The organism is Collinsella tanakaei, from assembly GCF_016902615.1.
GTDB lineage: Bacteria > Actinomycetota > Coriobacteriia > Coriobacteriales > Coriobacteriaceae > Collinsella > Collinsella tanakaei_A.
Map to the genome: position 1 here is coordinate 1 of NZ_JACJMB010000018.1, position 46,853 is coordinate 46,853.

At 64.8% G+C, this 46,853-nt stretch carries 44 protein-coding genes and 2 pseudogenes; 27 read left to right on the forward strand and 19 right to left on the reverse strand.

Features of this window, described 5'->3' with window-relative positions; translation table 11 throughout:
- Nucleotides 1-911: 911 nt before the first annotated feature.
- Together H6A21_RS10950 and H6A21_RS10955 are read right to left on the reverse strand one after the other, a co-directional pair.
- Nucleotides 912-1,160 carry a hypothetical protein gene (locus tag H6A21_RS10950; RefSeq protein ID WP_239462719.1) on the reverse strand — a complete coding sequence of 83 codons (249 nt, stop codon included), beginning with the start codon at nucleotides 1,158-1,160 and terminating at the stop codon, nucleotides 912-914.
- The gene (locus H6A21_RS10955; RefSeq protein WP_239462720.1) at nucleotides 1,160-1,396 is read right to left on the reverse strand and encodes an HsmA family protein; all 237 of its coding nucleotides are present in this window, start codon (nucleotides 1,394-1,396) and stop codon (nucleotides 1,160-1,162) included. Before H6A21_RS10955 ends, H6A21_RS10950 begins: the two co-directional genes overlap by 1 nt.
- A gap of 230 nt (nucleotides 1,397-1,626) precedes the next feature.
- Here H6A21_RS10955 and H6A21_RS06970 point away from each other — a divergent pair, with 230 nt between their 5' ends.
- The 4 genes from H6A21_RS06970 (at nucleotide 1,627) to H6A21_RS06985 (ending at nucleotide 3,972) form a co-directional block, all read left to right on the forward strand.
- Entirely contained in the window at nucleotides 1,627-2,220 is a 594-nt protein-coding gene (locus H6A21_RS06970; RefSeq protein ID WP_204561824.1) for a TetR/AcrR family transcriptional regulator, read from the forward strand.
- 197 nt (nucleotides 2,221-2,417) lie between these two features.
- On the forward strand, nucleotides 2,418-2,975 hold the full coding sequence (locus tag H6A21_RS06975) for a TetR/AcrR family transcriptional regulator (RefSeq protein WP_204561827.1): 558 nt from the start codon (nucleotides 2,418-2,420) through the stop codon (nucleotides 2,973-2,975).
- 69 nt (nucleotides 2,976-3,044) lie between these two features.
- Complete coding sequence (locus tag H6A21_RS06980) at nucleotides 3,045-3,476, forward strand: hypothetical protein (protein WP_204561830.1); 432 nt, start codon at nucleotides 3,045-3,047, stop codon at nucleotides 3,474-3,476.
- Between the two features lie 76 nt (nucleotides 3,477-3,552).
- On the forward strand, nucleotides 3,553-3,972 hold the full coding sequence (locus tag H6A21_RS06985; RefSeq protein WP_204561833.1) for a DUF2871 domain-containing protein: 420 nt from the start codon (nucleotides 3,553-3,555) through the stop codon (nucleotides 3,970-3,972).
- A 604-nt stretch (nucleotides 3,973-4,576) separates the two neighbouring features.
- On the opposite strand, the gene H6A21_RS06990 is transcribed toward H6A21_RS06985, so the two are convergent.
- On the reverse strand, nucleotides 4,577-4,936 hold the full coding sequence (locus tag H6A21_RS06990; protein WP_204561836.1) for a hypothetical protein: 360 nt from the start codon (nucleotides 4,934-4,936) through the stop codon (nucleotides 4,577-4,579).
- A 235-nt stretch (nucleotides 4,937-5,171) separates the two neighbouring features.
- On the opposite strand from H6A21_RS06990, the gene H6A21_RS06995 reads away from it, so the two are divergent.
- Nucleotides 5,172-5,627: a zinc ribbon domain-containing protein gene (locus H6A21_RS06995; RefSeq protein WP_204561839.1), complete on the forward strand. Its 456-nt coding sequence runs from the start codon at nucleotides 5,172-5,174 to the stop codon at nucleotides 5,625-5,627.
- Nucleotides 5,628-6,488: 861 nt separating this feature from the next.
- On the forward strand, nucleotides 6,489-6,806 hold the full coding sequence (locus H6A21_RS07000; RefSeq protein ID WP_204561842.1) for a hypothetical protein: 318 nt from the start codon (nucleotides 6,489-6,491) through the stop codon (nucleotides 6,804-6,806).
- 83 nt (nucleotides 6,807-6,889) lie between these two features.
- Here H6A21_RS07000 and H6A21_RS07005 read toward each other — a convergent pair whose 3' ends face one another.
- Nucleotides 6,890-7,687: a TVP38/TMEM64 family protein gene (locus H6A21_RS07005; RefSeq protein ID WP_204561845.1), complete on the reverse strand. Its 798-nt coding sequence runs from the start codon at nucleotides 7,685-7,687 to the stop codon at nucleotides 6,890-6,892.
- 275 nt (nucleotides 7,688-7,962) lie between these two features.
- On the opposite strand from H6A21_RS07005, the gene H6A21_RS07010 reads away from it, so the two are divergent.
- The 3 genes from H6A21_RS07010 to H6A21_RS07020 all read left to right on the forward strand — a co-directional run bounded on the left by H6A21_RS07010 (nucleotide 7,963) and on the right by H6A21_RS07020 (nucleotide 13,320).
- Nucleotides 7,963-9,357: a CHAP domain-containing protein gene (locus H6A21_RS07010; RefSeq protein WP_204561861.1), complete on the forward strand. Its 1,395-nt coding sequence runs from the start codon at nucleotides 7,963-7,965 to the stop codon at nucleotides 9,355-9,357.
- A 162-nt stretch (nucleotides 9,358-9,519) separates the two neighbouring features.
- The gene (locus H6A21_RS07015; RefSeq protein WP_204561864.1) at nucleotides 9,520-11,154 is read left to right on the forward strand and encodes a GDSL-type esterase/lipase family protein; all 1,635 of its coding nucleotides are present in this window, start codon (nucleotides 9,520-9,522) and stop codon (nucleotides 11,152-11,154) included.
- 174 nt (nucleotides 11,155-11,328) lie between these two features.
- Nucleotides 11,329-13,320, forward strand: coding sequence for an elongation factor G (locus tag H6A21_RS07020; RefSeq protein WP_204561867.1), 1,992 nt, complete (start codon nucleotides 11,329-11,331; stop codon nucleotides 13,318-13,320).
- A 122-nt stretch (nucleotides 13,321-13,442) separates the two neighbouring features.
- On the opposite strand, the gene H6A21_RS07025 is transcribed toward H6A21_RS07020, so the two are convergent.
- On the reverse strand, nucleotides 13,443-13,658 hold the full coding sequence (locus H6A21_RS07025; protein WP_204561870.1) for a hypothetical protein: 216 nt from the start codon (nucleotides 13,656-13,658) through the stop codon (nucleotides 13,443-13,445).
- 602 nt (nucleotides 13,659-14,260) lie between these two features.
- Between H6A21_RS07025 and H6A21_RS07030 the strand changes: the two genes are divergently transcribed.
- Nucleotides 14,261-15,097 (forward strand): MBL fold metallo-hydrolase, encoded by an 837-nt coding sequence (locus tag H6A21_RS07030; protein WP_204561873.1) that lies wholly within the window; start codon nucleotides 14,261-14,263, stop codon nucleotides 15,095-15,097.
- Between the two features lie 27 nt (nucleotides 15,098-15,124).
- Here the strand turns inward: H6A21_RS07030 and H6A21_RS07035 are convergent, their stop codons facing one another.
- Nucleotides 15,125-17,359, reverse strand: coding sequence for a YhgE/Pip domain-containing protein (locus H6A21_RS07035; RefSeq protein ID WP_204561876.1), 2,235 nt, complete (start codon nucleotides 17,357-17,359; stop codon nucleotides 15,125-15,127).
- Nucleotides 17,359-19,938 carry a YhgE/Pip domain-containing protein gene (locus H6A21_RS07040; protein ID WP_204561879.1) on the reverse strand — a complete coding sequence of 860 codons (2,580 nt, stop codon included), beginning with the start codon at nucleotides 19,936-19,938 and terminating at the stop codon, nucleotides 17,359-17,361. The genes H6A21_RS07035 and H6A21_RS07040 overlap by 1 nt, the downstream gene beginning before the upstream one ends.
- Nucleotides 19,939-20,092: 154 nt before the next feature.
- Between H6A21_RS07040 and H6A21_RS07045 the strand changes: the two genes are divergently transcribed.
- On the forward strand, nucleotides 20,093-20,719 hold the full coding sequence (locus tag H6A21_RS07045; protein ID WP_204561881.1) for a TetR/AcrR family transcriptional regulator: 627 nt from the start codon (nucleotides 20,093-20,095) through the stop codon (nucleotides 20,717-20,719).
- A gap of 597 nt (nucleotides 20,720-21,316) precedes the next feature.
- On the opposite strand, the gene H6A21_RS07050 is transcribed toward H6A21_RS07045, so the two are convergent.
- The 6 genes and pseudogenes from H6A21_RS07050 to H6A21_RS07075 form a co-directional block, all read right to left on the reverse strand.
- On the reverse strand, nucleotides 21,317-21,712 hold the full coding sequence (locus H6A21_RS07050; RefSeq protein WP_204561885.1) for a hypothetical protein: 396 nt from the start codon (nucleotides 21,710-21,712) through the stop codon (nucleotides 21,317-21,319).
- Nucleotides 21,713-21,743: 31 nt separating this feature from the next.
- A pseudogene (locus H6A21_RS10960) lies at nucleotides 21,744-22,013 on the reverse strand (HI0074 family nucleotidyltransferase substrate-binding subunit); the annotation flags it as partial.
- A gap of 127 nt (nucleotides 22,014-22,140) precedes the next feature.
- Nucleotides 22,141-22,428, reverse strand: a complete 288-nt coding sequence (locus tag H6A21_RS07060) for a nucleotidyltransferase family protein (RefSeq protein WP_204561889.1) — start codon at nucleotides 22,426-22,428, stop codon at nucleotides 22,141-22,143.
- 41 nt (nucleotides 22,429-22,469) lie between these two features.
- Entirely contained in the window at nucleotides 22,470-23,471 is a 1,002-nt protein-coding gene (locus H6A21_RS07065; protein WP_204561903.1) for a calcium/sodium antiporter, read from the reverse strand.
- A 206-nt stretch (nucleotides 23,472-23,677) separates the two neighbouring features.
- Nucleotides 23,678-24,481, reverse strand: a complete 804-nt coding sequence (locus H6A21_RS07070; RefSeq protein WP_204561905.1) for a hypothetical protein — start codon at nucleotides 24,479-24,481, stop codon at nucleotides 23,678-23,680.
- A 300-nt stretch (nucleotides 24,482-24,781) separates the two neighbouring features.
- Complete coding sequence (locus H6A21_RS07075; protein ID WP_239462721.1) at nucleotides 24,782-27,043, reverse strand: alpha-amylase family glycosyl hydrolase; 2,262 nt, start codon at nucleotides 27,041-27,043, stop codon at nucleotides 24,782-24,784.
- 636 nt (nucleotides 27,044-27,679) lie between these two features.
- On the opposite strand from H6A21_RS07075, the gene H6A21_RS07080 reads away from it, so the two are divergent.
- On the forward strand, nucleotides 27,680-28,594 hold the full coding sequence (locus tag H6A21_RS07080; protein ID WP_204561908.1) for a ketopantoate reductase family protein: 915 nt from the start codon (nucleotides 27,680-27,682) through the stop codon (nucleotides 28,592-28,594).
- A gap of 30 nt (nucleotides 28,595-28,624) precedes the next feature.
- On the opposite strand, the gene H6A21_RS07085 is transcribed toward H6A21_RS07080, so the two are convergent.
- Both H6A21_RS07085 and H6A21_RS07090 read right to left on the reverse strand, forming a co-directional pair.
- Nucleotides 28,625-29,803: a cation diffusion facilitator family transporter gene (locus tag H6A21_RS07085; RefSeq protein ID WP_204561910.1), complete on the reverse strand. Its 1,179-nt coding sequence runs from the start codon at nucleotides 29,801-29,803 to the stop codon at nucleotides 28,625-28,627.
- Between the two features lie 142 nt (nucleotides 29,804-29,945).
- Nucleotides 29,946-31,034 carry a glycerol dehydrogenase gene (locus H6A21_RS07090; RefSeq protein WP_204561912.1) on the reverse strand — a complete coding sequence of 363 codons (1,089 nt, stop codon included), beginning with the start codon at nucleotides 31,032-31,034 and terminating at the stop codon, nucleotides 29,946-29,948.
- A 410-nt stretch (nucleotides 31,035-31,444) separates the two neighbouring features.
- On the opposite strand from H6A21_RS07090, the gene nrdD reads away from it, so the two are divergent.
- The 5 genes from nrdD (at nucleotide 31,445) to folB (ending at nucleotide 36,267) form a co-directional block, all read left to right on the forward strand.
- The gene (gene nrdD, locus H6A21_RS07095) at nucleotides 31,445-33,667 is read left to right on the forward strand and encodes an anaerobic ribonucleoside-triphosphate reductase (protein WP_204561915.1); all 2,223 of its coding nucleotides are present in this window, start codon (nucleotides 31,445-31,447) and stop codon (nucleotides 33,665-33,667) included.
- Nucleotides 33,668-33,752: 85 nt separating this feature from the next.
- Nucleotides 33,753-34,334: an anaerobic ribonucleoside-triphosphate reductase activating protein gene (nrdG, locus tag H6A21_RS07100; protein ID WP_204561918.1), complete on the forward strand. Its 582-nt coding sequence runs from the start codon at nucleotides 33,753-33,755 to the stop codon at nucleotides 34,332-34,334.
- A gap of 259 nt (nucleotides 34,335-34,593) precedes the next feature.
- Nucleotides 34,594-35,154 (forward strand): GTP cyclohydrolase I FolE, encoded by a 561-nt coding sequence (gene folE, locus H6A21_RS07105; protein WP_204561921.1) that lies wholly within the window; start codon nucleotides 34,594-34,596, stop codon nucleotides 35,152-35,154.
- A 14-nt stretch (nucleotides 35,155-35,168) separates the two neighbouring features.
- Nucleotides 35,169-35,723: an HD domain-containing protein gene (locus H6A21_RS07110; protein ID WP_342589677.1), complete on the forward strand. Its 555-nt coding sequence runs from the start codon at nucleotides 35,169-35,171 to the stop codon at nucleotides 35,721-35,723.
- 49 nt (nucleotides 35,724-35,772) lie between these two features.
- Nucleotides 35,773-36,267 carry a dihydroneopterin aldolase gene (gene folB, locus H6A21_RS07115; protein WP_204561924.1) on the forward strand — a complete coding sequence of 165 codons (495 nt, stop codon included), beginning with the start codon at nucleotides 35,773-35,775 and terminating at the stop codon, nucleotides 36,265-36,267.
- 112 nt (nucleotides 36,268-36,379) lie between these two features.
- Here the strand turns inward: folB and H6A21_RS07120 are convergent, their stop codons facing one another.
- The gene (locus H6A21_RS07120) at nucleotides 36,380-37,150 is read right to left on the reverse strand and encodes a M48 family metallopeptidase (RefSeq protein ID WP_204561926.1); all 771 of its coding nucleotides are present in this window, start codon (nucleotides 37,148-37,150) and stop codon (nucleotides 36,380-36,382) included.
- Between the two features lie 263 nt (nucleotides 37,151-37,413).
- Here H6A21_RS07120 and H6A21_RS07125 point away from each other — a divergent pair, with 263 nt between their 5' ends.
- The 7 genes and pseudogenes from H6A21_RS07125 (at nucleotide 37,414) to H6A21_RS11135 (ending at nucleotide 42,057) form a co-directional block, all read left to right on the forward strand.
- On the forward strand, nucleotides 37,414-37,884 hold the full coding sequence (locus tag H6A21_RS07125) for an ArsR/SmtB family transcription factor (RefSeq protein ID WP_204561929.1): 471 nt from the start codon (nucleotides 37,414-37,416) through the stop codon (nucleotides 37,882-37,884).
- Between the two features lie 98 nt (nucleotides 37,885-37,982).
- A pseudogene (locus H6A21_RS07130) lies at nucleotides 37,983-38,474 on the forward strand (nitroreductase family protein); the annotation flags it as partial.
- A gap of 218 nt (nucleotides 38,475-38,692) precedes the next feature.
- The gene (locus tag H6A21_RS07135) at nucleotides 38,693-39,760 is read left to right on the forward strand and encodes a D-alanine--D-alanine ligase family protein (RefSeq protein WP_204561935.1); all 1,068 of its coding nucleotides are present in this window, start codon (nucleotides 38,693-38,695) and stop codon (nucleotides 39,758-39,760) included.
- 108 nt (nucleotides 39,761-39,868) lie between these two features.
- Nucleotides 39,869-40,297 carry an FKBP-type peptidyl-prolyl cis-trans isomerase gene (locus H6A21_RS07140; RefSeq protein ID WP_204561938.1) on the forward strand — a complete coding sequence of 143 codons (429 nt, stop codon included), beginning with the start codon at nucleotides 39,869-39,871 and terminating at the stop codon, nucleotides 40,295-40,297.
- A gap of 132 nt (nucleotides 40,298-40,429) precedes the next feature.
- The gene (locus H6A21_RS07145) at nucleotides 40,430-40,873 is read left to right on the forward strand and encodes a metal-dependent transcriptional regulator (protein WP_204561940.1); all 444 of its coding nucleotides are present in this window, start codon (nucleotides 40,430-40,432) and stop codon (nucleotides 40,871-40,873) included.
- A 174-nt stretch (nucleotides 40,874-41,047) separates the two neighbouring features.
- On the forward strand, nucleotides 41,048-41,560 hold the full coding sequence (locus H6A21_RS07150) for a Panacea domain-containing protein (protein ID WP_204561943.1): 513 nt from the start codon (nucleotides 41,048-41,050) through the stop codon (nucleotides 41,558-41,560).
- Nucleotides 41,557-42,057 (forward strand): Fic family protein, encoded by a 501-nt coding sequence (locus H6A21_RS11135; RefSeq protein WP_204561946.1) that lies wholly within the window; start codon nucleotides 41,557-41,559, stop codon nucleotides 42,055-42,057. The genes H6A21_RS07150 and H6A21_RS11135 overlap by 4 nt, the downstream gene beginning before the upstream one ends.
- 123 nt (nucleotides 42,058-42,180) lie before the next feature.
- Here the strand turns inward: H6A21_RS11135 and H6A21_RS07160 are convergent, their stop codons facing one another.
- The 3 genes from H6A21_RS07160 to H6A21_RS07170 form a co-directional block, all read right to left on the reverse strand.
- Nucleotides 42,181-44,091 carry a heavy metal translocating P-type ATPase gene (locus H6A21_RS07160; protein WP_204561949.1) on the reverse strand — a complete coding sequence of 637 codons (1,911 nt, stop codon included), beginning with the start codon at nucleotides 44,089-44,091 and terminating at the stop codon, nucleotides 42,181-42,183.
- Between the two features lie 183 nt (nucleotides 44,092-44,274).
- Nucleotides 44,275-44,493: a cation transporter gene (locus H6A21_RS07165; RefSeq protein WP_204561952.1), complete on the reverse strand. Its 219-nt coding sequence runs from the start codon at nucleotides 44,491-44,493 to the stop codon at nucleotides 44,275-44,277.
- A gap of 62 nt (nucleotides 44,494-44,555) precedes the next feature.
- A complete protein-coding gene (locus tag H6A21_RS07170; RefSeq protein ID WP_239462723.1) occupies nucleotides 44,556-44,906 on the reverse strand; it encodes an ArsR/SmtB family transcription factor in 351 nt (116 codons plus the stop codon).
- A 255-nt stretch (nucleotides 44,907-45,161) separates the two neighbouring features.
- On the opposite strand from H6A21_RS07170, the gene H6A21_RS07175 reads away from it, so the two are divergent.
- The 3 genes from H6A21_RS07175 to H6A21_RS07185 are packed head-to-tail and all read left to right on the forward strand — an operon-like array spanning nucleotide 45,162 to nucleotide 46,785.
- Nucleotides 45,162-45,863, forward strand: coding sequence for a hypothetical protein (locus tag H6A21_RS07175; RefSeq protein WP_204561955.1), 702 nt, complete (start codon nucleotides 45,162-45,164; stop codon nucleotides 45,861-45,863).
- 28 nt (nucleotides 45,864-45,891) lie between these two features.
- On the forward strand, nucleotides 45,892-46,536 hold the full coding sequence (locus tag H6A21_RS07180; RefSeq protein WP_204561958.1) for a hypothetical protein: 645 nt from the start codon (nucleotides 45,892-45,894) through the stop codon (nucleotides 46,534-46,536).
- A 9-nt stretch (nucleotides 46,537-46,545) separates the two neighbouring features.
- A complete protein-coding gene (locus H6A21_RS07185) occupies nucleotides 46,546-46,785 on the forward strand; it encodes a helix-turn-helix domain-containing protein (RefSeq protein ID WP_204561961.1) in 240 nt (79 codons plus the stop codon).
- Nucleotides 46,786-46,853: the final 68 nt, after the last annotated feature.

The following is a 46,853-nucleotide window of genomic DNA, read 5'->3' on the forward strand; positions in this document are numbered from 1 at the left end:
AACAGCTCCGCGGCGAGCTCCCTGAGCCTCCGGTCGTGCCTGCACCGCAGGTCGATGGACATGAAAGCCTCCCATCTCTCGGACCTCTATTTCCATGTCCAAGAAATGGGAGGCAGTTCAAAGATGGCCCCCTCTTAGCTCCTAGGCTCCCTGAAGTGCTTCCCGGCGTTCTTGGAGCCTTTTGTATTGCCGTTCGACGTACGAAATGACAGGGGCAACCGTGTTTCCCCAGGCCTTCGATTCCCTGTGTATCGTTTTCACCAGGACAACTTGGCTCTATGGCGGCTTTCTGTGCATCAGGCTTGGTCGGCTCACTCGCTCTGGCACTTCATGCCACTGCGGATGAGATGTCTGAGATGCGCGGTGCAGCTCGACGTTTTTCTTCATCTAGCCGAGAGCTCATGGACGAGCGGGTGGAGCTTGAACTTGTATTGGATGGAGCGCACGGGCCTTGGTCGCCGTGCCTCATGTGCGCCCCTGCATTTTATTCGGCACCGCCCTCGTTCCTCCGCTTGAGTACAGCCCATTTGATGACGCGATACAGGATGACTCCCGTGATGGCTCCCGCGATGATTTCAGCGTATTCCATATATTTCTTCCTTCTAATTCCGGGAGGCGCGGGGGACGGGTTTTCTGACCCCTTGCCTCAGGGCTCTCAGAAGCGCTTGCCTTTGGGCCGGTGCGCTTCCGCGATTGCCTTTTTGAGTCTGCTGGCTCCTGTTTGAGCAGGCCTTACGGGATATCGACCGACATCTTCGTTACGCCAGGCTTAATGGTTTGGGTTTCTAAAAGCCACGGGGTTCTACATGCGGTTTTGTCAGGCATATCGGTCGCGTGGGCGTCTGAGTGCGGATCGTCAACTGCCTATTGCAAAGAGGACGGATTGATGGGCGGCTGCCGGGTAGCACCATCTACGCCGCAGACGCCTTGCGCTTGCTGCTCCACGCCAGGGCAAGGGCGATCACGGCGACGATGCCGACGCTGATGCCCACCGTGGCGCTATCGCTCAGCGCGATGAACGGGATGCCCACAAACATGCCGATGATGTAGGGGACGAGCCAGACGAGCCATACCACGGTGCTGAAGCGGTGGAACGTCTGCTCCAGGTTGCGGTTGCGCCGCACGAGCGTGAAGGTCGCCCAGACAGCGTGGAAGAGCATCAGGACATGGCGGCTGCTCCGGTGATGCCGTGAATACCGGTCATGCCGGCCGACCCCGCCTGCGCCATGCTCGTCATGATCGTGGTGCCGGTGGTGTCGAACACCAGGCCGCACCAAAAGAGGATAACGTGCTTTTTGGACAGGTGCTCGTCATGCCGTTCGGAGAACACGCCGATGGTGTAGAAGACGAGGGCGAGCGTAATTGCTGCGCTCGCGAGCATGAGCTGAAGGGACATAGATGCTTCCTTTCGTAAGTGAACACTGTTCATATGAACGGTGTTCATGATAGGATTGGGTTGGATCGCCTTCAAGCGACATGGCTGAAACGCTGGCAATTTGCTCGTTTCTTCCTGAACAGTCCACGGGATTGTTCATGGGCGGGGACGAATCGGCGGAGCGGCATTGCTACAAGGTTTTTTGCCGGTGCGTGAACAGCGTGGCACCGGCAAGCAGAGGAGGGATCGCCATGGCGGGGAAGAGCGCCGTCACGCGGGAAGAGATCGTCGAGGCGGCCTACATGCGCGCCCGCTCCCAGGGGCTTGCATCGCTGAGTGTTCGCGCCGTGGCGGGCGATTGCGGCGTCGCCGTGGGCACGCTCTATAACTACTTTCCGGACAAGTCGTCGCTTGTGACCGAGGTTATCGAGCGCTTCTGGGAAAATGTCGCCTTCGGAGGCTCTGGAGCGTCTGGCGCCTGCCCGCAAGGTGCCTGCTTCGCCTATCGCGAGGGAGAAAACCTCGTGGGGTTCTGCCGTCGTGTCGCCGATACGCTGGCCGATGCCGTGATGGAGTTACAAGACGGATGGCTTGCCGAGATATCGACGCTCGATGGTCGCACGAAGGCACGTGGTCTCAAGGTGGAGCGCGCGTGCTTCGCCCATATCGAGGCTAACCTGGAGCAGGCGATCGAGCACGATCATGCCGTGAATGCCGAGCTGCTGGCGCAGGTGGGCGCGGCGCCCTTGGCTCGCTTCATCTGGTGCGGCATCTACGAGTCGCTTCGTGCAGGGGACCGCTCGTGCTCTGTGCTGTTCGCGCTGCTGGAGCACGCATTGTACTGATTGGGGGATCGCTGTCCTCATCGGGGACGGGGTAGTGCGGTGCCATCCTGAGCCCGACCGGGTTCAAGATGGCACCGCACTACCCCGTCCCCGATGAGGAAAACGCTCTGTAGCCGTGATGTGAAGCGGGTATCGTCCCGTTGACGCAGCGAAGCCGATTGCCTATAAATGAACAACGTTCAAGTTGAGGTGATCAGATGAAAACCGCCGTTACATCCAAAGAGGAGATTCTGAAGGTCAGTCGCGAGCTCATCCGCGAGCAGGGCTGGTCGGCGACCAGCGTGCGCTCCGTCGCCGCCGCCTGCGGCATCTCCGTCGGGTGCGTCTACAACTACTTCGACTCCAAGTCAGATCTTGTGGGTGCTACGGTTGAAAGCGTCTGGCGCGAGATTTTCCACCGCGCGGACGACGGCGTCGCGTTCCAGGACACCCAGACTTGCATCATCTGGATGTACGGGCGGATGGAGTACGGCAGCGAGCGGTATCCGGGGTTCTTCACGCTCCATTCTTACGGTTTCATGCAGCAGGACAAGCCGGACGGGAAGCGCCGCATGCATCAGGCCTGGCAGCATGTGCTCGACAGCCTGCGCGACGTCATCAGGCGCGACGCGAACGTGCGGCCGGATGCCTTTACCGACCGCTTCACAGTGGAGCAGTTCGCCGACGTCCTGTTCTCCCTGATGCTGTCCGCGCTGCTGCGCCAGGACTACGATCCGGGCTCCGTGCTGGAGATCATCCGCAGAACCCTGTATTAAGTTGCCCCGCTTTCCGGCGGGGACTTTTAGACCCAAATATGAACGATGTTCAACATATGGAGGTACACCATGAAAGTGAAGCGGAACACCCTGCTGCTCATCGCCTGCCTCGTGTGGAGCGCGGCGGGTATCAACATCCTGAGGATCGGGCTCATTGCGTATCCGCCCAACCTGTCTATTGTGAACTTCCTGCTGAGCGCTGTGGTCTTCACGGTGTTTCAGATTTTCATTTTCGGGAAGCTGGTCGAAAAGCACACGACCCGGATCCGCTCCTATGCGGACGAGCGGCAGTTTTTCCTCAAGTTCTTCGACGGGAAGGCGTTCGTCATCATGGCCATCATGATGGCGGGCGGTATCGGCCTGCGCGCAAGCGGGCTTGCGCCCGAGCGCTTCATCGCCGTCTTCTACACCGGGCTGGGCGCCTCGCTGCTGCTTGCCGGGCTGCTGTTCGGGCACAACTTCGGGAAAGCCGTATCGACTGGTGCCTGCGTGCGGGCATAGGCGCAAGAAGGGGGCCTGTCTGCGTCGTTCGGGCTGCTGTCTTCGATAGATGAATACGAGTAAAGGAGAGAAAACGATGAAACGGTATATGAACCTGTCAGTGGTGTATGCGGTGCTCGCGATGGTCGGCGGCGTGTTCTATCGGGAGTTCACCAAGTTCAACGGCTTTTCTGGCCAGACCGTCCTCGGGGTGGTGCACACGCATTACTTCCTGCTGGGTATGGTGTGGTTCTTGCTGCTGATGCTGCTTGAGAAGAACTTTTCGTTCACCGGGGAGAAGACCGGCCGGCTGCTGGTGGTCTATCAGATCGGCCTGAACCTGACCGAGGTGATGTTCATCGTGCGCGGCGTGACCCAGGTGCTGGGGCTCGATCTGTCCTCGGGCATGAACGCATCGGTCTCCGGTATCGCAGGGATCGGGCACATCCTGCTCGGTGTCAGTCTGGTGCTCGTGCTGCTGCAGGTGCGCAAGAGTGTGATTGCCGCGCGGGGGTAGTCGATCCGATGTGCTCCTGTGATTGATGATGGCCTGCAGTGAATGAAGACGATCGTATCGTCGATAATCAGTACAATAGCTTTGGCCATATTGGCTACTATAACAATAGTCCCCGCTTTCGTCTGGCGCTACGAAAGCGGGGACTATTCGGTTTTAGGCGGTGGTGGCTGCTCTCTCGGCCGTTCTGGAATCGATGGCCCTGCGTACAATGCGAGCGCCCAAGGGACTGATGTTTCTAAACGTCGTGCACGTTTTCATTTGGTCGATACCCATGCCCATGGCGATGTGACCAAACACTTTGTCTGCGAACGAGTTTGTAATGGTATGAAATTCGTCGAAGTCAAAAAGCGCCGGCATCTCCAGTCCGCTTGTTGTCGCCATGATGCTTTTATATATAGCTCGACCAGCTGCCCGGCCGCATCGAGTGGCCTGACAACCAGGACGAGGACGCTTGGTCAGTGGCATCTTGGTCGGATGCCACACGGACTGATGTGTTGGGTGCGCCCGCTTACCTCCTCGCTGGCCGATTTTCTCGGGAGGGGCTGTCCGGCCACATTCGTCCGTCAGGCCTCGCTTATTTTCGGACAAGCCGGTGCAAAGGCGCCTAGGCGTCTGCGCTCTGCGTTGCGACGTATGTCGTCTGTGTCGTCTGCTGCGTCTGCGTCTGCTCCGACGGCTTGAAGAATATGCTGATCAGGCAGATTGAGACGAGGGCGCATGCGATGCCGGCAAGCACTTTGCGACCGATGGGCGGAAGCTTGCTGCCGGCGTGCACGATGCCGCTTTCGGGCGCCTCGATGCAGAGCCTGCGCCAAATGTAGCGGATGCCGAACCACAGGGCCACGCCGGCGGCGATGGCGAATGCGTAGACGACGGCCGCGATAGCGAGGCACACGAGCAGAAACATGCCGCACATCCACGCGCAACCCTGCTTCTTCTGAACGACCACGATCTTTTTGGCCATTTTCGCATCTCCTCGTCGATGAGCTGGCTCTCTCCTTGCGCAGGCATGATAAGCCGTTTCGCCGCATTGCGAATGAGCTGCGAGCTAATCGGTGCGGGCGGGATAGGGGGAGAGGCACTCCGAGTGCCAGACGTCAGCGCACGCCGTGCCGCCGCGCAACGGGTTGTTGCTCGACGGGGGAGCGGGCCTTCGGGACAATAGACGCAGCATTACCGACCGCAAAGGAGCTGCCACCATGCTGATGTTGAAGGACACGCTCGCTCGCCTGCGCCGCGAGCGCGGGCTCACCCAAGAGGAGCTCGCTCACCGGCTCTACATCACCCGCCAGGCTGTGAGCCGCTGGGAGACCGGTGCCACCGAGCCGGGTATCGACATGGTCAAGCTGATCGCCCGCGAGCTGGATGTGCCCGTGACGGTGCTGCTCGACATGCCCGATGAGTATTGCCAAAGCTGCGGCATGATGTTCACCGCGCCTGGCCAGCGCGGGCACGAGGCCGACGGGACGGAGACCGCGGAGTTCTGCCGCTGGTGCTATGAGGGCGGCAGCTACACCTACGAGACCACAATGGACGAGATGATCGAGGACTGCGCCCCGCGCATGGCCGATGCTATGGGTTGGACCGTGGACGAGGCGGCGTCGCTGCTCGGCGCCGTGCTGCCGACGCTGAAGCGCTGGCAGGAGTGCAGCTAAAGAAACGCTGATCAAAACGCATTTCGCGCCCGCAGATGTCTCCCGTTTCCGGATGCCTGTGGGCGCGAAAGCCTGTTGGTCGGTTTTCTCCAAGGGAAGCGGACGTCCGAAAGTGGGCAGTCGCGGCGATATCGGCGTTGGATGTGTCACGGGGTGTGGACGGCTTGCGGTTGCTCTTGCTGCGCTTCTCTGCTCGCGCCGCCTGATGGCCGCGAAGGCGATTGACCTTCCCGAGCACGGCGGTGACGGTATAGGTGCCGGGGTGAGTGTCGAGCGCACGGTCGAGGCAAGTCCCCTCTGACGGTAGGTCTGGGGACTCACGTCGACACCGTGCGCGCGGTGCTGTGGTCCGTGACGATGTGCGGCTGCACCCGTCGCAGCGCGGGTGCTCCGTCCGGTACTTGCTCTGTCTCTCCGTCGGAATCATCGAGACGCTCAGCTTGTTCATTGACGGGAGGGGCTGTATGGGTTCCTCAACATGCTTCCTGGTGGATGCAATCCTCGTTGAGGGCGCTAGGGGCGGGGCTGGAGATTAGGCTCACCAATCGCTATACGGTACGTGGGGGGATGGAGAGCGTTTCTGTTTTGCCCTGCTATCCTTGAGGGACATGTACAGAGCGTGAGCGAGAAGGGTTTCCGACGCGCCTGTCAATCCGATGTTGAGCCGACTCGAACAGGAGCAAGGTGAAGATGGGTCTCGGCAGACTAGTCGTGAAGGCGGCCTCGAAGGCGACCGCGAGTACCAGACGCGCGCCTAGCAGTTGGCGCGGCAAGGAGCGTCGTGGAAACTGCGATTGACGGTGGGCCGAGAGTCGAGGTTGGCTCTCTGTTTCTGTAGCGCTCTATGGCGGCGAGCGCTTCGTGTACATCCTCCAGGGAAAACTTTCCCGAGCCTCGGCTTCTCCTGTGAGGCAGGATGACAACACAGTCCAGGAACTCCTTCCCGATGGCGCGGTCGAGGTCGATTTCACTAACAGGTCGGTCGAAAACTGGACTAAGATCTATGCGCTCATGGTCGGGAGCTGCGAAATAGGCGATGTCGAGAATGCGGGCGAAGGCGGTTTCATTGTCACCGTCGCGGCGAGTCTCGAAATGTACGTGGCTAAGTACGAGATCGACACGGGTGGTGCCAACCGCGGCCTTGACCCGTCCAGCCAAGGCGAGAAGACCATCATCTAGACGCGGGCAGTCGCCGCAGCTGCCCGCGTCGCCATGCGGGGAGATCGGCGACGGTTGCGCCCTAGGGCGCGAGCGGCCGGACGCTACCCCCGTTTCGCCTTGTTCTGCTCGCGCCGCCTGATGGCCGCGAATGCGATCGTCCCGGCGCCGACGAGCGCAGCGGTGATGACGCCGGTCATGACAGCCGCTGTCCAGTTGCCCTCGGAGGCGAACCCGGCGGCGAGCGTCGAGGTCACGATGGAGGGGATCCTGCCCACGCAGGTGATGAGCGCGATGCGCCACCAGGGGCAGGTGGTGAGCCCCGCGGCGTAGGTGAGGATATCCTTCGGCGTGCCGGGAATGAGAAAGACCACGAACATGATGAGCTCGAAGCGGGCCGAGTCGCGCAGCCACGCCACGCCCTCGGTCTGCTCACGCGTGAAGAACAGGCGCACGATGCGCATGCCGAGGGTCTTGACGAGCGCGGTGACAAGGACCGTTCCCACAAGGCCGCCCACAAAGCAGATGGTCGTGCCCTCCCAAAAGCCGAAGAGGTAACCCGCGGCGAGCTCGACAGGCTCGCCCGGCAGGACGGCGATGATGATCTGGGCGATAACGAGTGCCGCCATGGCCACCGGTGCGAACGGGCCCTGCGCATCGACCCAGGCGCGCACGGCCTCGCCGTTCGTGAAGAAGTTCCAGAGCTCGGGGCCGAAGGCGACAAGCGCGCCGATAATCGCGACGGCGGCGATGGCGGCCACGACGAGGACAGCCGGGCGCAGGTTCCGGTTGGCAAGAATGGGCGCGTTCCGGAGACCGGCGCCGGTTGTCGGGACGCGCGATGTGCGGTCGGTCGGGGGCATGCGCCCCGCGCGGTCGAGCTCGTTATCCAGTGACGCCATGGTCGTATCGCCCCCTTCGGTTCATCTGCAAGTCTACGGGGCGAACGTCCAGAATTTGTCAACGCGTGGCTATTATTCGCTTAAGTTTGACACCGGGCGCCGTGGGGCGCCGGCGCAAAAGACGGCGTGGTTCTGTGACGGCTCGATGGATGGATTTCTGTTGCGCAACAACCACCTGCCAAAGTGTGGTATTCAATTACACCGTATGAATTGTTTCGGTACCAGGTGCATATGCGTCGTGTACCGAGGGGTCGGGATGAAAGGAAGCGATACCCATGAGACATTCACGGCTTGTGGCGGCTGTGATCTCGCTGGCGTGCGCGGCAAGCGTGGCGCCCGCTGGGGCATTCGCTCTGGATGACGCGGCAGTCGTGACGGTGTTCGAAGAGCAGGCGGCAACGGTCGAGACCGACGCCGCCCAGCAGGAGGCACCGGCGACCGAGGACGCGACGGACGCTCTCGCAACCGATGAGAAGCAGGCGGAGGCGCCGGCCGAGGAGCAGGCGACGCTGCCCGAAGAGCAGCAGGGCGCTCCCGCTGCCGAGGACCAGCAGGACGCCGCCACCGAGGCGCAGGAGACCTCCGACGTCGAGCTCCAGACCACAACCTCCGGCTGGGGCAACGAGGGTGGCTACCGCGTGTGGTACGTGAACGGCCAGGTTGCCCGTAACCTGAAGTTCACCGACCCCAAGACGGGGAACTCCTACTGGGCGAAGAGTTCGGGCCTCATCGCCGAGAACGAGGAGTACTACGATCCGGTGAGCAACGCCTGGTACTACGCCGGCAAAGACGGCGTGACCATCACCGACCAGGACTTCTACCTCAAGGACCAGGACAAGACCGTCCACTACGACGAGAAGGGCCGCATGGTCAAGGGTGAGGTCTACAGCTACTTCCCCGAGGACGGTGCCTACCACTGGCGCTACTTCCACCCGGTGACCGGTGCGCTGCAGACGGGCTTTTCCTATGTCGTCGAGCAGAACAAGTGGTGCTACTACGATCCCGAGACCGCTTGGATGGTCTACGGCGAGCAGTTCATCGACGGTGGCTGGTACTACTTCGATCCCTACACGGGCGCGATGGACTACGACTTCGCCTATCTGCCCAAGGCGAACAAGTGGGTGTACTACGATCCGGTGACGGGCCGCATGGTGTACGGCCAGCGCATGGTCGACGGGCGCCCGTATTACTTCGACAAGGTCACCGGCCGTCAGCTGACGCCCGACGAGCTGAAGGAGAAGCTGCTCCAGCAGGTGCGCGCCTCCTACTACACGCACCCCGACACCGAGGGCGAGTTCGCCGCGGCGGGCGGCACCCTGTGTCCGCACGGCCCCTGCATGACCTACGTGTGGTGGTGCTTCCACCATGCGGACCTGGACATCTTCCTGGCGGACGGCCAGCTCATGAGCTATCCGCACATGAACCTCGACTGGTACAAGGAGCGCGGGCGCGTCGACTTCAGCCCTAAGGTCGGCGACATCATGTTCCTCAAGTATGCCGGCTTCGCCTTCGACAAGGGCTTCTCGGCGAGTCATGTGGGCATCGTCGTGGGCATCAACCCCGACGGCAGCGTGACGCTTGCCGATGCCTCGTTCAACAGCATCGAGCCGCGCTGGTATCCGATCAACGGCGACACCGCGGGCATTGCACATCCCTACTGGGGCGACTGATAACCCGCCTCGCGCGCGGCTGCCGCATAGGAAACGTTGAGAGACCATCCCGTCGCACATGCGCGGCGGGATGGTCCTTTTTCGGTTGCATATGGCCGGCTTTCGAGCGTGCGGGTACAATCCTATCGAACGATTTCTGACGCATCCGGGGAGGATCGACCAATGTCCGCCCAACAGATTTATTCCCATCTGCGCCCAGCGCTCGCCTTCGCGTGCGCAACGCTTGCGCTTGCCTGCCCGATCGGGATCGCCCAGGCGGAGCCTGCCGCACAGGAGGTCCAGGCGGCGCCGCGCGCCGGTGAGCCCGAGCCGCCCGCGTCGGGTACCGGCTGGGCGGAGCTCGACGGCGAGCGCTACTGGTTCGATAACGGCGTCATGGCCCGTGACAAGGAGGTGTTCGACCCGGACTCGCGCGCGTGGTACTGGTTCGACGCGGACGGCACCATGGCGCGCGACAAGGACGTGTTCGTCCCCGTGTCGAACGAGGACCGCACCCGCGGCAAGTGGGTGCGCTACGACGCGTCGGGCCACATGGTCAAGGGCCTGGATTACCGCTACGGCTCGTGGTACTACTTCGACGAGACGACGGGCGAGATGGCGAAGGGCTTCGTCTACCTGCCTGATGGCCAGAAGTGGGTGTACTTCGACGCCGTGACCGGCCGCATGCTGTACGGCGAGCAGGCTATCGACGGCCAGTGGTACTACCTCGACGAGGAGACCGGCGCGGTGACCTACGGCTGGCATCGCTTCGAGCAGGCGAACAAGACCGTGTTCTACAGCTGGCCCTCGGGCGTGATGGTGCACGGATCCTATACGGTGAACGGCATCGGCTATCACTTCGACGAGCTGACCGGCGCGCTCGATGCGGGCCAGCAGATGCCCGAGCCCAAGCTCGTCAGCGGCATGGTGTCGCCGATCTCGCTCGGGGACGCGGTCGCGTCCGGCGAGGTGCACTCGGTGCGCATCTTCGGCGACAGCATCATGGCGGGCGTGGGCGCGCTCGGCTACGAGCATCCGGATGGCGAGAAGCTCTTCACCTACGGTGGCTCCATCTACCGCGAGCCGTCGTCTGCGACGAAGAGCGCCTCGAACCTGCTTCGCGCCTACCTGGGCGAACGCGGCGTCAGCCTCGTGAACGCGAGCGTCGCGGGATTCGGCTCCATGTGCACCTACGACAAGATCGGCGATGATATCTTGGGCGACGAGGACCTGGCGATCGTGGTGCTCGGCACGAACGATCGCGGTATCGTCGATGCGCAGGAGACGCTCGAGGACTTCACCGCTTACGCCGAGTCGTTCCTCACGCGGGTGAGCGAGCACTACGGCGGCAAGATGATCGTGCTGTCGCCTATCCCCGTGGTGAGCGAGGACTACCGCTTCACCCTGCGCGAGGTGTCCGATGCCCTGCGCGAGCTGTGCGAGGCCCACGGGTGGGCGTACGCCTCGCTGCACGATGCTTTCATGGCGACGCTTGCGGTGCAGGGCCTGCCCGCGGAGCTCTTCTACACCGACGGCACGCACCCGAATCACCTGGGTCAGGAGTTGCTGTGGGATACGCTCTGCCGCGTGCTCGACATCGACGGGTCCGGCATCGACTGGGACGATGTGGGCGCCGGCGATACCGGCGATTCTGGTGCGGGGGAGGGCCAACCCGGCGCGGGCGATACGCCGGGTGCCGATACCGGTTCGGACGATGCGCCGGATGCCGATGGGAACGATGCGGACGCCGCCGCCGAGGACACCCCGGGTCCCGATGCGAATGCTGGCGAAAAGACGCCCGACGTCGATGCCGCATAGCGCGATCCGCTGAGGGGACGGCGCGCCGCCCCGGCGTCGCGTAGCGCACGGCTGCAGCGTCGCGGCCGTGCGCTTCGAATCGCATGCTGCCCGTTCGGTACGCGCAGGCAGTTTCCGCATCCGGCGGTTCTGCTACCATCGGAGCGAACGCGCGTCGTCGGAGGGGGTTCGAACATGAAGCAAGCGGTGCTCGGGTTGCTCGCGCATGTCGATGCGGGCAAGACCACGCTCGCCGAGGCGATGCTGTTCCAGGCGGGTGCCATCCGCACGCAGGGACGTGTCGACCACGGTGACTCCCATCTGGACACCGACGCCATGGAGCGCGCCCGCGGCATCACGATCTTCGCGAAGCAGGCCGATCTCACGTACAACGATGCGCATCTCATGCTCGTCGACGCACCGGGGCATGTCGATTTCTCCGCCGAGGCGGAGCGCACCCTGCGGGCGCTCGACTACGCGGTGCTCGTGGTGGGCGCGAACGACGGCGTGCAGGGACATACCGAGACGCTGTGGGAGCTGCTTTCCCGTTACGGCGTCCCGACGTTCGTGTTCGTGAACAAGATGGACCTCGCGCCGACCGATGCCGCAGGGCTTCTGGATACAGTTCGCGACCGTCTGTCGACCTCGTGCGTGGATGGACGCGCGCTGCTTTCCGGTGACGAGGCGGTGTTGGAGGACGCGGCGGCAACCGACGAGGAAGCGCTCGACGAGTACCTGGCGGAAGGGACGCTCAGCCCCGCCACCCTGCGGTGCCTTGTGAGCGAGCGCTGCATCTTTCCGGTCTTTTTCGGCTCCGCACTGCGTGACGACGGGGTGTCCGATTTCATGGACGGCCTGATCGCGCTTGTCGCCGAGCGCGCGTGGCCGGAGGAGTTCGCCGCCCGCGTGTACAAGGTCAGCCGCTCCGCACGCGGCGAGCGCCTGGCGTGGCTCAAGGTCACCGGCGGCGTCCTGCGCGCCAAGATGATGGTCGCAGGCGTCGACCGCGGCGCTTCCTGGGAGGAAAAAATCGACCAGGTGCGCATCTACGACGCCGATTCGTTCCAGACCGTGACGGAGGTTCCCGCCGGCTGCATCTGCGCGGTGACGGGCCTTACTCACGTGGTGCCCGGCAGCGCGCTCGGTGCCGAGGAGCGCGGCCTTGAACCCCTGCTGGCGCCGGTTCTGTCCTATCAGGTCCTGCCGGGGGAGGCGGACATCCACAAGCTTGTGCGCGCGCTGCGCGAGCTTGCCGACGAGGACCCGCTGCTCGGCGTGAGCTGGCAGGAGCACCTGCAGGAGGTCCACGTCCAGCTGATGGGCGCGGTGCAGCGCGAGGTGCTGCAGCAGACGCTTGCCGACCGGTACGGATTCGCTGTCGACTTCGGCCCGGGCGGCATCCTGTACAAGGAAACCGTGACCGCCCCGGTTGAGGGCGTGGGGCACTTCGAGCCGCTGCGCCACTACGCCGAGGCGCATCTGCTGATCGAGCCGCTGCCGCGCGGCGCGGGCATCGAGGTTGGCACGCGCTGCTCGGAGGACGACCTCGACCGCAACTGGCAGCGCCTCATCCTCACGCACGTGCTGGAGCGTGGGCACCTGGGCGTGCTCACGGGCTCGCCGCTCACCGACGTGCGCTTCACGCTGCTCGGCGGGCGCGCGCATGCGAAGCACACCGAGGGCGGCGATTTTCGCCAGGCGACGTATCGCGCCATCCGCCAGGCGCTCATGATGGCGCGCGAGCAGGGCGCTTGCGAGCTTCTGGAGCCGTGGTACCGCTTCCGCCTGACGGTTCCCGCCGACAAGGTGGGGCGCGCCCTGGCCGACGTGCAGCGCATGGGCGCGGAGTTCGAGACGCCGTCCGTCCAGGGCGACATGGCGCAGCTCACCGGGTTCGCGCCCGCCTCGGAGATGCGCGAGTACGGGCTTGAGGTGAGCGGGTATTCCGGCGGGTTGGGGCGCTTGGCGCTTGAGTTCGCGGGCTACCGCCCCTGCCACGATGCCGACCGCGTGATCGAGCAGGCCGCCTACGATCCTGAGGCCGATCTGCCGAACACGCCGGATTCGGTGTTCTGCAGCCATGGGGCGGGCTATACCGTCAAGTGGCATGAGGTGCCCGAGCATGCCCATGTGACCATCGACCCCGATCGCCTGCGCCCATGGCGCGATGCGGAGGGGTATCTGTAGGCGCCCCGCCGCATCGCCGTTTCGTTTGCCGAATGATATGGGCCGCCCCGAGCAGTGGGTTCGAGGCGGTCCTTTCGCGTGCGTGGGATGCGTGCTGCCAATACGCTTATGCGGGCTTGGCGCTATGCGGGGTCCTGCCCGTCATCATCCGGGCCGCCTTCGCCGCTCGATGTGCCCTTGCCGTCGGGTTGACGCCCCGTTTTCCGTTCTGCTGCCGGCGAGGTGGGGGAGGCGCTGCCCTGCGATGCCGATGCGGCCTTGCGCGCCGCGCGACGATGCACAAAACAGCCGACCGCGATGCAAGCTGCCGCCAGCATGACGGCGAGGGCGATGTACATGCCCTGCGCGTCGCCGGTCTGTGGAAGCCCGAGGGCGTGCAACAGGCGATTGAGCCCGCTTTCCGTCTGCTGGGACGTGTTTTGAGACCAGGCCTCGTCGATAGAAGACGGCTGCTGGTCGGAGGGGTTGTCCGAAGGATTATCCGGTGTATCGTCCGAAGGTGTGTCCGCATCCTCGAACTTGGGGCCGACCGTGATGTTGTAGATCAGGGTCCTAGAGTGAGGGACGAAAATGCGCCCATCAGAAATGCGACTGTGGTACTAAAGATTATAACCAGTTGGCACAAAGGGACAGGGCGGGAGGGGTGGGAGCGGTCGGTCTTTTCGAGATGCGGCATGCTGCGTCTACGGGCTGCGCGCACCATGGCGGGCGGCGCATACAGGGCGTCTCGTCAGGCTCGCGGCAACTCCGGCGGCGGATGCGCTTTCGACGGGCTTTCGTCGCATGTCGTTTCGGCAGGTTCGGCCACTAACGGCGCGCAGGGCTCGGCGGAAGCGCCCGCATGCAATCCCACATCCCTCATGCCGGCTCGGCGCAACCGCAATCGCGTCTCGCTGCCGACAGATATACTTAACGGAACAGAGCACATGGAGGGGGCGCCATGAAGGTCACGGTCTTGCTGGAGAACGCGACGCCGTCGAGCCGGTTTACCGCAAAGCACGGGCTCAGCCTGTTTCTGGAAACGGGTGACCGGCGCATCCTTTTCGACATGGGTCCCGACGCGAGCTTTCTGGACAACGCCCGCGCGCTCGGCATCGACATCGCCTCCGCCGATACCGCGGTAATCTCGCACGGGCATGCCGACCACGGCGGCGGCCTTGCGGCCTACTTCGCCGTGACGGATAGCGCCCTATCGCCAGCCCCCGTCTACATTCGCGAGCGTGCGTTCGAGGGGCATGTGTCGGGCGTGGGGGAGCGCCAGCACGAGATCGGGCTCGATCCCGCGCTCGCATCCAGCGACCGCATCGTGCCGACCGGCGAGCTGCGCGTTTTGGGCGATGGCCTGGTGCTCTTCTCCCCATCGGGCGGCGCCCATGCCGCGCCCGCGTCGAACCGGACGCTGTTCGCCCGGCAGCAAGACGGCGCGCTCGCACCCGACACGTTTGCCCACGAGCAGAGCCTGCTTGTACATGAGGGGGACCGCTACCTGCTCGTTTCCGGCTGCTCGCACACGGGGATCTTGAACATCATGGCGCGTGCCGAGATGCTCGCGGGCGCTCCGCTCGATGCCGTGGTGGCCGGCTTTCACCTCATGGCGCCGAGCGCCGGCACGGTCTGCGACGAGGCGTCGATCCGCCTGCTCGCCCGCGAGCTCTCCTGCCTGAAAACGCGCTTCTACACCTTCCACTGCACGGGCCTTGCCGCGTACAGCTTGCTGCGCGACGAGCTGGGCGACCAGATCTCCTACCTGTACACGGGCTGCTCGGTCGAGGTGTAGCGAGCCTGCGCTGTGCACGCTTGCCACCTACATCACGTGCGTCGACTCGAGGGCTTCCTCGAAGCGCTTGACGGCGGTCGCCGTCGGGCGGCACAGCAGCAACCCAAGCGCGAGCGCGGGCACGGCGTAGGCCGCGAGAATGGCCAGCTGGATCCAGAAATCGTCGTTGTAGACGCCGAAGAGCGCCGCGCGCATGGCGCCTTCCGCGTGCACGAAGGGCAGCCATGCGTAGATCGTCTGGAACACCGGGGGCAGCATCTGGGCGGGAAACGTTCCGCCGGCGCCGGCGACCTGCACGACCATGAGGACGACGGCGACCGCCTTGCCGATGTCGCCGAACGACGAGGTGAGCGCGAAGATGATGCTGATGAACACCACGGATGCGAGGCATCCCGCGAGCAGGAAAAGGCCGGGGTGCGCGCACTGCACGCCCAGATAGCCGACGTCGCCTATGCAGATGATGGCCGCCTGGATGATACCCGTGCTGCAGAAGAGCGCCAGGCGCCCCAGATAGGCTTGCGTCACCGTGCAGCCCGTCTCCTGCAGCGCCTGCGCGCTCGGCGTCGCCTTGATGAGCGCGGCGAGGACCACCCCGCCGATCCAAATGGCGAGCGTCGTGTAGAAGGGTGCCATGGCCGAGCCGTTGTTCTCGACGGGGAAGACCGCGTGGCGCTCGATGCTCACGGGCTCGGCCATGAAGGCGCCGAGCTCCGCGGGCGAGGTCAGAAGGATCGTGCGCACCTGGTCCATGTCGGACGAATCGAGGGCGCGGGACAGCGCGCCCTGCAGCTCGCCGATGCGCGTCGCGGCGCTCTCGAGGTCCTCGGCCGTCTGGCCGAGCGTGGCGTGCATCCCGTCCAGGTTGCCGCTTGCTGCCTGGGTGGCGGCGGCCACGGCGGCGCCGGTGCGCTCGAGGTCCTGAAGCGCGCTGTCCGCGCCGGTCGCGGTGGCCTCCAGGGTGCCGGCGAGGTCTGTCAGCGAGCCGTCGAGCGAGGTGTTGAACGAGTCGCCGGCGGAGGTGAGCGCGCTCTGCGCGTCGGCCACCATCTGGGTGAGTTCGGCGCGCGCCGTGTCGGCATCGGCGCGTCCCTGCTCAAGGTCGCCGGCAGTTCTCTCGATACCTGCCGAGAGGTTCTCGAGTTCTTCGATCGCGCGCCCGACACGCTGCGCGAGCCCCTCGATGGTCAGGCTGACCTCGAGGACCTTCGTGTACTCGGCTGAACCGACCTGGAAATGGCTTTCCATCTGCTTGACGAGCGTGTCCTGCCCATCAAGGGTGTCGGCGAGCTTGCGCAGCGCATCGAGTCGCTGCTGGATGGCGCTGTCGACATCCGCGAGGGCAGACGTCATGCGGTCGATGTGCCCGCCCGCGGTATCCATCGCGTTACCGATCGCCGCGCTGACGCCGTCGAGGCTCGCCGCCCCGGTATCGAGCGCCCCCTTGACGGAGGCCGTGGCATCCTCGAGCGCGCCATCGAGTCCGCGCACGCCGTCGGCGCCGTCGCGCAGGGCGGCAGCGAGTCCGCCCTCGGTGTCGGTCAGGGCGGAAAGCGAGGTGGAGCTCGCGTCGAGCAGGTGCTGGGCGGATCCGACGAGGTCGCCTGCCGCCTGCACGCTGCCGGCGGTGCTTGAGAGGGTCTGTGCGCTGCCGTCGAGGGCGGACTGCATAGCGCGCGCGACGGTTGCGAGCTGTCCGTCGTCGAGCATGCCGGAGAGCTGCTTCAAGGCACCTGTGCCCACGTCGGTCACGGCGCGGGCGAAGCCGGTGTCGATATCCTCCTGGATGGAGGAGGACGCCTTGTTCGTCACGATCTCGGCGATGGCGTTGGCCTTCTGGTTCTGCATGAATGTCACCTTCGCCTGGCGCGCCTCGCCACCAAGACCGCTGAGCAGGCAGGACGAGAAGTCCTTCGGGATGATGAGGGCGGCGTAGTAGGAGCCGGCGGCAAGGCCGGACTCCGCCTTGTCGCGCGCGGCGGGCTCGTAGCCGATCGAGCTGGAGGCAAGCAGGGTGGAGACGACCTCGTCGCCGAGGTTGAGCTTCAGGGGCACGAGGTCGCTTTCGTATCCCTCGTCCTCGTTCACGAGGGCGACCTTGAGGTTCTTCGTGTTGCCGTAGGGGTCCCAGCTTCCCGCGATGTTGAACCACGCGTAGAAGGACGGCACGACGAGGATGCCGACCATGACGACGATGCTCACGGCGTTGGCGTATGCGTGCCGCGCGTCGCGGCGGATGAAGGACAGCAGGCGATGCATGGTCATCAGGACCTTTCGGAGCCGGTGGGTGCGATCTTGGCGGTGGGGTCCGCGGCGCGGGCGGACAGGTGCTGCGTGGGTGCGGCGGTCAGGGTGCGCCGGGCGCGCGCGTGCAGGAACTCGACGACGATGAGGTAGGTGCATGTCGCCGTGAGCGCGACGGTCCAGCAGATGAGCAGCGGCAGCGGGTCCGCCAAGACGAACTGGAGCACCACGAGCAGCACGGCCTCGCACGCGAGCGCGACGGTGCCGCGCGTCACGAGGACGGGGTAGGCGCGCTCGAGGCGCTCGGCGCGGGCGGGGTCGTCCAGCACGCCGGAGATGCGCGCCGTGCGGTCCGGTTCCGCTAGGGCGGCATCTGCACCCACGTGCTCGGCGATCATGAGGTCGGTCTCGGCGAGCCTGCGGTCGAACAGCGCGTTCACGCTGACGAGCCGGCGGCGGGCGCCGATTCCGATGGCGAGCGCGGGTATGCAGAACAAAAGGAGCATCCCCAGGTTCGCCGCGTAGGCGCCGTCGTAGAAGCCCGCTACCGCCTCGCGCATGGCGTCGATGCCGTAGGTGAAGGGCAACCACGGATGGAGCGCCTGGAAGAAGTCGGGCATCATCTCGATGGGGTAGGTGCCCGCCGCGCCCGGGATCTGGAGCACCACGAGCAGCACGCCGAGCGCCTTGCCGATGTGCTTGAAGGAGATGGCGAGCGCGTAGACGATGAGAACGTAGACGAGCGAGGCGATCATGCCCGCGGCCACGTATGCCACGGGCTCGACGCATTGGATGCCGAGCACGATGTCGCCGGTGCAGCAGATGATCGCCTGCACCTGGCCGAGCATCGCGAGCAGAAGCCAACGGCCGACAAAGCCCTGCCAGGGCCGGAACGTGCCCACGCCCTCGGGGTCGACCTCCAGCTTGAAGATGGCGACGAGGACGAAGCCGCCCACCCACAGGGCGAGGTTCGTATAGAACGGGGCGACGCCCGAGCCGTAGTTTTTCACGGGGAAGATCGGGTGGTTCTCCATCGTGATGGGCGCGCTCAGGTAGCTGCCTGTATGCGCGGGGTCGAGCTGGGCGATCTTGTCCAGCTCCGTGAAGGCCTGCGCACTCGAGAGGGCGTCGATGTCGTCCGCCACGCCGCCCGTGCGCTCGGCTGCGACGCGGAGGGTATCTGCCGTGTCGTTCGCCAGGGTGACGGTCTGCGCGAGCAGGTCGTCGAGCTCGGCGAGCAGGGTGTCGGCCTGGCTGGTCGCCGGGCCGATGGCCTCCAGGGTGCCGGTGAGCTGGCTGCCGGCGTCGGCGAAGTCGTCGAGTGCGGCGGAGATGTCGCCCGTGGTGTCGGCGGCGAGGCCCGACTGCAGGTCCGCCAGCCCCTGGGAGCCGCTTTGCACGGCGTCGTTCACCGAGGCGGAAAGGCTGCGCACGGCGTCGGCGTCCGCCTTGATGGCGTCCGATACGCCCTGCAGCCGGTCGAGCTGCTCTGTCTGGCCGTCGGTGAGCGTGATGAGCGCCGAGATCTCGGTATCGAGTGCGCCCGCGATGTCGTTGCGGATCGCCTCCTGCTCGCCGTTTGCGGCGGGAAGCTCGAGGATGGCCGTGCGTGCGAACTCGAGGGAGGCCTTGAAGGTCTGCACGGTGCCGTCAAGCGCGCGCACGGCGGCGATGGCGTTGTCGATGGTGCCCTGGGCCCAGCCGATGTCACCGGTGATGGCGCCGATGTCGTAGGCGGCGCTCGACGACAGGCCGGCGAGCGTGCCGCCGGCGTCTGCGAGGGCGCCGGTGAGGTCGCCCGCCAGGGTGCGGGCGTCGCCGCGCATGCTCTTGGCGCGCTCGAGCGCGTGGTCGAGGTCGCCGGCAAGCGTGCTCGCCTGGGTCGAGGCGCTGTTCAGCGAGCTGCGCGCATCCGCGATGGCGGCGCGCGAGGTTGAGACGGCGGCATCCATGCCCGCGAGGCCGTCGGCGAGCTCCGTGGCCTGCGAGGCCGCTTCGCGCAGGGTGGCCGCGGTGCTGTTGATGCCGTTGCGCGCGGTGTCGAGCGCCTCGCCCGAGGCGCCCTTGAGCTTCTCGCCCGCCACCTCGCCCACGACGCGGACGAACTCGCTCGAGATCTGGCTCTCGAGTGTGGTGGCGCCCGTGTCGGTCACCTTCGGGGCGATGGCGTTTTCCTTCTCGTTCACGTAGTAGTCGATATGCGCCGGCTGCGCGTTGCCATCGAGCACGCCGGAGAGCGTCGAGGTGAAGTCGCTCGGGATGATGAAGGCGGCATAGGCGTCGCCCTCGCGGACGTTGTCGATGGCCTCCTGCTCGCTGTTGTCGAATATCCAGTTCAGCTGGTCGTTTTCCTCCAGGCGCTGGCGAACCATGTCGCCGGCGTTGACATGCCCCATGTCCGGAATGTCGGCACCCGTGTCCTCGATGACGACGGCGACCGGCACGGTGGAGGTGTTCTCGTAGGGGTTCCAGTTGGCGAGGATGTTGATCCAGGCGTAGAGCGAGGGGATGATGCACACGCCGATGGTGACCAGGACGGCTGCGGGATTGCGCAGGACGCGTCTGAGGTCCCGGATAAAGATGCGTATGACGGTTCCCATGGGTCTCCCTTGCGATTCGTCGATTCACGGTTCGGCATGTCTTCCCGATTCTGTGGAAATACCCGGTTACTATACGCTCAACCGATTTTTTTGAAAAGAGTTCAAAAAAGTTGCATGGTGATATAATTACGCACGCGATATGCAAGGAGGTGCGATGGGCGTCCAGACGGATCAGCCAGCGGGTCAGACGAGGACCCGCAAGAGCGCAGCGACGCGCGAGAAGATCATGGCCGCCGCGACCGAGCTTATGGTCGAGCGCCGCGGCACGGGGTTTCAGCTTGTTGAGGTGTCCGAGCGCTGTGGCATGTCCAAGGGCTCGCTCTACTATTACTTCGCCGACAAGGGCGCGCTCGTCCAGGCGGTGTTCAACCGCGCGCTCGAGGACCTGGTGGCGGACATCGAGGCGATCGTGGCGCAAGCGCCCTCTGCCCGTGCGGCGATTTTGGGGCTCGTGGAGGCCGTGTCCCGGGCCATGCGGCCGGCAAGCCCGTTGACCCTGGCGCTCGCCCACGGCATCTGGGACGTGGAGCACGAGGTCCTGCCGCATGTGAAGGAGCACCTCGAGCGAATTATCGCAATCCTCGAGGCGCAGCTCGAGCGCGCGAAGGGGGAGGGCATCGTGCGTGCGGATACGAGGTGCCATTTCGTCGCGGTCGCCGTCATCGGCGCGTTCGCGATCACCGAGTATGCCGATTCTGGAACCGACGACGCCGAAGACACCGAGGCGTTCGTGCACGGCGTGCTCGACATGATCTTCCACGGCATCGGCGTGGAAGCGTAGGGGTGTTTTGCTTCTGGGGACATGCCGGAGCGTAGAGCTCTGGGCTTTGTTTTGCGCTCCCACGACCTGGTCCTACCTTGGAGCCGGGGTTTTGGGTTGCCAATCTAAACGCCCGTGATTCGGGAGAGGCTCCTACCTGCATAATCCTGTGATCAAGCTGTATAAAATTGCCCTGCTCAAATTGCAGTCTCATAGGCACTTTATATAAAAGATTGTCAGGGGTACGATTTTTGGGTGCCAATCGCCCATAGGCGCTATACCTCCTGATATTTTCCCAGTTGAATCCTGCGGAAACGCTGGGGGTCTCCGACCTATGGGGAAAGCGCACCCGAAAATCGTACCCCTGACAATATGTAATATGTATTCATGGGGTTTGAGACGGTCCTGACCAGGCGTCAGGCTGTCGCAGGATGTGCGTGTAGCGCCGTTGCGCGATGTGTCGTGATGAGGCATCGGAATGTTGCTCAGCAGAAACGATAGGATGCTGCAAGAGGTGGGTGCCAGCTGTTATGACTTCGATTCACCATGCCACTCAGTGGATGCCGTAGGGGTTCGGCGTATTGAGAAAAGGGTTGCTTCGGTTTGGGGTGAGCGGCGTTAGTGAGGGGGGTCGAACGGTTTCCAATCGTAGGCACTGAGGGGAAATTCGTCATCGTACCCAACCTCCCCGATCCATCCCAGGTCGATGTTGCTTCCGAGTTCAGGAAGCCCTGGTGAACCGCGACCGAGCATGTGGTCAAAAGCGACTTCCCCTGTGTCGCCGATATCGAGCGTAGACGATATGAAGCCATCCGCGTCGGTGTCGATGACAGTAACGAGCACGGAGAGTGAATCCGTGTCGACAGCATCAACGTGGACGATGGCTCTGCAGAGAATGGGTCCTCCGGCGCTGGGTGCATTAACGTAGCTGAGAACGGCGAAGACGATTGTCGCCGCAAAAAAGAGCGCAAGCAACGCGGTGGCAAGAGCGCGGAGTACGGTTTCGCGGCCCATATCGTCTCCTAAAGGTTCGGCGACGCTGTCACTAGGGCAGCTCGTTGAGCTGATCTTCTCCGTAGCGCTCCAAGATATCCTGCTTTAGTTGATCAAATGCGGGAATGTGGTCGTTAATGACCGTCGTTGCGAGGTTCTGGGCGAGTACAGCATCGTAAATATGTGTCGTGTCGTTGCGGTCCCGCAACATGCGCAGCCACGTCTCCTCGTCAAGGAAGTCGAAGAAGCGATACGCGTGCTTGATGATTTCGCGGGGCGAACCTGATGCGGCAATTGAGTCTCCCTCAAAGGTGAGAAGGGCTTTGAGGAGCTTTCAGGATAGTTCAAATTGGAGCGAGAATTAATCGATGATGCCGCTTTGTATAACAACGTTCGTCAGGTCCTGTTGAGGAGCGCGCGTGAGTACATCGAGTGCGGAGCAATAGTTATCAAACTTCTTCATAGAGCACAACCCCATCGCGTTTGATTTCCGAACGAAGTTCTTCCGATTTGACGGTATCAAGATTGATGACATCAACTCCCAATACCGACCACAGGTCGTTCTGCACGGCGTCCTCGAAGGCCTCTGGTACAGGACATCCCTCGATGGCTACGTCGACGTCACTCTTGACTAGATTGGTCCCCCGGGCGCGGGATCCGAAAAGGATAACGCGGCGCGTGCCGGTGCGCGCCGCGTTATCAGCAATTTGTCGATACACCTGCTCGATGGGAACCATGTGAATCCTTTCGCGAACTCAGGTCTATGGTTTCCGTTCTCTCACATGATGGCTGCGGCCACGATGTAGGCGACGTAGAGCAGCACGAACACGATGCCGTTGCGCCTGCTCATCGTGTGGCGCGGCCCGATGTAGGCGAACGCGATGAGTGCGGCGGTTGCCAGCGCGAGCAGGATGAGGTCGGGGTTGTAGGACGCGGCGTAGGGAACGGTGGTCACGAGCGCCGGCAGGCCCATGACAAGCAGCAGATTCGCCACGTTGGATCCCACGACGTTGCCCACGGCGAGGTCGGTGTTGCCGCGCAGCGCCGCCACGACGCTGGTGATGAGCTCGGGCAGGCAGGTGCCGAGCGCGATGACGGTGATGCCGATGAGGCGCTCGCTGATGCCCAGGCTCTCGGCGAGGGACACGGCGTGGTCGATCGTGAGGTCGGCGCCGACCTTGAGCAGGCCGATGCCCGCGACGATGAGGACGATGGCGGCAAGGGGATGCGTGCGGGCGCGGTCGATGAGCGCGCGGATGCCGCTCTCGACGGCCTTCTCGAGCTCAGGGGCGTCGGCGTCAGCCTCGGCATCTTCCTCCTGGTCGCCCTCGCGCATGCCGACGACGATCGTGCGCGCCATGAAGGCGGCGAAGGCGATGAGCAGGATGATGCCGTCGATGAGAGACAGGCTGCCGTCCAGGTTCGCCAGCAACGCGAGCAGGCCGATGGCGGCGATGCTCGCCGGCACCTCGAAGCGCTGCGTCTGGCGTGTGAGGCGAATGGGCGCGATGACGGCGGATAGGCCGAGGATGAGCAGCAGGTTCGCCAGGCAGCTGCCCACGACGTTGCCGACGGCCATGTCGGAATAGCCGCTGGCCGCCGAGCTCACGCTCACGACGATCTCGGGTGCCGCCGTGCCGACGGCGACGAGCGTGAGGCCGATGACGCGGTCGCTCATGCCGAAACGCCGCGCGATGCCGCACGAGCCGTCGACGAGGAAGTTCGCGCCGAAGATGAGCAGGGCGAATCCTATAACGATGAAAATGAGGTCAAGGACCATCTTCCCTCCGATCCCACATGCGATCCGGCGGGTCCCTATCTTTCCGCCGGCGCACGCGATGTACATACACGCACTACGTTTACCCGCTCAGAGGCGGTTTCTGGAAGAGCCGGAGGGCGCATCCAGACGGAATGCAAATATGTGAGGGAATTGGGGACAGATAGTGGAAACGCGATGGCCGCCTGAGCTCCGCTGCCGTCGACGGTCTAGCGACAGGTGAAGGCGTAGGTGACCTCACCGGCGTCGAAGGTTGCAGTGATGGCGTAGCGCCAGCCCGGCTCGAGGGTAAGCGTTGCCTCGCCGTCCGTAAGCGCGGTCTCGACCGTCTCGGCGGGAAGCGCGGCGGGATCGAGGGCGGCGGTGCCGCCGGCGCGCGTGGCCGCTTCGGCGAGGGCGTCTTCGCTCCAGCGCTCGACCGCGACGGCGCGCACCTCGTCATCGAAGCTCACACGTGTCTCCGTGGCGCCGTCGAGACGGGCGTCGGGCAGCTCGTCGCGCTCGATCTGCACGGGGGAGGGTGCATCGGAGGCGATCGTTGCGGCCTCGCAGTCGTGCTCAACGGTCCAGGTGTAGCTGCAGATCTGGGGCGTCAGTGTGACCTGGGCGAGCTCGGTTGTGTACTCGATGGCCGCGTGCGCGGGCTGCCCCGGGTCGCGCTCGACGGAGAGCTGCTCGATCAGGTCGGCGTAGGGGGCGACGTCGTCGGGCGATCCCTCGTCGATGACCTCGACGCGCGTGATGCCCGGGTACTGGCCGGGGTAGCTCTCGAGCATGATGCCGTTGCCGGTGACCTCCACCACGTTGCCGCTCGTGAGGTCGGCGGCCGCGATGGGGTTGCCGTCCGCGTCGACGATCTGGGCGTCATCGAGCGTGGGGATGTAGGGCGTGCCGGTGGCCTGGTTCACGAACAGCGGGCTTCCGTCATCCAGGATGATGACGAGGGCCTCCTCGGCGACGGAGTTCTCCTCCGCGCTGCCAGCGGGGGCAGAGCTCCTGTCGATTCCCGTCATGCTGCCGCCTTTCGTTACGGTTCCGGTCGTGCAGCCGCCAATGAGCGCCGCGGTGAGAAGTGCCGCCGCGGCCGTGCGCGCGGTTGCGCCTCGAAGGTTGTGTCCCATGGCTCGCCTTTCCGGTCGGTCGTGTTCGCGCCATCCTACCATGGGTAACCCGGATGCCTCATCCCCGTTGCGCCCGCGCGGCCCGGCTGCAGACGGTATACAGAACCTGCAGATAGGGTGAGTGGGCCCGCGCGACGCGAAGCGTCCCGCGGGCCCGCTTGTGAGCCGTTAGCTTTACGTGCAGCTTATTCGCTACTTCTTGAGCATCCAGACGAAGCTCCAGCTCGGCATGTCGACGGTCTCGATATCGGACACCGCACCGCTCACCAGGTCAGTGTAGGTGCCCGCCTCGGGCATCCAGATCGTCTTGGCATCGTCGCTGAAGTTGAAGACGGCGTGCAGCTCCTCGCCGTCGGCGCGACGCACGATCCACAGGATGGAGAGGTCGCTGTAGTCCTTGGTGTAGACCTCGGCGTCGGCGGAGAAGACCGGCTCGGTGCGGCGGATCTCCTCAAGCTCCGACAGGGCGTCGAAGATGCGCTGCTGGACGGTACCGGGCTGCTCGATGGCGCGCGTGAGGTCCCAGTCGAACTTCCCGCGGTGGATGTAGCGCGAGTCCTCGACCTTCTCAGGGTCGTCCTTGTAGGTGTAGTCGTTCACCTGGCCGACCTCGTCGCCGCTGTAGATGATGGGCAGGCCGGACTGCGTGAACACGTAGGCATGCAGCATGATGTCCTTGCGGATGGCCGTGACCATCGCTGCCTCGTCGCCCTCGAAGCCGGCGGCCTCGATGCCGCACATGGAGGCGGTGGTGGCGCAGAAGCGCGCGTCGCCCGTGACGGGGTCGGCGTTGTAGAGCTCGCCGCGGCTCACGCTGCCGGGGGTGAGTCCGCAGAAGTAGTCGTTCAGGAACTTCTTGTGCGGCACCTCGTACATGCCCCACTGCTCGAGCGAGTCGTAATCGAGGCCCCAGCCGATGTCGTCGTGGCAGCGCAGGTAGTTCAAGAACGTGTACTCATGCGGCAGGCCGTAGACGGCGTCGAGCTGCTGGCGGAGCAGCCGCACGTCGCGCGTGGCGACGGTGTGCCAGGTCGTGGCCATGGTGGTCACATTGTAGAGCATGTGGCACTCGGGCTTCTCGACCGTGCCGAAGTAGGGCACGACCTCCACCGGCGCCATGACGACCTCACCCAGAAGCACGATGCCCGGGCAGACGATCTCGCCGATCATGCGCATCATGCGGACGATGGTGTGGACCTGCTTGAGGTTGCGGCAGTTCGTGCCCAGCTGCTTCCAGATGTAGGGCACCGCGTCGATGCGGATGATGTCCATGCCCTGGTTCGCCAGGAACAGGAAGTTGTACATCATCTCGTTGAAGACGCGCGGGTTGCGGTAGTTCAGGTCCCACTGGTAGGGATAGAACTGCGTCATGACGCACTGGTCGAGCTCGGGCAGGTAGGTGAAGTGGCCGGGCGCGGTGGCGGGGAAGACCTGCGGCACGTCGCGGGTGTAGCGGTCGATGATGCCCTGGTCCTTCACGAAGAAGTAGCGGCTCATGTACTCGCCCTCGCCCGCACGCGCGCGGCGCGCCCACTCGTGGTCCTCGGAGGTGTGGTTCATGACGAAGTCCATGCACAGGCTGATGCCGCGGTCATGGCACTTGTCGGCGAGCTCCGCAAGATCCTCCATGGTGCCGAGCTCGGGGTTCACGCGGCGGAAGTCCTTGACCGCGTAACCGCCGTCCGAGCGGCTCTTGTCGGAGGGCGTGTCGAGGAACGGCATGAGGTGGATGTAGTTCACATGGCAGCGCTCGATGTAGTCGAGGTTCTCCTCGACGCCCTTGATGGTGCCGGCGAAGTTGTCGATGTACATCTGCATGCCGAGCATGTCGCTTGAGCGGTACCAGGCGCCCGCGGCCTCGCGCTCGGCGTCGAGGGCCTTGAGCTTGGCGGAGCGCTCGTCGAAGAAGCGCTTCATCTGGTCGCAGAGCTCGGCGAACATGTCGCCGTTGTCGTAGAGCTCCATGTAGAGCCAGCGCAGCTCGTCGTGATGGCGGGCGAGGCGCTCGGCGAAGAGCTTGTCGTCGGCTTCCTTCTGCTTTTTGGCCGCCGCCGCGCTGACCTTCTTGGCGGCAGGCTTCTTCGCTGCGGTCTTGGTGGCCCTTGTGGTCTTGGCGGGCGCCGGCGCGGCCTTGGTGGCCTTCGGCGTCGATGCGCTCTTGGCCGCCGTCTTCGCGCCGGTCTTGGGGGCGGCTGCCTTCTTGGTTGCCGTGGTCGAGGCGGCCTCGGTCGCCTTCGACGCCGTCTTGGTCTCCTTGGCCGTTGCGCTCTTCGCGGACGCGGCAGTCGTCTTCTTGGCTGCTGCGGTCGTCGCCGCGGGTGTGGTCCTCTTCTCGCTGGCGGCCGCGGTCGCCTTCGTCGTGGATGCGGTCTTCGTCGTGGTCGTCTTCTTGGCCGCCTTGGGCTCGGCGGTATCTGAGGTCGCTTGGGAGGCAGGCTTGCGGGTGGTCGCCATGGTCCCATCCTTCCTACTCGTATCTCGGTATTCGCATTCATTCTATGGTGTCTACGAGCGGATTTATGCAACAGGAGGCCGGGTGGGCAAGACTCGTGGCAATCGTCTATATCCGCTATGGGAACGATATCGCAAAAGGGTTGGTTGCGCGCGTTTTCTGGGTGGTGACGTCGGGAAGCGCGGCGCGCGCGGGATGGCGCGGGCGCGGTGGATGGCACTGGCTGCGGTTCGGGTGCGCACTCGGGGCGCGATCGGCCCGAACCGCCCAGTTCCCTTCCGCGCACAGACGAGCATGGGCGGTGCGCTTCCTGACGCGCGCGGGCAAACGGTTTTTCAGCGCGGATTTCGCCGCTTCGCAACCTCGACCTCCTACTTTCAGTACTTTTTTCGAGGACTCTCGTGAAGAGCGGGTATCCGGTTGAAATATGAGCAGAAAAACCGCAGGTAAATGGCTATATCGTTTTGGCTGTTTTCAGGGTCTACTCGTGACGGCTCCAAAAAAGTACTGAAAGTGGGCCCTCCTCGTTTCGCGGGGCTCGGTTTCCGGCGGATTCGTGCACGCGATGCCGCACCGGGCGGGGCAGGTGCCGGGTGGCGTACACTCGTGGCGGTCAATATGAGTGAAAGGGGTCGGACATGGCGATCGAGCGTATCGCGTTTATCGGTAGGGGAGCCGTCGGGCTTCTTCATGCGAGCATCATGGCGGAGCATCTGGGGCCGGGCGCCGTCGAGTTCGTGATGGATGACGAGCGCTTCGCACGCCATGCGGGCGACGTGCCGCGCATCAACGGTGAGCCGTGTCGCGTGCCCACGATCTGCGCGAGCGAGGCGACCCCGGTCGACCTCGTCATCCTCACGGTCAAGGCCACGGGCCTTGCGGGCGCGCTCGATACCATGGAGGCGCTCGTCGGTCCGGACACGCGCATCCTGTCGCTTCTGAACGGCGTGACGAGCGAGGGCATCATCGCCGAGCGATATGGGTGGGAGCGCATCGCGCCGAGCATCACGCAGGGAATGGATGCCGTCTTCATGGACGGGGAGCTCACCTACACCCATCCCGGCGAGATCCGCCTGGGCGCGGGGATGAGGACGGCTCGCGGCGTCGTGGAGGATATCGATGACGCGCTCACGCGCGGCGGCATCGTCCATACGGTCGAGGCGGACATCGTCCGCCGCATGTGGGTGAAGCTCATGCTGAACGTCGGCATCAACCAGACCTGCATGGTCTACGGCGGGACCTACGGCAGCGCGAGCGAGCCGGGCAGCGAGCAGAACCGTTGCTTTATCGCCGCCATGCGCGAGGCGCTTGCGGTAGCGCGCGCCGAGGGGGTCGACGTGACGGAGGCCGACCTTGCCGAGATGGCCGAGCTCACGGCATCGCTCGGTGGGGCGGGCATGCCGTCGATGGCGCAGGACCGCATAGCGCGCCGACCGACCGAGGTCGAGCTCTTCGGGGGCACGATCGTGCGCCTGGCCGAGCGCCACGGGATCCTCGTGCCGCAAAACCGCTGGCTCTACCAGCGCATCCGCGAGATCGAGGCGAGCTGGTAGGCTACCACGTCCCCGATGAGGACACCCCGCTTACTGCTCGGAGCTCACGTAGCTCTCGTCGATGGTGACCTTCACGATGGTGCGCGGGTAGTGGTCCGCGACGATCTGCTTTACGCGGCGGCGCAGCTGCTCCTCGGTGAGCGGAAGGTCGGTCGGGCGCACGCAGTCGAAGATGACGTTCGTGTGCGTGGGGCCGGGCACGGTCCGAAGATCGTGGATGGTGATGCGCGGGTCGATGATCTTCACGGCCTGGTTGATCCAGTTGCGCATGTCGTTCACGGTCGGGTCGTCGGTCACGATGGGGTCGTAGTGCAGCGTGACGATGAGGCCGTCGTCGTTTTTGAAATCCTGCTCGATGTTGTCGATGAGGTCGTGGCTCTCCATGGGGTCGGCCTCGGCGGCCATCTCCACGTGCGCGCTCGCGAACTGGCGGCCGGGGCCGTAGTCGTGCACCATGAGGTCGTGGGTGCCGAGCACGCCGGGGTAGCTCATGATCTTGGCGCGGATGTGCTCGACGAGCTCGGGCGAGGGCGCCTGGCCGAGCAGCGGGTTCACCGTGTCGCGCACCAGCCCGATGCCGCTCCATATGATGAAGGCGCCCACGGCCGCGCCGGCGACGCCGTCGAGCTGGATGCCGCAGACGTGCGAGATGGCGGCCGAGGCGAGCACCGCCGCGGTCGAGATGACGTCGTTGCGCGAGTCGACGGCGGTCGCCTGGAGGGTCTCCGAGTCGATGCGGCGCCCGATGGTGCGGTTGAACGCCGCCATCCAGAACTTGACCGCGATGGAGAGCACGAGGATGAGCACGAGCGTGCCGTTGAACTCGACCGGAGTGGGGTGGAAGATCTTTTCGACCGAGGAGCCCACGAGGTTGATGCCGATGGCGAGCACGAGCGCGGCGACCACGAGGCCCGCGAGGTACTCGTAGCGCCCATGGCCATAGGGGTGCTCGGGGTCGGCCGGGCGGCTCGCCAGCTTGAAGCCGAGCAGGCTCACGATGTTGCTTGCCGCGTCGGACAGGTTGTTCACGGCGTCGGCGACGATGGAGACGGACCCCGCGACGATGCCGATGGCGCCCTTCGCCACGCAGAGCGCGACGTTGCACACGATGCCCACGATGCCGGCGAACTGGCCGTAGGCGGTGCGCACGGCGGCGTTCGCCGTGTCGTCGGCGTTCGGTATGAAGTGGCGGATGAGCCAATCGATCATGGGCGGTCCTTCCGGCAAAAAGACGCGGGCGGCAGGATGTGCCGCCCGCGCAGGGTGTTGCAATCAAACGGATTGTAGGCGTTTTCGCCGCTCCGCGCGAGGGTGGGGGCGGCGGGCACGTGGCGATTCCGGGCACCTGCCGTTACCGGGAGCCCCCGATGGCGTCGGCCGCGATGATGGCGTCGCGCACACCCGCGGGCGTGACCGCGAAGGGGAGGTTGCCCATGGTGTCGGTCGGCGCGCAGGCGTCTCGCGCCACGGCGTCGATCAGCTCGCGGGAGGCGTCCTCGATGCCGAGGGCGGCGAGCGTCGTCGGAAGGCCGACGGCCCGCATGAGGCCCAGCACCTCGTCGAGCTCTTTTGTCGGGGCGTTCTCGAGCACGAGCTGGACGAGCACGCCGAACGCGACCTTCTCCCCGTGCATCGAGCGGGCCGCCTCGGGCCTGCGCGCCAGCGCGTTGTTGACGGCGTGGGCGGCGGCAAGGCCGCAGGATTCGAAGCCGATGCCGGACAGCAGCGTGTTCGCCTCGATAATGTTCTCGACGGCGGGCGTGAGGCAGCCGGCGTCAAGGGCCGCCTTCGCCTTCACGCCGTCTTCCATCAGGGTGTCAAAGCAGCTGCGGGCAAGCGCGAGCGCCGCCCTCGTCATGGTGCCGCCCCCGCAGACGGCAGCGCCGCTCGCCGCGCACGCGCGGGCCTCAATGTAGGTGGCGAGCGCATCTCCCATGCCGGCGACGGTCAGGCGCACGGGCGCGGCGGCCGCGATCTCGGTGTCCATAAGGACGACGTCGGGGCTCGCGGGCAGGTAGAGGTAGCGGTCGAAGGTGCCGTCTTCGCGGTAGATGACCGAAAGGGCGCTCACCGGGGCGTCCGACGAGGCGGCGGTGGGGCAGACGATGACGGGTGCGCCGAGGGTGTGCGCGACCGCCTTGGCGGTGTCGATGACCTTGCCGCCGCCGATGCCGATGATGACGTCGCAGCCGCGCTCGCGGGCGAGCGAACGCAGGCGCTTGATCTCGGCGTCGGTGCATTCGCCGCCGAACGGCTCGAGGGCAAGCATCGCCCCCTCGCGCTCGAAGCCGCGCTTGATGGCGGCTCCCATGCGCTCGATCGCCGCGGTGCGGGCGATGCCGAGTGCGCTCGATCCGAAGGGCGCCGCATGGGCGCCGAGCTCGGTTATGGCGCCGGGCCCCTGGATGTACCTGCTGGGACTCTTATATATACGGGACATGCATTCTCCTTCTGTCTGTCCCCGATGAGGACACCCAACATCTTGGTCAAGACCCCAACTTGTGCCGTTCGCGTATCGGTGAGCGGTCTTGTTGTGGAGGTTTCTCCACGAGTTGACCGCAAGACGGAAAATAGCCGCCGCAGGTCAGGCGGCTGCGCGGTTTTTTCGACCCCGCAGCGGGGTGAGAGAACGTTTTATGCACGGAAAAAAGCACATTGCGCGTGACCTGCCAAAACACAATATGTAGTGAGGGCTTCAAAAGAAGCTCACACCATCTAGTGAGAAACCTTGTCGTATAGTTAGGACCCGGCGCTGTCCGCCACAGGGAACAGGCGGGTGCGGTACCCCTCGTGTTCCCTGTGGCGAACGAGCGCAATTGGACAGTCGGACCCTATCGAAAGGTTGTGTGCATGAAGATCATCAAGCGCAACGGCACCGAAGTCGCCTTCGACATCGACAAGATCTCGAACGCCATCCGCGGCGCCAACCGCGAGGTGAAAGAGGAAGAGCGCATGACCGAGCGCGAGATCGTGTTCGCGTCTCAAAACGTTGCTGAGGCATGCGAGAACGCCGGCCACACCGTGTCGGTCGAGGAGATCCAGGACCTCGTCGAGGACGAGATCATGGCGCTCGACCACTACGAGGTCGCCCGCCACTACATCATCTACCGCTACGTTCAGAGCCTGAAGCGCCAGAAGAACACCACCGACGACAAGATCCTGTCGCTCATCGAGTGCAACAACGAAGAGGTCAAGCAGGAGAACTCCAACAAGAACCCGACGGTGAACTCCGTGCAGCGCGACTACATGGCCGGCGAGGTCTCCAAGGACCTCACGCAGCGCGTCCTGCTGCCGCACGACGTGGTGGAGGCGCACAACGAGGGCCTCATCCACTTCCACGACTCGGACTACTTCGCGCAGCACATGCACAACTGCGACCTGGTGAACCTCGAGGACATGCTGCAGAACGGCACTGTGATCTCCGGTACGCTCATCGAGCGCCCGCACAGCTTCTCCACCGCCTGCAACATCGCCACGCAGATCATCGCCCAGGTGGCGAGCTGCCAGTACGGCGGCCAGTCCATCTCGTTGACGCACCTGGCGCCCTTCGTCGAGGTCTCCCGCCAGAAGATCCGCGGCCAGGTGGACCGTGAGCTTGAGGAACTCGGCGTCGACGCCACCGAGGAGAAGATCGCCGCCGTGGTCGAGGACCGCCTGCGCGACGAGATCCGCCGCGGCGTCCAGACCATCCAGTACCAGGTCGTGACCCTCATGACCACGAACGGCCAGGCGCCGTTCGTGACGGTGTTCATGTACCTGAACGAGGCCCGCACCGAGGCCGAGAAGCACGATCTGGCCATGATTATCGAGGAGACGCTGCGTCAGCGCTACGAGGGTGTGAAGAACGAGGCCGGCGTGTGGATCACCCCCGCCTTCCCGAAGCTCATCTACGTGCTGGAGGAGGACAACGTCCACGAGGACTCCCCGTACTTCTATCTCACGCAGCTCGCGGCCAAGTGCACCGCCAAGCGCATGGTGCCCGACTACATCTCCGAGAAGATGATGCGCAAGCTGAAGCTGTCGGCCGGCGAGACCGAGGGCAACGGCGATTGCTACACCTGCATGGGCTGCCGCAGCTTCCTGACGCCCGACCGCTCCGGCAACGGCTACGACAACGTGGCGCGCGCCAAGAACTACGAGCCCGGCAAGCCCAAGTACTACGGCCGCTTCAACCAGGGCGTCGTGACCATCAACCTGCCCGACGTCGCGCTGTCCTCGCACGGCGATGCCGACAAGTTCTGGGAGATCTTCGACGAGCGCTTGGAGCTCTGCCACAAGGCCCTCATGTGCCGTCACGAGCGCCTGAAGGGAACGCTGTCCGACGCGGCGCCGATCCTTTGGCAGTACGGCGCGCTGGCGCGCCTGGACAAGGGCGAGACGATCGACAAGCTGCTCTACGGTGGCTACTCCACGATCAGCCTCGGCTACGCGGGCCTGTACGAGTGCGTGAAGTACATGACGGGCGCGAGCCACACCGACGAGCGCGGCCGCAGCTTCGCCCTCGCCGTCATGCAGCACATGAACGACAAGTGCGCCGAGTGGAAGGCCGAAAGCGACATAGACTTCTCGCTCTACGGCACGCCGCTCGAGTCGACGACCTACAAGTTCGCGAAGTGCCTGCAGCGCCGCTTCGGCATCATCCCGGGCGTGACGGACAAGGGCTACATCACGAACAGCTACCACGTGCACGTGAGCGAGGAGATCGACGCGTTCGACAAGCTGAAGTTCGAAAGCGACTTCCAGCAGCTGTCGCCCGGCGGCGCCATCTCCTACGTCGAGGTCCCCAACATGCAGGACAACCTCAAGGCCGTCATCCGCGTCATGCAGTACATCTACGACAACATCATGTACGCGGAGCTGAACACGAAGAGCGATTACTGCCAGGTGTGCGGCTACGACGGCGAGATCCGCATCGTGGAGGACGACGGCAAGCTCGTGTGGGAGTGCCCGAACTGCGGCAACCGCGACCAGGAGAAGATGAACGTCGCGCGCCGCACGTGCGGCTACATCGGCACGCAGTTCTGGAATCAGGGCCGCACCGAGGAGATCCGCGACCGCGTGCTGCACCTGTAGGGGCAGGCGGAAACAAGAACCGATGACGCACCCGACGCACTTTTCCTCCGGGGAAAGTGCGTCGTTTCATAAGGGAGGCCGGAGCGTGAACTACGCAGAGATCAAGCATTTCGATATCGCCAATGGCGAGGGCGTGCGCACGACGCTGTTCGTGTCGGGCTGCCGGCGCGGGTGCCCGGGATGCTTCAACTCCGGGGCATGGAGCTTCGAGGCGGGGCAGCCCTTCACGCGCGAGGTTGAGGACGCGATCTTGGAGAGCCTGGCGCCCGCCTACATGGACGGCCTCACGCTGCTCGGCGGCGAGCCGATGGAGCCCGAGAACCAGCGCGGGCTCGTGGCGTTCGTCGAGCGCGTGCGCGAGCGCTACCCGCGCGGGTGCGGCAAGACCATCTGGTGTTTCACCGGCGATACGCTCGACGAGCTTGTGGACGGCGGGCGCCATCACACCGAGGTGACCGACCGGCTGCTCGACGCCATCGACATCCTAGTCGACGGCCCGTGGGTGCAGGAGCTCTACGACATAACGCTCCGCTTCCACGGCTCGTCGAACCAGCGGGTGATCGACCTCAACGCCACACGCGAGGCTGCCTCTGCTCAGGGCGTTCCGCTTTCAGATGCCGTGGTGCTCTGGCAGGACGAGGAAGTCTACACGACGCACACGATGTAGCGGGTGCGCTCCGCGGGGCGTAGGCGCCCCGGGGGCGATCGCTTGCATCGTATGCATCCAACTTGCCAAAAGTCCCGCCAAGAGCGGCTCTTGGCGGGACTTTTGGCAAGTTGGTTGAGCGCGACCTCCTGAGTGCGGGCCTCTTCTCGGGGACGCCCGCGCCGAGCTCGCTGCGTCGAGAGCGTCTGCCCGCGCGCGGCGTCTGCCGGCGCAGTGGTACCATAGCGTGGTCATTGCGGGCCCTATGTTGGGAGGATCCATGGTCGATCAGGAAAAGGTGCGCCAGGCGGTCCGCCTGCTGCTGGAGGGCATCGGCGAGGACCCCGCGCGCGAGGGCCTGCTCGAGACGCCCGATCGCGTGGCCCGTATGTACACCGAGCTTGCGGGAGGGATGGACGAGGACGCCGCGGCGCACCTCGCCAAGACGTTCGCCGTGCGCGCCGACGACCTCGTGATCGAGCGCGACATCACCTTCTATTCGCTGTGCGAGCACCATCTGCTGCCGTTCTATGGCACGGTGGCGATCGGCTACGTGCCGCGCGGGCGCGTCGTGGGCCTCTCCAAGCTTGCGCGCACCGTGGAGGTTTTCGCCCGCCGCCTGCAGCTGCAGGAGCGCCTGACCGCCCAGATCGCCGACGCCCTGATGGACGATCTGGGCTGCGCCGGCGCCATCGTGTACGTGGAGGCCGAGCACATGTGCATGACCATGCGCGGCGTGCAGAAACCCGGGACGGTCACCGCCACCTGCGCGCGGCGCGGCGCCTTCGAGGAGGACCCCGCGCTCGAGGAGCGCTTCTTCCGCATGTTGGGGCGCGCGTAGTGGACGGATGTCCCGTGCCCCATCCGGACGGCGCCCGGCGTCGGGCGGACCTGCCGCTCGGACTCGCCGCCATGCCCCGTGTGGACGCCATCGTGCGCCATCCGCTGTTCTGCGACCAGCTCGCGCGCATCGCGCGGGCAGAGCACGACCGCGTCTTCTGCCGGCATGACCTCGCGCACCTCATGGATGTCGCCCGCATCATGTGGATCGGCAACCTGGAGCAGGGACTGGGGCTTGACCGCGAGCTCGTCTACGCGTGCGCGTTTCTGCACGACATCGGCCGTGCGGCCCAGTACGAGACGGGTGAGCCGCACGACGTCGCGGGCGTCCGCATCGCGGGCGAGATTTTGGGTACGGTAGATGACGGCTGTGCATTCTCCGCGGAGCAGCGGGAGATGTTGCTGGATGCGGTCGGCGGGCATCGCGGCCCTGCGGCTCGCGCCGACGCGGCGCCGCTCGCATGCCTGTTGCATGCGGCCGACAAGGCGTCGCGGCCCTGTTTCGCCTGCCCCGCCCGCACGGAATGCTACTGGCCGGAGGAAACCAAGAACCTCGCCGTGCGCATCTAGCTTTGCGGCCTTTGCGCGCGGGAGGCGGTATGCGTAAAGGAGCGAACTTATGGGAAAGAAGCATCAGAAGCATCTGCCGGAGAAAGCCACGCCGATCGAGGGGGCCGAGCTCGCCCGGAGGGACGCGGGCCTGCCCGCTACGCGCACCGCGCTCGCGCGCGTGACGCACGAGGACCTCTCGCGCGCCGACAAGATCCACATCGACGGCCTCGAGGTCTTTGCGAACCACGGCGTGTATCCCGAGGAGCGCGCGCTGGGGCAGAAGTTCGTCGTCTCGCTCACGCTCTACACGAGCCTGCGCGAGGCGGGCAGGACCGACGACCTGCGCGCGTCGATCGACTACGGCAAGGTGTGCCACGACGTGGACGCCTTTTTGCGCGAGCATGTGTTCAAGCTGATCGAGGCGGCGGCCGAGGGGCTGGCGGACGACCTGCTCGCCCGCTACGGCGCCCTGCTGGGCGTGCGCGTGCGCCTCGAGAAGCCATGGGCGCCGGTGGGGCTGCCGCTGCGCACCGTCGCCGTGGAGATCGAGCGCACGCGGTAGCGCCGCCGCGGATGAGACGGCGCTGGCGGCGCGCGTGAAGGGGACGTACGACCGGGCGCGCGGAGCGCCGTGCGCCCGCCTGCGCGCAGGCCAAGGCGCGGGTGGCGGGGGCTCAGACGTCGGCGACCTCGCGCGCGGGGCGGCGCAGCAGCGCGGAGAGCTCGCGGTTCGCCGGGCACCAGGTGTCGAGCAGCGCGTGGAAGCGGGCGTTGTGGCTCGGCTCCATGAGGTGCGTGAGCTCGTGGGCGACGACGAACTCGAGGCAGGCGGGCGGGTAGGCGGCCAGCTTCGTGTTGATGCGCACGGCGCGCGTCGCCGGCGTGCACGAGCCCCAGCGGCTCCTCATGCTGCGCAGGCTCCAGCTGCTCGCCGCCACGCCCATGCGGTCCTCGCAGCGTGCTGCGACCCCGGGCAGCAGGCGGGCGACCTCGCGGCGGTAGAGCTCGGCGACCAGGCGGTCGTACTCCTCGACCGGGAGGCTCGCGAGTCCGTCCTCGTCGCGCGCGGGGGCGGCGCCGAACGTCGCGGGCCGCGCGGCGGCGCCGAAGCGCACGCCCGCCCGTCTCAACGCGTCGGCCAACGGGACGAGGGACCCCCAGAGCGGCACGCTCGCGCGGTCCTCGGCGCGCCGCGGTTCGGCTTCCGCCTCGGCGCGCCTGCGCACGCGCTCGCCGATCCAGGCCGCTCGCCGGTCCAGGAATTCCTGGGCGACCTCGACGCGCGTGAGCGCCGGGATGCTCATGACCACCGAGCCGTCGCCGCGCACGCGCAGGTTGAGGTTGCGCACGCGCTTGCGCGTGACGGTCACGGGGATGCGGGCGCCGTCGGCGTCGACATGGAGCGTGAAGGGGGCGGAGACGGGGGTGCTGTTCGATCGGTTCATGCGCCCCAGCATAGCAGACGGCCGGCCTTGCGTATCGGTCCGCCCGTGCGGGGTCGGCTCCGGTCGCATCGAGCCGGCGAGGCGGATCCGACCGCGGACGCCGGCGCGCAGCGCGTCGGATCCGTCGGGGCCGGCGGCGGCATCCGTCGCCCCAGCGGCATCCGCGCCCGTTCGTCTCGAAAAGCTTACCCGATGCTGACGGGGGCCGACGCGCTCCCTACAATGGTCAAAGATCTTCGACCGTCGAGGTGAGGGGCCGTTCCATGCACGAGGACCGCGATATCCGACGCGCCGCCGATGGCGCGGGGCGCTCTGTGCCCGACGCCGCTGCGCTCGCGGACTCCGCGTGGGACTCCTTCGCGCCGCGCCGCATGGCGGAGCTGGCAGAAGAGTTCTCGTCTTGCCGCCAGGCGTTCATCGCGCTCGGAAACGAGAACCGACAGCTGATCTTCATCGAGCTGCTGCGCCACTGGGGCGGCATGCGCGTGGGCGAGCTCGCCGCGTGCGCCAACCTGTCGCGCCCGGCCGTCTCGCATCATCTCAGGGTGCTGCGCGAGGTGGGCCTCGTGGACATGTACGAGGTGGGGACGAGGAGCTTCTACCATGTGGGCGCCGACCTCGCCCTGTGGGGCCGGATGGCGCGCCTGGCAGGCGATGCGGCGGGCTTCGTCAGGCAGGTGGCGCGCCGCGCCGAGAGCAGGGGCGAGGGCTGCGGCGGCATGAGGATCGGCTAAGCGGACGTGCAGAGGGGAGAGGGCGCGATGGATGATGGAAATCGCCCGTTCGGGACGGTAGGTGCGCTGGGGCCTGGAGCGATGCGGAGCTCCTCGACGCCATGGGGGCGCGCCACTCGGTGCGCAGGTACCGGGACCGGCGGCTTGATGCCGATGTGCTGCGGGCGCTCCAGGAGGTGATCGATGCCTGCAACGAGGCGGCGGGGCTGAGCTTCACGCTCGTCGCGGATGACCCGTCCGCCTTCGACGGCGTCCTCGCGCACTACGGATCGTTCCGCGGCGTGCGCAACCACGTGGCGCTCATCGGGAGCAAGGGCCCGCATCTGGACGAGACGGTCGGGTACTACGGCGAGCAGGTCGTGCTCGCGGCGCAGCTGCTGGGGCTCAACACCTGTTGGGTCGCCATGACCTACAGCAGGCGCGGAGACTCCCCTGTGAGGCGCGGGGAGGGACGCCCGGCGGTCCTTGAAGGTGGATGTGGGCGATGCAACCATGATCAACCTGCCTTCGTCCTGTTGATGCTACGTTATCCGTTCGCGAGTAATCGTAGGCGATGCAGCCTTTCGGTTCTGTCGGCAGAGGGTGTATGAAGCGTATATGCGTGTAGGGCGACTGCGTAGGGCAGGGCCTTCGGGGACGCGACGTGGATTCTCCGTGGCGCCCTCGGTGTTCGCCATGGTCGTATTGCTGCCGTGCGCGGAGGGTGTCGGAGCGGAGCCGCCCGCGTCGCTATAATGTGGGGTCACGCGTACAGGCTGCGGCCGCCCGCAGGGGCTCGTATCGCCGCAACCGGGAAAGGACATACCTCATGATCAACGTGGCCATTCTTTTCGGCGGCATCTCCACCGAGCACGATATCTCGCTCAAGTCCGCCGACAACGTCATCAACCAGCTGCCCCGCGACCGCTTTGCCCCGGTGCTGATCGGCATCGATCGCGACGGCGCGTGGTTCCACTACACCGGCGATGCGGCGGATGTCGTCACGGGCGCCTGGGAGGAGCATGACGTGAACCCCGTCGTCCTCATTCCCGGGCGCGGCGAGGGCGATGCGCGCGGCGGCATGCTCGAGCTGGTCGACAACGAGTTCGTCGAGCTCGATGTCGACGTGGCGCTGCCGGTGCTCCACGGTCAGGGCGGCGAGGACGGCACCGTCCAGGGCATGCTCGAGAGCTGCGGCATCCCGTATGTCGGCTGCGGCGTGATGGCGTCCGCGGTGTGTATGGACAAGGACGCCTCGCACCGTCTCGCGGCCGCCGCCGGCGTGCGCTCCCCGAAGTGCGAGGTGCTCTGGCGCGGTGCTGCCGACGAGGACTGCCTGGCGGTGGTGGAGCGCCTCGGCGGCTACCCCGTGTTCGTGAAGCCCGCGCGCGGCGGCTCGTCGATCGGCGTGTCCAAGGCGGTCGACGAGGCCGCCTACCGCGAGGCGCTCGAGGCGGCGTTCGCGCTCGACGAGAAGGTCGCCGTCGAGGAAGCCATCTGCGGCGTGGAGGTCGGCTGCGCCGTCATGGGCGACGCGGTCTCCGGCACCACGATGGGGGCGGTCGACGAGATCGTCATCTCCGGCGACGGCTTCTTCCGTATCCATCTGGAGAAGGACCCCGGCGCGAACACGGAGCTGCGCTGCCCGGCGGACCTTCCCGCTGATGTCATGGAGCGCGTGCGCGCGGCGGGCACGACCGTCTACGAGGCGCTCGGCTGCTCGGGCTTCGCCCGCGTGGACCTGTTCGTCACGCCCGAGGGCGAGGTCGTGTTCAATGAGGTCAACTCGACGCCTGGCCTTACGTACTACTCGCGCTTCCCGCAGATGATGCGCGTGGCGGGCCACGAGCTGGGCGAGGTGCTCGGCCAGCTCATCGACGCGGAGCTCGCGAAATAGCGTGTGGGACCTGTGACCGAGGGTAGCCTGCGCGCTTTTCGGGTATAGTGACCAGCACACGCCGCAGCCCACGAGGGGCGCGGCGATGACCATGAAACGAGGATTCACATGTCCAACCAGGGTAAGAAGGTCCGCGCGCACTATCGCGGCACGCTCGATGACGGCACCCAGTTCGATTCCAGCTACGATCGCGGCGAGCCCATCGAGTTCACCTGCGGCGCCCATCAGATGATCCCCGGCTTCGATGCCGCCGTCATGGACATGGAGGTGGGCGAGAAGAAGACCGTCCACATCCCGTGCGCCGAGGCTTACGGCGAGCGCAACGAGGACCTCGTGCTGCACTTCCCGGCGGCCCAGGTGCCGAATATCGAGGAGATCAAGGTCGGCGACCGCCTGTTCCTCTCCGGCCCCGCAGGCCAGCCCATCCCGGTGACCGTCGTCTCCGTCGATGCCGAGGGCGTCGACTTGGATGCCAACCACGAGATGGCCGGCAAGGACCTCAACTTCGATATCGAGCTCGTCGAGGTGCTCGACTAGCCCGCGACACGCATCCGCTGCCATGTGGAGAGGCGCGACCGACACCCCGGTCGCGCCTTTTTGTTTTATTAGGGAAACTCCTTGCGGTATTATAGTTCGCTACAGATAACTAATGAGCCGAAAGGACATGCCATGCGTCTGCGCGAATCGGGTGAGGACTATCTGGAGGCGATCCTCGTGCTGAAGCGGCAGCACGGCGCGGTCCGCGCCATCGACATCGCCGCGCACCTGGGCGTCACGAAGGCGAGCGTCTCGAAGGCCATGGCCGCGCTCGAGGACAAGGGGTTCATCGAGGTGGTCAAGCGCGACGTGCGCCTGACGCAGGAGGGTGCGCGCGTGGCGCACGAGATTCTGGAGCGCCATGTGTTCTTCCGCGACCTGCTCATCTCCGCGGGCGTGGCCCCGGAGGTGGCCGCCGAGGAGGCGTGCCACATGGAGCATTGCCTGTCTGCGGACAGCTTCCAGAAACTCAAGGACTCGTGGGGAAGTAGGACGGACCTCCATGAGGGAAGGGCGACTCTTGCAGGAATCGCGACATCAAAGCGATGGAGTTGCTTCTTGATGTCCTCTCTGTAGCCTGCTGAGCACGGTACGCGAATGAGGCGTGAGTCTTGTGCGAGGAGTGCCAGACACCATCGGCCCAAATGCCATCGGGTAGAGAGAGCATAGCTTCTACCGCGAGCCAACACAGCCTGAGGAGAGCAACGGGTATACTCAGGTAACATAGGCGATTGGAGTTGAGGAGGGGAAATGAAGGCGCTGGACGTCGCGAGTGTTTTCGTCAATTGCTACGGAAATGCCATCAAACCAACTAATTTGAAGGTGAACAAACTCGCTTACTATGCTCAAGTCGAGTCGCTGAGAATGCGCGGTTGCGTATTGTTCGACGATGAGATTGAAGCTTGGAAGTACGGTCCGGTCGTTCCCTCCATCTATCATGCTTTCAAGGCTTTCGGCAGGGGCGTTATAACCTCAGCTCCTCAAGCCCAAGACGTTACCGAATCGGATGGGTGCGTTATCGAGTACGTCGCGAATACGTACGGTAAGTTAACCGCTTTTGATCTCGTCTCGGTGTCGCATCGAGATGGAGGTGCGTGGCGAAACGTGTATAGCGAGCACGAGGACAGGGTGATAACCGATAGGGACATCGTCGAGTCGATTGATTATCTTGGAGTATCCGGAATTGGAGGAACGCTTGATGCCGGAATTCGTGGGGTAATCAATTCGATTCCCAATGTTCTGAAGATGCTGGAAAACTCGTGACCGAAGACGAGGCGAAAAGCGTCGGATGCATAGTCTTCGACGAGGAGTTGGTTTGGGCTATTGCCGAAACGATTTACGATCTCCACTCGAGCATATCGAAGGCTGGGGCATGTTTCGACCCGTTATCAGGTGCTTCAGAAGAAGCAAAACTGAGTGTCATCGGAAGGCTTGCGAGCACGGTCAACACTTGTTTCGGTGTTGTATTCGAGTCCCGCCCGGATGAGCGGTATGACGGAGATGTGTTCTTGCAGGTGTCGAAATTCTGCTTCATGCTGGCGAAAGACCATGTGTTTCTTGATGGGAACAAGCGGACGGCGCTCATCATCTCCCTAGCCATTCTCCAGCGAATCAAGGGCATCATGGTTTCCGTCTCCGACTCATCGGATCCGAGTGAGAACGAGCTGTACAAGTGGATACAGAGTATTGTTGCAGGAGATGGCGATGTTGATTCCCTATCGGCCATCCTGCGCGAGCGGGCTCGATTCGGTAGCTATTGAGACCATGGGTGACATGCAGGTCAGCTGATATGGGCGAAGGATTAGAGGGCGAGGGCGGGTTCTGTTGTGGCATATCCCGCCCTCGCTGCCGTCGGTTGAGTGGTTTTCCGTCAGGTTGACATGCTACAGGTTCTTCACCTGCATGGCGCGCATGGCGTTCAGGATGGCGATGATGGCCACGCCCACGTCGCCGAACACCGCGAGCCACATATTGGCTATGCCGAGGGCCGCCAGTACGAGGATGGCGATCTTCACCGCGAGGGCGAACACGATGTTCTGCCACACGATGCGCATGGTCTTGCGGGAGATACGGATGGCATGGGAGATCTTGGACGGCTTGTCGTCCATCAGCACCACGTCCGCGGCCTCGATGGCGGCGTCAGACCCCATGGCGCCCATGGCGATGCCCACGTCAGCGCGGGTGAGCACGGGCGCGTCGTTGATGCCGTCGCCCACGAACGCGAGCTTGGCGTCGCCCTGCTCGAGCGACAGCAGGCGCTCGACGGCGTTCACCTTGTCTGCGGGCAGCAGCTGCGCATGCACCTCGTCGAGCCCGAGCTTTGTGCCCACGGCCTCGGCGACGTCGCGCCTATCGCCGGTGAGCATGACGCACTTTTTCACGCCGGCGGCGTGCAGGTCGCGGATGGTCTCGGCCGCATCGTCTTTCACCACGTCGGCGATCACGATATGGCCCACGTACTCGCCGTCGACCGTGACGTGCAGGATGGTGCCGGTGAGGTCGCACTCGTGCCAGCGGGCGCCGTGCTCGCGCATGAGCTTGTCGTTGCCGACGAGGACCACGTGCTCATCCACGTTCGCCGACACGCCGTGGCCCGATTCCTCATGCGCGTCGCGGATGCGCGCCTGGTCGATCTCGCCGGAGTAGGCCTGGCGCACGGACACCGCGATGGGGTGGTCGGAGAACGCCTCGGCGTAGGCGGCGTTCGAGAGCACGTAGTCGGGGTCCACGCCCGTCTCGGGATGGATGGCCACGACGTTGAACGTGCCGTTCGTGAGGGTGCCCGTCTTGTCGAACACCACGGTGTCGACCTTCGAGAGCAGCTCGAGGTAGTTCGAGCCTTTGACGAGGATGCCCAGCTTCGACGCGCCGCCGATGCCGCCGAAAAACGACAGCGGGACGCTGATGACGAGGGCGCAGGGGCACGACACGACGAGGAACGTGAGGCCGCGCAGGATCCAGTCGGACCAGCTGCCCATACCGAGCAGCGGCGGAATCACCGCGAGCAGCACGGCGGCGCCGGTGACGATCGGGGTGTACCAGCGGGCGAAGCGCGTGATGAAGTTCTCGGTGCGCGCCTTCTTCTCGCTTGCGTTCTCCACGAGCTCGAGGATGCGCGAGACCGTGGACTCGCCGAAGGGCTTCGTGGTGCGGACGTGCAACATGCCGGTCATGTTGATGCAGCCGGAGATGATCTCCGCGCCGGGCTCGACGTGGCGCGGGATGGACTCGCCGGTGAGGGCGGCGGTGTCGAGCTGGCTCGCACCGCTCGTGACGACACCGTCGATGGGCACGCGCTCGCCGGGCTTGATGACGATGGTGTCGCCCACCTGGACCTCGTCGGGATCGACCTCCACGAGCTGTCCGTCCCGCTCGATGTTCGCGTAGTCGGGCGCGATGTCCATCAGGGCGCTGATGGATTTGCGGCTCTGGCCGACGGCATAGCTCTGGAAGAGCTCGCCGACCTGGTAGAAGAGCATGACCGCGGCGCCTTCTGCCATATGCGGCTCGGTCTCGGGGAAAAACACCATCGCGAAGGCGCCGATGGTCGCCACCGCCATGAGGAAGCTCTCGTCGAACGCCTGGCCGTGGCGGATGTTGCGCCAGGCCTTGCGCAAGACGTCGTAGCCCGCGATGAGGTAGGGGATGAGGAAGAGCACGAAGCTCGCGTACACGTCGCCGGGCGTGCCGAAGAGGCGCTCGAGCAGGCCGAGCTCGTCTATGGCGTACACGACGGCGAAGATGATGAGCGCGAGGATGATGCGGTTCCTCCAGCGCTTCTGTTTCTTGTTCATGAATCGATCACCTGGTTGTTCTATACTCGATGTGTCAACGGTATGAGATGTGCCGGTTGAATCGAGCCGCCTTGCGCCCAGCCCGCGCCAGGCGGCTTTTTTTGCATGCGGCCGGCAGGATGCGGCCCCGCCTGCGCGGGAACCCATGGGCAAGGGTTACCGCGCAGGCGGGGCTGGTCGCGCCTAGCGCAGGATCTCGCAGTCCGGCTCGAGATCGGCGGTGAGCTTAACCACGCGCTCGAGTACGTCGTCGAACGCGTCGTCGGCGGCGGTCAGGGTGAGCTTCTGCGTCATGAAGTTGACGCTCACCTTCTCGACGCCGTCGACGTTGGCGATGGCATCCTCGAGCTTCTGCGCGCAGTTCGCGCAATCGATCTCGTCGAGCTTGAAAGACTTACGCATGATGGGATCCTTTCTTTCGGCGCTTACGCGCGCGGTTAGTAACGTACTAATGAAGTCGGCCTTCACTCGCAGATGTGGCTCATGCCCTGGTTGAGCATGGTGTAGACGTGGTCGTCGGCGAGCGAGTAGTTGATATTGCGCCCGTCGCGCCTGAACTTGACCAGGTGCGACTGCTTTAAGATGCGCAGCTGGTGGGACACGGCGGATTGCGAGGTCGAGGTCGCCTCGGCGATGTCGGCCACGCACAGCTCGCGGCCCATGAGGGCGTAGAGGATCTTGATGCGCGTGGTGTCGGAGAACACCTTGAACAGGTCCGCGAGGTCGTAGAGGAGCTCCTCGTCGGGAAGGTCCTCGGGCGAGCAGGTTGTCGCCAGCTGCTCGGGTGCCTCGGTCTGCGGCTGGTTGGCTGCCATTCCTGCCTCCTTTCAACATATGAACAATCATTCATATTTCTATCGTCTCTGATTATATGAGCGCATGTTCATATGTCAATGGGTTTTTCCCAAGTGGCAGGTTTTCTTCGGCAGGTGTAGAGAGACAGTGCTGCTGGCTGCCACTGAGGCGGTGCTATGGCGCGTGTACGGGAATTCTTTTGAAACTATTTAACGACTATCGTTAAATAAGGGTAGAAGAAGGGTGACCGAATCCTCTCGACAGGAGGTGGCCCCATGAAGGTGATCGATGCGCTGCGTGCGCTGTGGACCGACCACACGGACCAGGGGCGGCACGGCGCGATCAGCCTCCTTGTCGATGCGGCATGGGCGGGCATGTGGCTGTGCCGGGTCGGGTGCGCGCTCTGTGCGATCGGCATCGCGCTGCAGATCGGGACGATTGCGGCGAGCTTTCCCGCCAGTATCGGCGATGTGTTCTCGTGGGAGTCGGTTGGATACGGCTACAACGATGCGGCCGGTATAAGCCGAATCGAGGTGTACCTCGTAAAAGACAAACGGGCCGGCTTCGTGCCCGACGCCTCGTATCTGCTGTTTGAAGCCGATGGCAGCATGCCGTTGGCAAGCGATTTGGCGCGCGCGACGTCGCTGGCGTTCGGCGCCGCGGTGCTGGCGGTGGGTGCCCGCTTCTTCCGTCGGGTCGGATCAAGCGGTCGTCCGTTCGAGCGCCCGCGTGCGCGCGAGCTTTCCGCTATCGGCCTGCTCGCCATCGCGGCGGCTGTGGTGCCCAACGTCGTGGGGCTTGCCGTCTCGACGTGGGCGACCAACGCGTACCTCATGTGGCCGCAATTCGTGTGGGGCGCGTGGGAGCCGGGTGTCGTCAACGGTTGGCTCGTGGTACTCGGCGCCTTCATCGTCATGATGGCGCGCGTGCTCGACTACGGTTGCATCCTGCAGGAGCAGGACGACCGGTTGCTGTAAGTAGGACCCGATTCGAAAGGGGCTGACGATGGGCGGATTGTGGCATCGGCTCATGAACGCACCGGAGGCGGGAGACCGGGCACGCGCGTTGAGTGAGCTCGCCGGGGAGGCGAAATGGGCCAGTCGGGCATGCCGGTTCGTGGCGGTCTTGATGGTGCTCGGCATCGTCGTCATCGTTTTGTTTTTCGTGGGACTCATCGCACCGAAGTTCATCGCCGAGGGAGCTTCGCTCAAGTCAATTGCCAGCGCGGGCACAGGCTTTACCGGTATCGAGCTCACCACGCCGGAACGCACGGCGACCTTTACGCTCGTCTCTGAGGATGGAACGACAACGATTGGAAAGTGGCTCGGGTATCTCTGCGTGCTCGCCGCGCTGATCGTTGCCTCGCGGGCGCTCGCGATAATCGCATCGACTCGGTCGCCCTTCAGCTACGCGCGCTCGCGCGAGATGAAGATCGTGGGCCTGCTGCTCGTATGCGCCGGGCTGGTCGCTCCGCTTGCGGGCACCCTGCTCGCGGTACTCGGCCTGGTGGTCTCGGGGTTTAGGGACAGCTTGAGCCTCTCGATGGCGTTCGAGGCCGCGTCGCTGCTCGCGGGTCTGGTGGTGATCGTGTTCGGGCGCATCGTCGACTACGGCTGCATCCTGCAGGAGCAGGATGACCGGCTGCTGTAGGATGGCGTCATGATCGTAACGAGATTGGACCGCGTGCTCGCGGATCGAAAAGTGACCGCCAAGGAGCTGTCCGAGCGTATCGGCATCTCCCAAGTGAACCTCTCGCGCCTGAAGACCGGCAAGATCAACGCCGTGCGCTTCTCCACGCTCGAGGCCATCTGCCGTGCGCTCGACTGCCAACCCGGGGATCTGCTCGAGTACATTCCCGACGACGAGCTGTCCGAGCGCCTGGGTCTGGCGGATGAATAGAAAGGTGTCCTCTGGGGGGACGGGGTAGTTTGGTGCCACTCTGCGCCCGGCCGGGCGCAGAGTGGCAC

What these genes read in the sequence shown, in the direction of transcription:
- H6A21_RS07125 (WP_204561929.1), top strand. Translation starts at nt 37,414, where the DNA reads ATGCACGAGGACCGCGATATCCGACGCGCCGCCGATGGCGCGGGGCGC.
- H6A21_RS07150 (WP_204561943.1), top strand. Translation starts at nt 41,048, where the DNA reads ATGAAGGCGCTGGACGTCGCGAGTGTTTTCGTCAATTGCTACGGAAAT.
- folE (WP_204561921.1), top strand. Translation starts at nt 34,594, where the DNA reads ATGGTCGATCAGGAAAAGGTGCGCCAGGCGGTCCGCCTGCTGCTGGAG.
- folB (WP_204561924.1), top strand. Translation starts at nt 35,773, where the DNA reads ATGGGAAAGAAGCATCAGAAGCATCTGCCGGAGAAAGCCACGCCGATC.
- H6A21_RS07135 (WP_204561935.1), top strand. Translation starts at nt 38,693, where the DNA reads ATGATCAACGTGGCCATTCTTTTCGGCGGCATCTCCACCGAGCACGAT.
- H6A21_RS07040 (WP_204561879.1), bottom strand. Translation starts at nt 19,938, where the DNA reads ATGGGAACCGTCATACGCATCTTTATCCGGGACCTCAGACGCGTCCTG.
- H6A21_RS07065 (WP_204561903.1), bottom strand. Translation starts at nt 23,471, where the DNA reads ATGGTCCTTGACCTCATTTTCATCGTTATAGGATTCGCCCTGCTCATC.
- H6A21_RS07090 (WP_204561912.1), bottom strand. Translation starts at nt 31,034, where the DNA reads ATGTCCCGTATATATAAGAGTCCCAGCAGGTACATCCAGGGGCCCGGC.
- H6A21_RS07160 (WP_204561949.1), bottom strand. Translation starts at nt 44,091, where the DNA reads ATGAACAAGAAACAGAAGCGCTGGAGGAACCGCATCATCCTCGCGCTC.
- H6A21_RS07165 (WP_204561952.1), bottom strand. Translation starts at nt 44,493, where the DNA reads ATGCGTAAGTCTTTCAAGCTCGACGAGATCGATTGCGCGAACTGCGCG.
- H6A21_RS07140 (WP_204561938.1), top strand. Translation starts at nt 39,869, where the DNA reads ATGTCCAACCAGGGTAAGAAGGTCCGCGCGCACTATCGCGGCACGCTC.
- H6A21_RS07050 (WP_204561885.1), bottom strand. Translation starts at nt 21,712, where the DNA reads ATGGGCCGCGAAACCGTACTCCGCGCTCTTGCCACCGCGTTGCTTGCG.
- H6A21_RS07025 (WP_204561870.1), bottom strand. Translation starts at nt 13,658, where the DNA reads ATGTACATCGCCCTCGCCGTCATGCTGGCGGCAGCTTGCATCGCGGTC.
- H6A21_RS06975 (WP_204561827.1), top strand. Translation starts at nt 2,418, where the DNA reads ATGAAAACCGCCGTTACATCCAAAGAGGAGATTCTGAAGGTCAGTCGC.
- H6A21_RS07120 (WP_204561926.1), bottom strand. Translation starts at nt 37,150, where the DNA reads ATGAACCGATCGAACAGCACCCCCGTCTCCGCCCCCTTCACGCTCCAT.
- H6A21_RS07180 (WP_204561958.1), top strand. Translation starts at nt 45,892, where the DNA reads ATGGGCGGATTGTGGCATCGGCTCATGAACGCACCGGAGGCGGGAGAC.
- H6A21_RS07060 (WP_204561889.1), bottom strand. Translation starts at nt 22,428, where the DNA reads ATGGTTCCCATCGAGCAGGTGTATCGACAAATTGCTGATAACGCGGCG.
- H6A21_RS07145 (WP_204561940.1), top strand. Translation starts at nt 40,430, where the DNA reads ATGCGTCTGCGCGAATCGGGTGAGGACTATCTGGAGGCGATCCTCGTG.
- H6A21_RS07005 (WP_204561845.1), bottom strand. Translation starts at nt 7,687, where the DNA reads ATGGCGTCACTGGATAACGAGCTCGACCGCGCGGGGCGCATGCCCCCG.
- H6A21_RS07010 (WP_204561861.1), top strand. Translation starts at nt 7,963, where the DNA reads ATGAGACATTCACGGCTTGTGGCGGCTGTGATCTCGCTGGCGTGCGCG.
- H6A21_RS07075 (WP_239462721.1), bottom strand. Translation starts at nt 27,043, where the DNA reads ATGGCGACCACCCGCAAGCCTGCCTCCCAAGCGACCTCAGATACCGCC.
- H6A21_RS07085 (WP_204561910.1), bottom strand. Translation starts at nt 29,803, where the DNA reads ATGATCGATTGGCTCATCCGCCACTTCATACCGAACGCCGACGACACG.
- H6A21_RS07035 (WP_204561876.1), bottom strand. Translation starts at nt 17,359, where the DNA reads ATGACCATGCATCGCCTGCTGTCCTTCATCCGCCGCGACGCGCGGCAC.
- H6A21_RS07045 (WP_204561881.1), top strand. Translation starts at nt 20,093, where the DNA reads ATGGGCGTCCAGACGGATCAGCCAGCGGGTCAGACGAGGACCCGCAAG.
- H6A21_RS07185 (WP_204561961.1), top strand. Translation starts at nt 46,546, where the DNA reads ATGATCGTAACGAGATTGGACCGCGTGCTCGCGGATCGAAAAGTGACC.
- H6A21_RS07170 (WP_239462723.1), bottom strand. Translation starts at nt 44,906, where the DNA reads ATGGCAGCCAACCAGCCGCAGACCGAGGCACCCGAGCAGCTGGCGACA.
- H6A21_RS06970 (WP_204561824.1), top strand. Translation starts at nt 1,627, where the DNA reads ATGGCGGGGAAGAGCGCCGTCACGCGGGAAGAGATCGTCGAGGCGGCC.
- H6A21_RS07030 (WP_204561873.1), top strand. Translation starts at nt 14,261, where the DNA reads ATGAAGGTCACGGTCTTGCTGGAGAACGCGACGCCGTCGAGCCGGTTT.
- H6A21_RS10955 (WP_239462720.1), bottom strand. Translation starts at nt 1,396, where the DNA reads ATGTCCCTTCAGCTCATGCTCGCGAGCGCAGCAATTACGCTCGCCCTC.
- H6A21_RS10950 (WP_239462719.1), bottom strand. Translation starts at nt 1,160, where the DNA reads ATGCTCTTCCACGCTGTCTGGGCGACCTTCACGCTCGTGCGGCGCAAC.
- H6A21_RS07015 (WP_204561864.1), top strand. Translation starts at nt 9,520, where the DNA reads ATGTCCGCCCAACAGATTTATTCCCATCTGCGCCCAGCGCTCGCCTTC.
- H6A21_RS06990 (WP_204561836.1), bottom strand. Translation starts at nt 4,936, where the DNA reads ATGGCCAAAAAGATCGTGGTCGTTCAGAAGAAGCAGGGTTGCGCGTGG.
- H6A21_RS07070 (WP_204561905.1), bottom strand. Translation starts at nt 24,481, where the DNA reads ATGACGGGAATCGACAGGAGCTCTGCCCCCGCTGGCAGCGCGGAGGAG.
- H6A21_RS07080 (WP_204561908.1), top strand. Translation starts at nt 27,680, where the DNA reads ATGGCGATCGAGCGTATCGCGTTTATCGGTAGGGGAGCCGTCGGGCTT.
- H6A21_RS07175 (WP_204561955.1), top strand. Translation starts at nt 45,162, where the DNA reads ATGAAGGTGATCGATGCGCTGCGTGCGCTGTGGACCGACCACACGGAC.
- H6A21_RS06985 (WP_204561833.1), top strand. Translation starts at nt 3,553, where the DNA reads ATGAAACGGTATATGAACCTGTCAGTGGTGTATGCGGTGCTCGCGATG.
- nrdD (WP_204561915.1), top strand. Translation starts at nt 31,445, where the DNA reads ATGAAGATCATCAAGCGCAACGGCACCGAAGTCGCCTTCGACATCGAC.
- H6A21_RS06980 (WP_204561830.1), top strand. Translation starts at nt 3,045, where the DNA reads ATGAAAGTGAAGCGGAACACCCTGCTGCTCATCGCCTGCCTCGTGTGG.
- H6A21_RS07020 (WP_204561867.1), top strand. Translation starts at nt 11,329, where the DNA reads ATGAAGCAAGCGGTGCTCGGGTTGCTCGCGCATGTCGATGCGGGCAAG.
- H6A21_RS06995 (WP_204561839.1), top strand. Translation starts at nt 5,172, where the DNA reads ATGCTGATGTTGAAGGACACGCTCGCTCGCCTGCGCCGCGAGCGCGGG.